Source organism: Lactococcus muris (genome assembly GCF_042849115.1).
In the GTDB taxonomy this organism is placed as follows: Bacteria; Bacillota; Bacilli; order Lactobacillales; family Streptococcaceae; genus Lactococcus; species Lactococcus muris.
This window is the reverse complement of the sequence record NZ_BAAFQO010000011.1, coordinates 1-57196: the sequence shown is the minus strand read 5'-3', so window position 1 is coordinate 57196 and position 57196 is coordinate 1. Positions and strand designations below refer to the sequence as shown.

The following is a 57196-nucleotide window of genomic DNA, read 5'->3' as shown; positions in this document are numbered from 1 at the left end:
AGGGGATGATAAAGTAGTTGTCAATAAAAGTATTTCTATTGTTTTGATAAAATAGTGATGCATTTTCCCTTAATATCCCCACAACTTTGAATTGATACTTTTTAAAATATAAACTTCCACCTATAATGTCTCCAACATTGTATATGTCATTATAGTCTGAACCCAAGAGTATGGGTAAGACATTAGAGTCATAATTCACAGTATCCCAATCTATCGTCGTCCCTTTTTTAACACTCAAATTAAAAAAAGAGAAAGCCTGAGCGTTCATTTGTAGAGCTTTAACATCAAAGAGCTTTTCCCCTGTTTGTTCATCTTGATAAAAGCCCTTTTTAGTCCTCTCCGTATCAAAAGCATAATCAAACTGCATGTCTCCTTTAAAGTCAGTAACTGGAATGGGTTGATCAAAAATTGATAGAAAGTTAAAATTATCACTCTTATTTAATTGATTGTAAAAGTCAGCAACATGGTTTATAGAGGAAATATCCCCTCTAAATTTAGAAAAATCATTGGGATCTTGCAAATTATCGACTAATCCATACATGTTTTCTTTTTGAGCATCTGAAAATTCCCTATCGATAGCTTCATTGCTTGAATGCATGAAGGAGATACAAATATAAAAAAATATAAATAAGAAAGAAATCAGTGTTGATTTCAAAGCAATCAATACAACGTTTTGCTTTAAGTCAAAGTATAAATTTTTCATTTAATTCCCCTTTTTAGAAGGTGAGAACTTGTGACCAATCCAATAATAATTATAAGCAGAGAAGGCAGTAATAAATACAGCTCTATGCTGGATTCCACAAACAATTTTGATAACACAATACAAAATACATTCGTGACTAAAAACACTAAAAGTACTTTAAATAAGAGCACTGTCCGTATATTTTTAGGGGACTTTCCTTTTAAGAACATGACCTCAGCATATGTTTTACTATACAACCATGACAATACGCCTATGATTAAAGAAATGAAGCCTATTGATAATACAACCATATAAGTAATAAAAGGAGTAATATAATCGATGTTGCTTCGCCTTCCTAAATTATTACTGACCTTATAGTTTGGTTTAGAGATGTTGACACTGTCTGGGCTATCAATAATAATATTTTCATTTTTATCCTTTGAAAATAGAGCTTCATCTTTTATTATTACTTCATCTGAAAGAATACTGTCCTTGCTTAAACCCAGATACCCGATTACCTCGTATAATTTTTCATTATAAGAAAAATACTTAACACCATGATGCTCCTCCAGTGGAACTGATGAACCTACTAGAGCTTTTCTTTCATCTTTTTTAAAATTCCTCCCCGCATAGACGGGGAAGTCGGACATATTGCCTTTAAACTCAAATGCTCTAATATGATCCTCTTCTGAAAGAACTTTAAAAACTTTTGCATTGATACTCATTTCATCAAGTATCTTACTATAACTACCACTTGTTTTAAGTGCGTTTTTTGTGTATAAATTGTTGGCTTCTAGATATATTTTATTTTGTTTATCCTTATATAAAGAGAATACAGCTATTAGCATATAGACCAGTAGGAGCAGTGAAATTATTTTAAGTAAACTTTTCTTTGTCATATCAATCTCTTTTCCAAAACATGTGACACCGTATTAAATTCATAAAGAGTATCTGCAGTTTGTTATGGTTTAAGTTACAGTGCTAGTTAAAAATACTGTTAAATTCACAAAATTAACTGAAACCACGGGTCAAATTATCTCCCATAGTAAGTTTTTGCAATACCCGGAGAACCAAGTTCTTTAGTAAAAGCTTTCCATGGAGAAACGGCTTCTGTTCCACCAACGCCCCAAATGCGACCAGAGGTAGCGACAACTTTTCCCCAATCTTCCAAACGCGCTACCGTGTAATGCTTCGTTCTAGGCCAAGTCGTCCAACCGTGGGCTCTCTTATAGGTGTTTCCACCAGATTTTTTTATATCTGCCCTGCCAGTATGATGAGGAGTTGCTCTAAAATGCATAGCATTATAACCGAAAGTACCCTTCCCTTCTTCCCATCCTCCTAACATATCGGACTTTGCAATCATAGGAGAGGATAATCCTAGGATAGTTAAAGCAAGCAAAAGTGATGTATATTTCTTTTTCATATTAATCCCTTTCTTTTAAAGATCTACCTATATACATTTGATATCGGTTTTTTATAACTAAATTAATAACTGCAGATACTTTTTATGGTTTAATTTTAGTTCTGGGATTTCTTTTTTCAGAATAAAAAGACAAAACAGATTTTTACTGCCTCCTTTCAAGTTCACTAAAGAACAATAGGATATTCGGATATTTTATACAACTTCTGATATTCTTGACAAGTCTCTAAAAGCTCCTGATGTGTACCTTCTCCAACAATTTTTCCTGCTTCCATAACAATCACTTGGTCAAACTCTGCAATCATAGACAATCTGTGTGCCACAACGATTACCGTTGCAGGAAGTTTAAATATATTGGCCATCACAATTTTTTCAGTAATGTTGTCCAAACCACTTGTGGGTTCATCCATAAAAATCGCCTTCGGTTGAGAAATAACTGTTCTGGCAATTGATATACGTTGCCTCTGTCCTCCGGAGAAGTTTTGACCATTTTCCGAAATTTTAGTTTCTACACCCAGAGGGAACGAGGCAACAAGCTCATCTAAATTTGCAATTTGAATACTCCTTAACAGCTCATCATCCGTGAATTTTCTCCCCATAAGGATATTCTCTCTAAAAGTACCGCTGAACAAAATATTCTCCTGAAGAACAATTCCAAGATTTTTTCGGAATTTTTTAAGTACTATTTTTTCATGTTCAACATCATCATAGTAAACTTTCCCACTCTCAACTGGAAATAGGTTAGCCATTACTTTAAGGAGCGTGGACTTACCTGAACCGCTAGCTCCGACAATAGCAATTTTTTGATGGGGTTCAATTGATAAAGAAACATTTTTTATAGCCTCTTCAGAAAAACGACTATATCTATAAGTGACATTCTCTAAATCAATCTTTCCAGTATAATTCTCAAGCGTAAATTCACCATTATCACGTTCTTGCTTCGTTTCTAAGATATCCAGTAACCTATCAATATACACCTTTATCATCAACAGTTGATTATAGACATTCGTAATAGATAGTACTGGCGTCAAAAACATAACCCCGCTTGAGCTAAAGGCCACGACAGCACCTAGTGTCATCTCTTGGCTTTGTATCATCAAGTATCCAAAGAAAAAAATAATAAGCGGATAAAAACTTTGAATACTGTTTGGAATATTTGTCAGGATTGAAGAATACTTTGCTTTCGTTCTCTCCATAATGATTTGTTGTCCAAAATTCTCACTCCAATTCTTGTAAATATATTCGTAGGAATTGGTCGCCTTGACTGTGAAGATATTATTTATCATCTCGTTAACTATATCTTGTGATTTAGTCATGACAACCATCTGATTTTGTACAATTTTCTGATTAATTCTGGCATTAATTATCGAAATACCTATCAGTATGCTTACGATAATTATTGTGATTAGCGCTAAAAACATATTCATCCAAAACATAATGAATATATAAACAACAAGAAATAAGAGGCTCAAAGCTAACTCCAGCACTTGATCAACAAGGATTTGTCTAATATAAGAATTTGAATTAATCCTATAAATTAGCTCTCCCTTACTTCGGTTGACAAAATATGAATAAGGAAGGTGTAGTAATTGATGAATAGTATTTCCAAGTAAGGTTTTGTCTATTCTTGTTTGAAGCCTCACTAAAAGCCTTATTTTTACCATGTTAATAACAAAGTAAGAAGCAATCATCAATATAATCCCTATCAAAAAAGATTGAAAAGGCATTTTAGCACTTGAGTCAATAATGCTTTGAATTACGAATGGAATAAGTAGGCTTACACAGTGGGAAAGAAGCGAAAAACTAAGAGTAACGACTAACAATTTTTTATTTTCTAAAACACTTTCTTTAAGAGTATTATTTATTTTAGAAATTTTTCTGCTTCTATGCCCGTCATTTGTAGAGTAGAGCACCACCTCTGAAAAATGTTCTTTAAAAGCCTCGAAAGACAGCTTTCTTTTTCCCAAAGCTGGATCAACAACATGAATAGTCTTTCTTATGATTTTTTCTACCACCACAAAATGCTTCAAGTCCCAGAAAGCAATAAAAGGAGTTGGAATTGATTGCACAGATTCTGCGTTAATTCTCGCAGCCTTCGACACAACGCCATACTCCTCTAAAACACTTCCTATTTGAAAAAGATTGTAGCCGCCATTGGGGACACCATACTTTTCTCTTAGTTCGACAATATTTACTTTCTTAGCAAAGTAGTCAATCATCATTGTTGCGCAAGCCAAACCACATTCAGAATGCTCACTTTGTTGTTGGAAGCGCACCTTCATAAACTAACTCTCCTTATTTTGATATTTATACGCCAAGTATGCAGAGAAGGTCTCAAATTCAAGCATCCCTGAGCTTTTCCAAAATTCTAGTTCCTCATTTTTAATATCATTATCTTCAAAATAACTGACTTGTTCTAACATCGATATTCGATTTGCATTAAATATCTTTTCAGTAAAAATATTTGCTTTTGGATAATCTATGATACTTTTAGTAATTCTTGATGATATTTCTTCTGAAACGCTATCAAGCCACTCAAGATTATTGATTTGGTCAGGCACCATTGATGCATTAGCCGTTGCAATGACATTTCCCCCATATAATTCATGATTTCCCCTAAAGGCTTAATCACCGTATCTTGTCCATTAGTGGAACAAGTGCTCAATAAAACAACGGGTTTCCCCTGTAAGCGCAATGTGTGTGCCCACCAAGATAGCTTGTCTAGAATCACTTTTAATTCACCCGTCATGTAGTGGAGATATACAGGAGAAGCTAAAATTAATAAATCTGAACTGAGGATTTTTTCTTCTAAAAGTGGTAAATCATCCCTTTGGACACAACCCGCTTTAATAAAGCATTTATGACAACCTAGGCATGTTTTAATATTAAAATCTTGTGGGTGAGCAATTTCGATGTCAAAATCTTTCAGTTTCTCAGTAACACTAGAGATTAGTTTTGTTGTATTACCCTTCCTTCTTCTGCTTGCGTTTAAAATAAAGATTTTTTTCATGACCTCTCCCTTCGTTATGGCTTTTTTTGTTATAATGGAGGATCACAAGATAACCAATAACCTTTCTCACAGCAACAAAAATAATAAACGGTAAAGAAATATTATTTGAAGTGATTGTAATATTTATCGGAATTTCCCCAAGAACTCCACGAACAGTTATAGCCAAATATATCGCTACAGCATATACTCCCATAAATTCATAACAACCTAAAATGACCCTATCTTTTTTTAACAATACTTTTTGATATTCTATATCATTTTTAAATTTGACCTTGTTTGTTTTTTCTAAGTACTGTATATACAATAAAATACCAAGACACAGCAGAATTATAGCGACTTTCATCAAACTCCTCCTTTATAAAACATAAAATTTCAACTATTACTTATTTTGATAATGAATCTTTATAGAGCAAAATTATATGAATGGCCTAAATTTTTGTACATCATAGCTAAAACAATTAGTTGGATGTAGTATACAAAAAAGGGGAAAACTTCCCTTTAGGGTATAGACAAACTCTGTTTGAAAATATTTCTAGCGAAAAACCAATCTTCAGATTAATTGCTTCGCTCAATCGCGCTCAATGCTATTAAGTGTGGAAAAACCTACAGTTAACCTCATGGCTAGAAGATTTTCAAGAAAGGGTATTTTGACCGAGCCACTTCTTAAGGCCTTTCCTATTTTGTCTACACTCTGAAAGGAGGAAACCTCCTTATAATTGTTTAGCATCTCACAATTGAATAGATTATTCCAGCTGTTGCTCCAATACATCCAGCTGACGATACATTTGCTGTTACAAATAGTGAGTATAAGCAAGCTGGAGTAGTTCTTGCTTCAACATCTCCTGAACCTTGTACTTGCATCATTTCTGAAATTGTCATATCTTCAAATGAAGTGCCAACAATTTTATTCATATCAATTTCTGACATTTAAAAACCTCCACCATCATTCTTTAATAATCAACACGTTTTTAAAACACTTACTAACTGTGCTGTCGCCATAAATGAGACACTAAATGCACAAACCGGGGTTGTAAAGCGTGCTTCCACATCCCCTACGCCCTGAACTTGGGTCATTTCTGCAATTGTTAACTCCTCAAATGCATCACCAACAATTTTGTTTGTATTAATTTCTGACATACTTCCTCCTTTCCCACCTCAATAAAAGTGTATTTTTTATAAAAATCAAATGTGTTAAATATACTCCTTTAACTCATTCGATGTTTAATAACATAAGATTTGGTAAATCACTCAAATAGCTACTTCCCAGACCAGTTCTACCATCAAAAAGTCCTTTTATATCTGAACCTGACAGATTTTTTATTTTATAATCTCTAGAAAGTGAATTTTCTTTGATATTTGCATAAATTTGCTGACTTTTTAGTCGCCATTTATCATCTGAGCTGTACTTATATAGCTCTTCAATAGTTTTCAAAATCCCCCCTGTTCCATGGCAGAGCGAATCGTCCAATGGAATCTCATCAAGGTATTTTTCAAATTTTGTAACTAGTAGTTTAAGCTGTTCCTCAATATCTTGATTCTCAAAATATTTCAAAACTTCTATTCTGGCTTGAATCATACCAGGGATTCCCCAACACCACTTGTGCCTGTCTTCATCTTTAATGTGTAATGACATTTCTTTGGAAAACAAGTCTCTAATTGCTTCTTTATCTACTTCTTGACATGAAGCGAGTGCTAAAGCAATCCCTGATAGGCCATGAGCGATGCCTACCGAATTTAAGCTTTTGTCTTTTTGCGTAATTTTTTCTTTTAGAATAGCTTCAATAATTTTTATTGTTTGATTTGAAACCTTCTTATCTTCAAGCGTGTTATTGATTTTTTCTATAAGGCGCAAAATTCCAGCTAATCCGGATATATAATCAAACTGCTCAAATTTTTGGACATGCTCGTCTGAAAGTTCATTTAGCTTTTTAATGGTTAGATTTAAAAATTCTTCGTCTACAAGAGTTCCCAAATTTTTATATTCAACCAACATAGGATAAATAGGTGAAAGCCACCCATCAAAAGCACCTTTATAAGGCTGATGTTTGGAATATTTAATTGCTGTGTTGAGCAATTTTTTATAGTAAGAAAAATAAACGTCTTTACCTGTTTTTTGGTAGAGATTTAAGAACAGTAATCCAATACCACTTAAACCACTATAGAGACTGCCATCACTAGATTCAAGATACCAATGTTGCTCGTCATTAGTCGCTAAATTCACAAAAGAAACTTCATCCTCGAATCGTACCATGTCTTTAATGAGGTCTTGGGCAATACTTTCTGATTCTTTTACGTAATCAAATTTTCTTGTAATTTTTGACAGTTCAGTAAATCTAGTTTTCTCGTTCAAATAAGAATCAGCTACACCAAGTGACAAAAGCATAATTTTATACTGCTCTTTTATTTTAGTTTGGTCAAGCGCTTGAATTCTCTGAATCGCATCTTGTAGTCCTGAACTTTCAAAGTAATTATCATAGCTCTTATTACGACTATCAATAATATCTGTAGAATCAGTATAGGCATAAAATATAGGAATATCGTTAAAAATTAAATCTCTGACCTCGCTACTAACAATCCGCTTATCCCTATATGGATAAGCCCATGCATTCATCATCAGTCTTTCCCTATATTTCATTTCGGAATTATAGTTGGGGTGGCTAGCATAGCGCAACATCATCGCATATTGTTCTGTCCCTTTGGTCAGTACCCTAATCTTTTTCCCTTTAAATACATCCAGTAACTGGATAAATTCTTGCTTTCTCTCCATTACAAAGGTCATGAAGTCTTGAAAGGCTTCCAAAATTTTTAAGCGGTATTCTTGAAAATCAACCTCTTCATCTTGATTGTTTTGAGGAATATTGTTTCCTCCTTTAAAATATGCCTCTTGTTGCTCAAAATGGAATTGATCTGTGTTTATTCCTGTTGGGCCAAAAATTTTAGAGCTAGTTTTTACTTCCTTACCATTTAATGCGCTTAGCTCTACCTCCTTCTTGATTCCAATATTAAGGTTTTTGGGCAATAGACTTGAATTCATAACAGAATCAAGTTGTAAATGATGAGTTATTTTTGAAAAAACAGATTCATTTTCAAACATTAAGTGAGGCTGGAACATTGTCTCAATATCAATGATGATTGGATATTCACCCTCTGCAATAATATTTTCCATATGCAGATCATTAATGCCTAAAAGATAGCAGATAGCAACTAAGTAACCATATCTTGTATAAAACTTTTCTACACTCTCACTATCAGCACAATTTTTCTTTTCAATAAACGCATTGTAAGAATATTCTTTCTTATAAATCCCTTTAGGAAACCTCAAGTCAAGAAGATTAGAATTTTCGGTACACCAGTCAAGAAATCTCTCAAACGATAAGCTAAGTTCCAAATTTCTAGGCTTGTAAACAACTTTTTTATTACCGAATACTAAAATAGCTACAGCATTAGCTTGCTGATGAGAATCTCCTGTAGAAAGCTGAATTTCTGTCAGTTCTATCGTCTCTAGGTGAAAAATTTCACCTAGTTCTGGCAAGTCTATATCTATCCTCTGAATCATGTTCTTAAAATTATTTATTAAATAATTAATTCTCTCAGTTGCTACTCTTGCTGCAACTGGATACTTTGCATAGAACGAAACTAAATCATCTTTTGATGGGTAGGTTTTCTCAAGAAATTCTTGAAATCTCTCATTGCCGCTTTTTGATTCAAAATTATTTTCATGCTTGTATATTTCTAATTCGATTGCAATTAATTTTCCGAAAATATTGAACATTTCGGTTCCCGCAACTTCTACAAAAGAATGGATAATTTCTTCTGAAATGACTAGTTGTCCTAAATCCATAGTTGCTTCTGATATCTGATTTTTCAAAAAAGTAAGAAACGGCAAGTAAAACATCACGATACCATCTGAGAAATCAACAATACTATAATCAAAAATATCAATTACATTTTTAAATCTTTTAAACCATTGAACCTCTTTATAATTTCCTATCCCCAAAGGCTGGAGAGCAAACGAAAATTCTTGTAAAGAAGTATTCTTAATTTCTAACATCTCCTTAAAATAATTATCATTCAATAGTGTTCGAGCTGAACGCCATTCCTCTAAATAACTTGAATCAATTTCTTTCTCTGAAGAATAATATCTGCATTTTTCTTCAGTTATGCTAGCTGAATCAATAAATATTTTTTCTATTTCAAACGAAAAGTTTTTCATATACATCCCTACCCTCACACCAGCTCCCTAGACTAATCAAAAAAGCATATCCATATTATCCAAATTCTCAGTCTATTTAGTTTAAAACAAATGAGCTGTGCTAATTAATCTTAAACTTGAAGAATAACTTAGTAATCAAGTTATATCATCAACAACTTGATTACACCGGACTAAATCCTTTCTAAAATCCATTTACCTTTTCAGTCTAGCATTCTATTATGAATGATACAACAAGTCAATGTTCACATAGTGTGCACTTTTTTACCCTTATATAAATCTCTTTTCCCATAACCATGGCTTTCATTAATCTTTGATTCCATTTTAAGGACACAAGCTGTTTCCTTTTTCTATTTCGTATCTAAAGTTCGTTAGACCAATAAAACTTTTTTTGTTATAATTGGTTAACATTAAAATTTCAAATAAATAATGGGGAAGAGGAGTTTATACAATCCCAACGAATATATTTTCAGTGAAGGGAGTTTATCATAATTATTATAAGCGACGGTCAAAAAAAGATAATCGATGCCTTTTTTCAAGCCGCTCAGAAATATCCTAATCAAAAATTGACGCTGCAGATGATTGCAGACCAAGCAGGTTTGCGGAGAGAGTCTATTTATCGTTATCATTTTGATAACATGGAAGATATTATCGAAAAAATCCATTTTTTAATCGATAAAGACATAGACGATGAAATAACAAAATTTATGATAGGTACAAACACAAATATTGTAAAATTTGTCTCCCATACTCTCCTTCCACTTCTATATGCCAGAAAAGATTGGATAAAAGTTCTCTGTGAAACAAATGTTGACCCAAACTGGTTAAATTTTCTACAAGAAAAATATGTGCCCGTTGTAGAATCTTACCTTGATAAAATTGGAAAAAAGGAGATTTTTTCCAATGCCTATCTCGCGAACATTCTCTTAAAAGAATTTTTATCCATTCTGTCTACTTGGCTAACCGATGATAGCCCTGAGCCTGTCTCACTTTTTCAAAAAAAGTTTCTTTATCTCTTAAGCCTATCTCCTGCGGATATGGCTAACGTGAAAATGCCAAAAAGAAAGACCAATAGGTAAAGTTTATAAAAGTGAGCCTAAGCCTCTGTGTCTATTTCTATGGCTTTTTTTCATAAAAAAAGCAGTAGATTTTCATCTACCGCCCTAGAGGATACTAATATTTTAAATTTTATAAACTTTTCTTCATCATCTCAAGCAAAACTTTAACATCTTCTACTCGCGTATTTCCCGTTTCCTTATCAATAATGGAGCTGTAAACATGAGGGATGATTTTCTTAACGCCGGCATCCACGGCAATCTGGACAATCTCTTCAAAGTTTTCTAAGTCAATGCCGCCCGTTGGCTCTAAGTAAAAGTCATACTTGGCACAAGCTTCAGTAACAACTTTGTATTCTTCAATATGTTCTAAACCTTTCATGTTGAAGAATTTTACAGAAGAGCCCCCCATATCTTGGAGCAGGCGGATAGCTGTTTCGACTGGCACAACTGCTTCTGGTGCTTGGGAGCTTAAAGGTCCTGTGGCGATATTTACATAACCGACTTTTCCTGTTGGGGAAATCAAGCCATTAACCACTGTATCGTCTTGCCCCAAAAGTGCACGACTGGTTGCGACTCCTGTGAAAACTTGGTTGACATGTTGTGGCTGTAAGACAGCTGAAAGACGAGAAACCATCTGCGATTGGTTCGGATCGCCTGCGCCCAAGCCAACAGAGAGGGCATTATCCGTGACAGCAATGTAGCGTTTCATGTCTTCAATCGCTGCTTCATCTGTGGCATAATTTTTAGAAAGTACGCCAACGACAACATGACCTTCTGCTGCTTCGTATATTTCTTGAGCATTCTCCACTGAACCAGCCAAAACATTTAAGCATAGACGATTTTCTAAATAATTTGGTGTTTTTTTCATTTTTCTCCTCTTTTATTCCATAATTGTTTTAAGCTTATCGACAATGAGCTGCATTTCCGCTTCATCAACTGCGCGTATGTCAAACTCGATGATGCCGTTATTGGCTTGATATTCACGCGTATAGACAGCTGTGTCGCCTTCTTTAAGCTTGTCAATAACTTCCAGCGCATTCATAGACGATGATTCAACCTTAATGCTGGCTCTAAAGATAAGACGGCCTGCACTGTCCTGCACGATATCTGCAGTAATTCCTGAAATCTCATTGAGTCCGCTAATAAATGGAGCTAATCGTGCTTTTTGACTGCTTTCAGACTCACTTTCTGTTGCGAGATAGTGCTCCAGTGCAGTCACAAAGCCAATGATATTGTCTTTGCCGATTTTCATTGAACGGCCGATGCCTTGCCCTTGTAATTGGACCCATTTTACATACTTGTCTTTACCGATGACCATGGCTGATGATGGCGCTTCAAGTGCTTTTGCACCAGAGTAAATAACTAAGTCTGCGCCTGCTTGGTAATAAGTCCTTAAGTCTTCTTCGGCAGCTGCATCAACAATCAATGGAAGATTATGCTTTTGGGCAACCTCAGCCATTTGAGCTACTGTAAGCATTGATTTTTGCACAGTATGATGGCTCTTGATATACAGAAGAGCTGCCGTTTTATCTGTGATTTCCATTTCTACTTGTTGAGCAGAACATTGGTTAGCCCAGCCGGCTTCGACAACTTTTCCACCCCCAAGTTCAACCATGACTTGAACACCTGTTCCGTAATTCACATTATGACCTTTGGGCAAGACAATTTCACGTTTTTGGATGCGTTCTGTGAAAGGGTGAACAGCATGATATTTGTCTCCTTGACCGATAAGAGCTGCAACAGATTGGGCAATTCCTGCAGAAGCGCTGGAAACAACCGTGGCATTTTCTGCGCCGACTAAATCTGCGATATAATAGCCGGTTTTCTCCGTTAAATCACTCATTTCGAAAAAAGCTTGTCCTGCGAGCCTTTGCGCTTGCGCGACTTGGTCAGAAACCTTTGATACGCCTAGAATGGTCATTTTACCACTGGCATTGATCACTTGTTTGAGCTTAAATTTCTTATGTATATTGTCCAAATTATTTCTTCTCTCTTTCTTGATAGAGTGTTCCCGCAACAGTACAAGCAACAGGGCTTAAAATCTGTTCACTTTGCTGGACATTTCCGTTAGAGTCTACGAGTTTCTCCTGTTTGTCTTCGAGTTTGAAGAAAGTCAGGTCACCATCTTTGCCAACTTCTAAACTTCCTTTGTTTGCCAAATTGAAATTTTTAGCGGGAGCGGTTGTCACAGCTGAAATTAATTCCTCAAGTGAATAGCCAACTTTTAAAAGCTTTGATAAAGTTGTCGCCAAATCATAAACAGGGCCGTTTTTTCGGTTACGGATATAGATGTCTGTTGAAATACTTTGCGCACTTACTTCTTTCTTTCTGGCAATCTCAGCAACCTTAAAGTTGAAACTGTCAGTCCCATGTCCGATGTCAAAAATGATTCCACGACGATAGGCTTCTAGAGCAAAGTCTTTAATCTCATCACTTGTAGCTAAAATCCCGTTTTCCTTGCCATTAAAGCAATGCGTGACAATATCTCCTGCCTCTAGCTCTTGCAAGATATCCTCAAGTTTTGGCGGCGCAGAGCCAATATGAACCATCAATGGCAAATTCACTTTACTTTGTAGTTTCTTCGCCATTTGTAAGGGGATGATACCATTTTGACCAATAACGGTCTTCGACATACGTGCTTTGATCCCCACAATGAATTCAGGAAGTTCTTGGATACGCGCGATATTTTTCGCCTCATCAACAAGTGACAAATCCGAAAGTTCATCCTGAGTGACGATGCCATGTTTCGAAATATTAAGAAGGGCGAAGACATTTGTTTTAGCCTTTTTTGCAAGCTCGTAAAAGTCCTTAATATTGGCTTCACCTGAGGAGCCTGCATCAATAACTGTTGTTACACCTGTCGCTACTCCAATCTCATCGGGATAGTCATAATACAAGTCCATCATTTCAAAACAGTGCACATGTGAATCAATCCATCCGGCAGAGACATAGGCGCCCTCTGCATTAAAAACTTCTTTCGCTTCTCCCTGTAAGCGCTCGCCTAGGTCAACAATCTTGCCTGACTTTATCCCTATTTCTAAAGGATTTCCTTTGATATCTTGGACATTTTTAACAAGTAAATCAAACATTTAGTTCTCCTTTAGCCTTGAGCAACGACAGGGAAGAAAGCTCCCATAATCATCGCGCCAAGAATTGCACCACCAGCAATTGGTTTTTCCCATTTGTAAAAGATAATCGCACCGATAATTGAGCCGATTCCGACAGGGATTGAGGCTGTTGTCGCATACAAAACGATAAGCGGTCCCAAGAAACGCCCTGCGGAATTTCCTGCACCCATCATGATATCCGCACCAAAGGTTGTATCGCCTGAGCCTAAGGTAAACTTACGAATCAAGATAATCACACCACCGATAATAGCGCCGATAACACCACCTGTGAGTAAAGCCAGCGGAAAACTGTCAACTGGACCTGTGATTCCCGCAGCTAGAAACATAGCTGGAATCCCAATACCTACACCTGTTAAGATAGAACCACCCAAGTCCAAAATCCCGACTAAGGAACCTTCTAGAACACGCGCAAAGAGGAAACTTGCACCAAAAGCAGCTGCCGCACCATAAGATTCACCATCTAATCCTGCTTTCAACATGGCAACAATCGAAACTTCGTTAAAAGCGCCGACACCATAAGTTACATACATATGTGTTCCGGCAAATACAGCTGCCGCCATAATCCCCACTAAAATTGGAAACGCCCAATCCGCAAACCAAAAACTTTTTTCTTTCATCAAATCATTTTCTTGCATTCTATTTCACCTCACTTTATCTTACTGTTACTAAATCATGTAAATCTTCAAGCCAAACTGGATGCGGTAGATTAAACTGATCCAAAGCCTGTAAGTCAATTCCTCGGAAGAAAGCGGAGAAGATAAACAGTAGAATAACTGCAATAAAGATAATCTTCGTCAGCTTGCTCCAGCCACCTTCATCAACGCCTTTACCGATAAGGATACCCAAAACTACACCTGGTACGGCATTCCCCATGATAAGTTGAGCAATACCACCAAATAAGGTTGCCCAGAACCCTGTACGCTTCCCTGCATCGAGAGCTGCCAGCCAGAAAACAATAGGCATAACAAAGTTGATCAGCATTGTCGCAGCTGGAACTAAGACAGCTACAGCAGAAACTTTCAATCCTTCAGGAATAGCTGTTGCTGTCGAGTTCAAAAAAGTTACAACAATAGCGCCAAAAATTGCGCCAGCAATAGCCATTTTCTTTGGGTTATGCACCGTTTCTTCGACATTTTTATTACGTGCGAGAAGCGAAGCGGCTGCCCAGTTTGGCAAGATACGATGCGTTACATCTTGCGTGAAAGCTCCGGCACCCACGGCAGATGCCCAAGCATTAAAGAAGAAACCCAAACCAAATGAGAAATGCGATGCGGCATCGCCTTCACAGGCGTTCATTTCTCCCATTGTACGAAAAGCTCCCAAACCTTGCGTTGTCGGGATGTGGAACATTCTTGCTGCGCCCATCCCTGCTGAAAATCCTAATAAACCACCTATGACAAGTGATTTTAAGATAACGATAATATCCATAAGATAATTCTTCTCCTTTTAAATAACTTTATTAATGATTGGAATTTTTATTCCTTGTACTTCTTGACGTGTTTCTGTAAAATTGACCCTTGCCATTTCGATTATCTGCAAGTCCACAAGAACTTCCAGAGTCACTTGATATTCTTCCTTTTGTCTTGGCATGAAGAAAAAGAAGAATTTTTCTGTCCATTCTCTTTTCTGTGCTTTGAGCACTCGGATATCGTTTGGCTCGATCCTTAACAGGACGTCTTTACTGTTTTTGATAATCTCGCCTTGAATTTTATTCAAAGCACTGGCAAAGGCTGCTTTTTTCGAGTTGCCTTTGCCTTCCACAATAACTTTTCTTTGTACTTTCAACATGACTATGCCCCGTGTTTTTTCTTGTAAGCTTCAGTCAAAGCCATCCCGAGTTCTTCTGTGTCCATAAAGCCAAAGCCTAAAACTTGAATGCCTTCTTCTACAGCTGTCACTCCCTCTTGCACAGAACGCATGCCATGACGTTCGCTATAACCATATTTCGTAGCTGCTGTTAAAGCACCAGCTCCACCTGAACCACAGAAAGACAAGCCCATATCTGCCCCTTCTTTTTTCATAACATCGCCAAGGCGCATATCCGCCGCCATTCCAGGGATAACAAGAGCTTCTCCTCCTGCAGCTTCAATACCTTTGGCAATGTTTTGCCCTTTACCCATACGATCTCCGATTACGATTTTTACCATTTTATGTTCCTCCATTTTTTATTAATTAATATTTCCTAAAACATTTTCCATATGGACAGCGATAAGAAAAATTTCGCTCTCCTCAATAACCTTGATACTTCCTGCAACTTCTCGAGCAAGCTGCATCGACTGCTCACTCAGATCAGCAAAGAGGCTGCTGTCCATTTCGGGTAGCTTCTCACCAGACAGTTGCCGCGCAATAACAGCATCAAAGTGATTAATCATCACTTTCCACTGCAGCTCGCTGGCTGTCAGATTTTCTCTTGCAAATACTTGTTCAATCTCGGATACAAGAGCTTTCAGCGCCTCGATATCGCCAGAGACGACTTGCTCCTGTATACATTTTTCTACTGTGTTCATTCATTCCTCTCTGATGCCTTACTAAAATACTGCGTAAGAGCAAATATTTCTGCATCGTTAATTTCTAAGTCTCGTGTGCGAAAGACTTCTCTGACTTGTTTTGTCAATTCCGCGTCGTCCAACTTGCCAAATTCTTGATACTGCTGTTCAAACATTACCCGGTGAACCATGAGGAGGACGTGGAGCAGGAAACCTTCTTTATACTCTGGATTGAGTTTATCTTTGAGCAGTAAAGTCAGCTCCTCATAAATCATATAGCCATAAAAGATAACGTTACGGCTCATCTCTTCGCTCTTCTCTTTTCCTCCCTGCTTTGAAAATCGATCACTTTCACTTCCTAAACCTGCGTTTAACAATAAATTGACTTGCTCCTGAATCGAAAGTAAATCTCCCTTACTCACCAGAGCTTCAACTTCAATGACAGGCACGGCAATATTATCAATAGGAAAAACAGAGATAACTAAGTCAGGTTGGAGTTTTTCCACAAAGCGCCGGCAATTAATCACTGAGGCAAAGCCGACAATCTCAATCCCTTGGACTTCTTTGGCTATCTTTTGCTGAATAAAGGAAGCAACACCAACCCCAGTAGAACAGACATAAAGCACTTGAATTTTCTTGCCATAAAGCGTTTCCCTTTCTTTAGAGGCAATGAAGTGCAAGGAAACGTAAGCAACAAAAGAATCATCAAAGTCAAAGTTTTGAGGAAAGCTCTCTTTCAACGCTTGTTTTACTGCAAGAAAAATCTTTTCCTGCTTCTTTTTTATTTCTTGCACAAAGGGATTATACTCGTTGAGATACATGTTTTCCTTTGAAAAACGTAAAGAAAAGTGTGTATAGAGATTTTGAAAGAGCTGTGAATCCTTTTCAAAATTAAAGTTTATACTCTGGCTCACTCCCTGAATGATACAGGTCGTAAAGCTGTTAACATCAACCTTATCCATCCCCCCTTGTTCACTTAAAACATAACGTACCTCCTCCCGTGTCATCTCCAAGTCAAAGTGGTGATAAACTTGAGCCAAATATTTTCTCAATGCATCTTCACCACTTTCCACTTTTTCAGAGGTTTGAAATCTTTTATTGATTTTCATTCGAGAAATGGAAAGACACAAACGAATAATCAAGGAGAAAATAGCATAATTGTCAACTTCTTTTGTCAAGCTGGTAAAGTGCTCTGTTGTATATCTGACGACGCCCTTATAAATATCTTTCAGTTTTTCATTTGAAATAAGCGAGTATTCATCATAGTCGTCATCCCCCATTTCTACTCGAGTCATCAAGTTAGAAATGTCATAGTTTGTAAACTCTGTCTGCCAGACACTGGACAATAAATTTCGAATCCTTATCTCATCTCCCGATAGGCTATAACCGTATTGATTACTTTCTATAAAGACGAAAAATTCTTTAATTTCTTTTTCCAAAATCATGATGTCATTAAAAATTGTGTTCTGGCTTACCCCAAATTTCTCCGCCCAATAACTGCTGATAATCGGCTCTTCCGATAAAAACAAGTCCAGACAAATCTGATTGGCTCTTCTTTTATGATCCATAAAGGAAGAAAATCGTTCTGTTGATTGGAGAAAATCAATCAGTTCTTTCTTTTTGACTTCCTTAATATCCAGGATATAGCCGCGACCTCTTTGTGATGTTAATTCTTCTCCCTGAGAACGAAGATAATCCTTAATGGCTACGATTTCATTTTTGATGGTTCGTACAGAAATATCAAAGGACTGCGCCAACTCACTTGAAGTGGAGGCTCCTTTAGCTTTGAGCAAATAAAGCAGGATGTTTATCTGTCTCAAAGACAGTTGTATAATCATATGTCTCCTTTGTTATTCTTCCTTAATAATTGACTCTATATTTATTATAATTGAAAAACTTGTCATTTAAAACACAAATTGTATGCCCTTTCATTAGTGCAATTTTTTTATTGCTTATTTTTTGATGAAAAAACTAGACCACAGGTGTCTAGTTTCTTTTTTAATTTCTTAGGTTGTGGATGGATTTATTATTAGGGCGGGGCGTATGCCTCCATTTACAGTGCGCATTGTATTAAGTAAATAGCCTGTTAAAAAGCCTGTATTAGAAATAAGCCAAGCCTGTGTGCTAGTCGCAGGAGTACGCAACCACCACCAACCTAAAGCAGGAGTTCCCCGTTGGAACCGGCTTGGAAAAGCTCGACCCTCTCCTGTTAATCGTTCCATATCTGCCAATGAAAGGTGGAAAGCTTGAGGAGTCCCACTTGTATCTACTTGGGTAATATCTCCCGCAACCTCACCTACTAGATTTCTTGGAATCCAGCGGTCCCCCTCAAATGTAACGTCATTATGAGGCACGATTCCTGTATCGAAAGAATTGCTTACAGGACGAACAATGCCTTGGACTGACGAATCAAGAGAATCATACCAAGTAGTGATTGCATCGTCTTTTTCATACCAATTTACACTACGAATCGCATCATTCCGGATAATCATATGATTGCCAGAACCCATGTTTTCAAGATAACGGTACTGCTCACCTGCCATGGTAAAGATACGCCCCGGACGCATGGTCGAAAAGTCAAAGTCTGCTGGTGCACTGTCTTCGTTAGGCAATGGATTAGAGCCATCATCAAACATCACCCCATTCTGGATACCTTGGAGAAAGTCTTCCAGCTCCGCATGGTGTTGCTCCCCGTCATTGAGGAACTCCTCATGCTGGTCAGGGCTCACCAGCCCACTCTCGACATGAATGCCATAGTAGTAAAAGCCGTTAAAGACCTTGTCCTCAATGGCAGCCGTCATCTCCGCTGCATCAAGCAGGTAAGAGGTGGCTTGTTCCCGGTCCAGTCGGTTGGCCCAGTAAGCCCAACCCGTGTTCGGATCAACCACCCAGAAGTTCCCTATCTTGTCTTCGTTAGGAAGGTTACTCCACTGGTTCATGGTCATTGGAGCACGGTCCTGTTGTAAGTTCTGGGCAGTTTGGTTGGTCACTTCTTCTCCCGGCCAGATTGGACCACTGTTGTCAAAGTCTTCACCTGCTGACCAGTAGGCATCAATTCCATCTCCCGGATGTGTCGCCCCGTCTGTGACTGCATCTGTAGCACCGTTCCCTTCGATCCAGTCCCGCGCATGTCCTGCCGCTGCTGTTCTCTGGTCGAGGTTGTCATGGTTGAAGGTGGGCATATACCATGGGGCATCTTGACCGGAACGTTCCCAACCAAAGATAAGGTTGGCGTACTGGTCGAAGGCATTTGAGTCATTATTGTCTGCACGGTCATTGATATTGCCTGCGCTGGGAATCCATGTGGTCCAGTTTTCTACATCGTCACGGCTGGTTCCTGCAACCAGAGGCGTGAAGTTGGCTTCATCACGTTGGCGGGTTTCGAGGAACTCGGACAGGCGTATCCGGGCCATGATTGGCCGTTCACCATAGTTTTCCACGAAGACGTCCTTATTCTCTGTCTCCCGATTGTAGTAGTCGTGGACACGGCCACCGACATTGATTTCTACTTCATTCAGCCGGTCATTGATGGCCCGTTGGTTGAAGGCTTGGAAGGCGAAGGTGCCGCCTACTGCGAGTAACAAGAGCGACAGGAGTGCAAGGTTGCGCAGCCGCCGCTGGTTTTTCTTTTCTGGTGTCATAAACTCCTCCTTTGACGTAACCTGTGGTTTAGATTTTTCATTACATTTGCATTTCTAATGTTACGTTTACTTTATGAGTCTATAGTATAAAAAAAAAAAAAAAGGTCAAATGAAATGAGTGTTTGATGAGAAAAATGGAATTCAGTCATAACAAAAGCTCCTAGCTAAGCAGGAGCAAATTCTTATTTTAAAAGCCTTAGCACATTAAGTATGGCCAAGATGGTCACACCTACGTCAGCAATCACGGCTTCCCACATGGTCGCAATACCAAAAACAGCAAGAAGGAGGAAAACTGCTTTCACACCTAGGGCTAATACAATGTTTTGCACGACCAGACGTTTTGTCTTCCTGGCAATTTTTATAGATTGGGCGATGCTTGAAGGTTTATCCGTCATCAATACAATGTCAGCCGTTTCGATAGCTGCATCTGAGCCTAACCCGCCCATGGCAAAACCTACATCAGCCCGTGCGATAACTGGTGCATCATTGATGCCATCTCCAACAAAGGCAGTTAGACCTTCTTCTTTCTGCAGAAGGCTTTCCAGAATAGAGACCTTATCCTCTGGGAGGAGATTGGCATGATAATCGCTTATATTCAACTTTTCTGCAACTACTGCTGCTACTTTTTGACTGTCTCCAGTGAGCATGGTTTGAGAGACATGAAGCTTGTTCAACTCAACAATTGCTTCTTGAGCATCCTCTTTGAGCACATCAGCGACAAGGATAAGACCTTGATACTGTCCATTTTTCGCTACATAGAGCAACGAACCTATCGCATCACTCTCTTGGAAAGCAATAGCATAGCGCTGCATAAGCTTCGCATTTCCTACCAGAATTTCATCGCCATTATAAAACGTGCGTGTGCCGTGTCCAGAAATCTCCTCTGTTGCTGTAATCACAGCCTCCTCTAAGTTTTGATTTTCTTTTAGAGCCAGCCCCAGAGGATGAGTGGAGTTTAACTCGCCAATAGCCGCCAGTTGTAAGAGTTCTTCTTTCGAAACACCTTTTTCAGGAAAGACCTGAGTGACTTTAAAGTTTCCTTGGGTAAGCGTTCCCGTTTTATCAAAGAGAACTCGCTTGACCTTTGTCAGTGCTTCAAGATGGTTCCCTCCCTTAACCAAGATACCCTTTTTCGATGCTGCCCCAATCCCCGCAAAGAAGCCTAGAGGAATAGAAACCACAAGCGCACAAGGGCAGGAGATGATGAGGAAAGTAAAAGCTCGTTTCAACCAGACAGACCAATCTTGCTGGAAGAAAAGTGGAGGCAGGAGAGCTATTATGAGAGCTGCAACCACAACGATAGGAGTATAGTAACGGGCAAACTTCGAAATAAACTGCTCTGTGGGCGCTTTGTTTTCCTGAGCATTTTCGACCAGATTGAGGATTTTAGAGACTGAGGACTGGCCAAAAGTTTTTACAACTTCCACTTCGAGAAGGCCATTAATATTGAGAAAGCCTGAGAGAACTTCATCGCCTTTTTTCACTTCTCGTGGCAAAGATTCTCCTGTCAACGCAGCTGTATTGACACTTGACTGTCCCGATAATATCTTGCCATCAAGAGGCACTTTTTCACCAGCTTTCACTTGTATTATTTCACCGACAGCAACTGCTTCTGGAGAAACACTGACGAGTTTTCCCTGTCTTTTGACAGTTGCAACTTCTGGCCGAAGATCCATCAAGGACACGATTGACTTTTTACTCTTTCCAACGGCTCTGTCTTGGAAATACTCCCCCACTTGGTAAAAAAGCATCACAGCGATCGCTTCCGCATATTCCCCTAAGGCAAACGCTCCGGCAGTCGCGATACTCATCAAGAAGAATTCGTTAAAAATATCAGCCTTAAGCAATTTTTCTATCGCCTTAAGTAGAACGCTGTGTCCAATCAAAAGATAGGTCAGGATAAACAGCGGAAACTTAAAATGTGGAGGAAAATCTAAAAAGCTCAAAACTGCTAATAATAGAGCTGAAAAAATGATAATCAACAGTTCATGACTATTCTTTTCATTTTCCTCTAAATCTGACTTTAATTTTAGGCTGTTGTTACAACAGGCTGGCTCTGAATCATCTGAGGACTCTAGCAGCTCTGTGCTAGCTGAACACTCACCAGACTCGGTTCTCACAGATTTAGCTTGATGACAAAGGCAATTGCAAGCCTCTTTGACACAATGTGCTGCATGATGATGTGTATTTTTTCGAGTAGTTTTAAACATATGAAACTCCTTTTAATTTATATATGTATCACAATGTATGTCTTCCGTTGGTAACCAGTGCATTGACTCTACTGTGGCATCAATGACTTCCAGTAAATGGTTGAGCTCTGATGTCGTCAAAGAGTAATAGATATACTTTCCCTCCTTACGACTTGTGATTAAACCACAGTCCCTTAAACAAGACAGGTGTTGTGAAAGATTGGACTGTCCAGCTTTTGTTTCATCTAAGAGTTCTGTTACGGTCATTTCCTTGTCACGCAAGGCCTCCAGAACCATAAGCCTTGTTCTGTTTGATAAACCGTGTATCAGTTTTTGACGTTTTTCTGTTAAATTCATAGGCCTTTTTCTTCATATTAGTTTATACTAATATGATAACAAAGTTATACATATTAGTCAATACTGAATTGTTATAAAGATAGAAATGTAGAGTTTCTATCCTTCTAAATTTTAATCTGAAATAAATCAATGGACTAATTATGAGTTACTTTTCCAAATAAAAAAATGAACCTAAAGTCCATTTTAAACATTCATTTTTCTGTTACTGCCTTCACTTGAAATTGAATAAAGTCTTTCAGCAATTGCTCAGGCAGGTCTTTCTTATAGTCAAAACGAACAGTAATCATCTGACCCCCGCCACCAGTAGAGGGCGCATAATCTTTGAAAGTATCGAAAATAATTTCCTGCTGGGCAGAATCGCCACCCTTGTCCTGAAAAATATATAAGGAGACGAATTTCTTAGTTGCTTTGATTGATAAGAAATTTTTCCCCGTAGCTTTGAGCTTGAAAGTCGGCATGGACCAGGCGATAACCTCCTCAACCTGAGCATTCTCCATAATCAACTTTCTCAGAGCTAAAACATGTGGGTCTTGGCTAGAGTCCAAGGTAGCATAGTAATCTTCTACTGTCATTATCGTCTCCTTATATAAGCTATTTTTATAGCACTGAAGTTCTGAAAGTCATTTACAAACCTAAACGTTCAAAGATTACGTCAACACGTGACAAGTGATAATTATAATCAAAGGCAGCATCAATATCTTCCTCTGTAAGTTTTTCACGAATCTTTTCATTATTTTCTACAAGCGGACGGAACATGAGCTGCTCATCCCATGATTTCGCAGTCAATGGTTGCACCAAATCATAAGCTTCTTCACGTGTCATCCCTTTTTCAATCAGCATCAGCATCACATGTTGGCTGTAAATCAAGCCAAAAGTCGCATCCATATTGCGTTTCATATTTTCTGGGAAAACAGTCAGATTTTTAACAATATTGCCGAAGCGGTTCAGCATATAGTTGATCAATTCTGTGGTGTCTGGTGCGATGATACGTTCTGCAGAACTGTGTGAAATATCACGTTCATGCCACAAAACAACATCTTCCATAGCTGTCACAACATGTCCCCGGATAACACGCGCCAAACCAGTCATATTTTCCGAACCGATAGGATTACGTTTGTGTGGCATTGCTGAGCTACCTTTTTGACCTTTGGCGAAGAATTCTTCTACTTCACGTTGTTCGGACTTTTGTAATCCACGGATTTCTGTCGCCATACGTTCAATAGATGTCGCAATAAGTGCTAAAGTACTGAAATACTCGGCATGCAAATCTCGCGGCAGTACTTGTGTCGAAATCTCTTGTGGACGAATGCCGAGCTTTTCACAAACATATTCTTCGACAAAAGGAGGAATATTAGCAAAAGTCCCCACAGCACCTGAGATTTTCCCTGCCTCGACTCCCTTCGCAGCATGCTCAAAGCGCTCAATATTACGCTTCATTTCTGAGTACCACGTTGCTAATTTGAGACCAAATGTTGTCGGTTCTGCATGTACACCGTGCGTACGCCCCATACATACTGTATATTTATGTTCACGTGCTTTATCGGCGATGATTTCCAAAAAGTTGGCCAAATCACGGCGAATAATATCGTTGGCTTGCTTGTAGAGATAACCATAGGCAGTATCAACAACATCTGTCGATGTCAGTCCATAATGGACCCACTTTCTTTCTTCACCAAGCGTTTCTGAAACGGCACGCGTAAAGGCTACCACATCATGGCGTGTCTCTTTTTCGATTTCTAAAATGCGCTCAACATCAAAACTCGCATTTTCCCGAATTTTTCTCACATCTTCAGCTGGAATTTCACCAAGCTCAGCCCAAGCTTCATCTGCGAGAATTTCCACTTCAAGCCATGCTCTGTACTTGTTTTCCTCCGACCAGATTGCCGCCATTTCTGGACGACTGTAACGATTGATAACCATAGTTCCTCCAAATTTCTAACTTACTATAAATTATACCATTTTGGCTGAATTTTTTCGGGAAATTCTTAAATATTCTTGTTTTATTGACTTAATATGTGGAAAAACCGAATATTACTCCTCTAAGGCATTGAGGATATCCAGCATTTGAGGCAATGCGATTTGTCCAGGAGCACTCCCTGCTTCCTCTTCAAGCGGCGCAAAAGTCCACAAGGAACCTGTTAAGCCACCAGAGACCCGCGTCAATTTGCCCATCTCTCCCATGGCGATACTGATAAATTTTTGACCAAACTCTACAGTAAAATCTCGTGTAATCTGTAAAAGGTCTAAAACATCACATTCCCGCTGTGCCATAATGGCAACTTTTACAAATGCTGTCCCTTCTTTGTGCATTTTCATTATTCTGCCTGTCAAATCTGTCGGAGACTCGGAAAAATTATGGTAAGAAAGTACAATTTTTTCTTTTAAATCAAGAAGTTGCGGCAAGGCTTTACGGTAGGAAAAATATTCAAGGTCAATATAAGCAGGATCAAATTTAGCTATTTCCTGCAAAAGTGCGACATAATCTTTTTTAGAAATGGACAACTTTCCTCCTTCATGTGCCGTACGCACAGTAAAAAGAAGCGGAAACTCCTTAAATTTGTCAAATATTAAGGGGGCAGCTTCTAGAATCACGGCTGTATCCCCCAAAAAATCAGCACGCCATTCAATAATATCGGCTTCACTGTATTTTTCTACATCCAAGGCCTGTACTTCTGCCATATTTGTCGGAAGAACAGGCACTACAATTTTCGTTTTCCTCATACTTTTAAGTTTAGCACATCTTGTTAGCCTTACCAAATGTAACCCTATTATACATGTCGATGCTTGATTTTGCGCCTTCTTTAAACTTATTAATTTGGGTAAATTTGTCCAAACGTGGTCTTCCTCCAGCCCAAGGAATGACCGTCTGCACTTCAAGCCACTTTTTAAACTCAGTGAATTCGTCGCTTACAAGTCTGGCAAGACCCACCTGTTTTTCACAATAAGAAAAGCACCCCTTTAAGAGTGCCATAATTATCCTTTAATGATGTTTGATGCTTGAGGTCCACGTTGACCTTGCTCAATATCAAAGGCAACTTTTTCGCCTTCTTCCAGCTTTCTGAAACCATCACTTTGGATTTGTGTAAAGTGTGCAAACACATCAGTACCATCCTCAGCAGTGATAAAACCAAAACCTTTAGAGTCGTTAAACCATTTTACAGTTCCTTTTGTCATAGTATACATTTCCTTTCGTCAAATTTGTAAATCATTGTGTGAAAGAAAACATATAAAATATATAACTTAGACTAATTTACTTCTCTATGGTATCATGCTTTCGTGTGAAAGTCAAATAACTTTTCATTTACGCTTTGCAATTTAGTGCTTTTTCGCCTAATATCGCTTCGTTTTTCCGGATATCAAGAAGATAAGAAGTTTGATGAAGCTCTGAGTTTCCCTTTTTTTGCTTCATCATATCATGTTCAATCACAGGAGTTGACAAGGAAGCTAATAAAAAACCGCTATAGAAAAATCGTTCAAGGCAACACTCTCTCGTGTCCTTTTGAACGATTTCGTCTATTGTTCTATCTTTTTTATTCTTTACTTTGTAGAACCACGGTTAATGATTTGGTGAGCGAGAATCAATTGATTTTCCTCAATTTCTTCTTTATGCATTAATTTTGTCAACAAACGCATAGAAACTGCACCGATATCATACAGAGGTTGGTTCACAGAGGTTAAACCTGGATACATATAGGCTGTGATTGGGCTGTTTGAACCAGAAATAATCTCAAAGTCTTCAGGAACTTTTACTCCCTTAGCAAGCAAAGCATTAAGCAGACCTACTGCAACAGTATCATAAGATACAATTGCTGCATCAATCTTTTTAGATAGCATTTGCTCAGCTAAAGCCAGACCATTTTCAAAGCTATAATTTCCTTCAAAAACAAGAGATTCGTCAAATTTCAGTCCCGCTTCCTCCAGAGCCTCTTGGTAGCCCACCATACGTTCCGTATTTTCAGCTTCTTCTAGAGAGCCTGAAACAAAGGCGATACGCTTATTATTTTGGATCAATTCAGAAGTCGTTTGATGAGCGGCGAGACGATAGTCAATATTTACTGACGACATTCGCTTATCCACATCAATCATCCCAGCCAAAACGATGGGAGTGCGTGTTGATTGAAGTTGCTTGCGCACTTTTTCAGTCATGAAGCTTCCCATATAAACGATACCGTCAACTTGCTTAGAAAAGAGGCTCTCAATAACTTTTAGTTCTTTTTCTTCCTCTCCATCACTGTTGGCCAGAATGACATTGTATTGATACATTGATGCAATATCGTCAATTCCCCGCGCAATCTCTGCAAAATATGGTAACGTAATCGTTGGGAGAACAACCCCAACTGTCGTTGTACGTTTACTTGCAAGACCACGGGCAATTGCGTTAGGACGATAGTCCAATTCTTCAATTGCATCTAGAACTTTCTGACGTGTTTTCTCTTTGACGTTCGCATTGCCATTGACCACACGACTTACGGTAGCCATCGATACCCCAGCAACTCGAGCAACGTCATAAATTGTTGTTGTTGATTCTTCCATTCTTTTAAAACCTCAATTTTAATAATCTTGTCCGTTTTTATATTTTTTAATATTTGTGAAAACTTTTCCCAAATTTAATTATAGCATTTTTTGAAAACCGTTTCAATAATTTTCAGTGTTACAATTTCCTTAATTTAAAGCATGCTTTTTTTTAAGATTTAGCGTACAATAGAGATAATAATTTATAGAAAGGTGGATACTATGAGCAAAATCGAACGTATCTCTAATTTTCTGAGCGAAAATGAAGTTGACATGACTTTCATTACCAATCCTACGACCTTGAACTACTTGACAGGTCTGGCTATTGATCCACACGAGCGTATCGCTGGTTTGATGGTTTTCCCTGATAAAGCACCTTCACTTTTCACGCCTGCTTTGGAAGTAGAAAAAGCTAAAGAAAACACGACTGGTTTTGATATCTTTGGCTATGAAGATTCTCAAAATCCCTGGGCTGTTATTAAGGAACACCTAGGTTCAAGAAATATCAAAAAAATCGCAGTGGAATTTTCTGACATCCCCTTGTCAAAAACTGAAGGACTCAAATCGCAATTTTCTGGTGTTGAATTTGTTAACTTGACACCATTGGTGGAACGGATGCGTTTAATCAAATCTGCCGATGAAATCGAAAAAATGAAAATCTCTGGTGAGTACGCAGATAAATGTTTCGAAATTGGTTTTGAATATGCAAATTCTGACCGTACAGAAACAGATGTTGTTGCCAAAATTGAATACGAAATGAAACGTATGGGCGTGCCACAGATGAGTTTTGAAACAATCGTGCTCTCAGGTGCTCGTGCAGCTAATCCTCACGGTATGCCAGAAGATGTCAAAATCCAAGACAATAAACTCTTGCTCTTTGACCTCGGTGTCATGAAAAACGGCTACGCTTCTGATGCTACACGTACCATCTCTATTGGAAAACCGTCTGATTTTGATGCAGATATCCACAAAATCGTTCTTGAAGCACAACTGGCAGCTATGGATTTTGTAAAACCTGGAGTATCTGCTCTCGAAATTGATAAAGTAGCCCGTGATGTGATTAGCAAAGCTGGTTATGGTGAGTACTTCGTCCACCGTCTTGGTCATGGTATCGGTATGGACGTCCATGAATTCCCATCCATTGGTGGCTCTGAGGATATTATCATTGAGGAAGGCATGTGTTTCTCTGATGAACCAGGCATCTACATTCCAGGTAAGGTCGGCGTACGTATCGAGGACTGCCTCTATGTCACTAAAACTGGCTGTGAGCCTTTAACTCAAACAAATAAAGAATTGATGATTTTCTAAAAATTACTCATATATGCATGAGAAAAGCGCCTTAACATACCTGTCAAGCTCAAAGGTGCTTTTTTTGTTTTCCCTTAAAAATTCCGATGCCTCAACGCCACTATCTTTTCTTCAATCCGTTGGATAGTGTCTTTGAAAACCTCATCATCTTGACCTGTTGGATCCTCTAATCCCCAATCTTCTCGATATTTGCAAGGAAGATAGGGACAATCAACGTTGCAGCCCATAGTAATTACAATATCCACAGGTGGAATATCTTGTAACAACTTTGAAGCTTGTGTTTTTTCCATATCTATATTATAGAGTTCTTTCATCAAACGGACGGCATCTTGATTAATTTGTGGCTTTGTCTCGGTACCTGCAGAATAAAATTCAAACTTGTCCCCAACAAACTTTTTACCGAGTGCTTCTGCAATTTGTGAGCGGCATGAATTATGCACACAGATAAACGCGATTTTGAGCATAGCAAGCCTCCTTGAACTATTTTTACATATTATATCTTATTTTCATCCCATAATTAAATGAAACAGCATGTCGTCTATGAAAATTCCTGCTAGCGCCTAGGCATTTCTCCAAATCTGCTTGCAAATACTGCAGCAAACTTTTGAAAAGAGGACGGAGGACAAAGGAATGTTTGAAATTTTCTGGAACAGGCTTATAAGTTATCTTCGTTATGCCACTGGAGGAATCTTGCATACATTCATCCATTTCTAAAGCTTTTTGGTTCATAACAGCAGCCATAAAGTCTCCTGCTTCTTTGATACTGATAAGGCAAGCTGAGTTTTTTGAGCCCCTCTTCTAGCAGAGGCAAGTTAAAAGAAATTCTCCCAAGAGTAGCACGCCCTTTGTATCTTATCGTATGGTTATAACTAAGTTCAAAAAAACTTCTCTGTTCACATGAGCAAAGAAGTTTTTATTCTTTATCCAAAATCAGTAGGCAAACCTTTACCATTTCCAAAGAAATAGCCTGTCTTGGCATTGATTGTCAGTAAGTAACTGCCATCTGGACGATAGAGATTGTAATATCCCGCAACTTGACCAGCCATAAAGCCTGAAGTCATTGTGTGAATAGCTACTGGTAAAAGAATAAAATTATTACCAGAAATATAGCCACGTTGCCGCGCAATATTCAAGACTTTATCCCTAATTCCTGGACTCCAAGTGAACGCCGGATCATTAGGGTTCAGATTAGGCTGAGGCTGAACACGTGCATTAGAATTGTCCGGTATAGCCCCTGTTGGATTTTGCGCACCATTCGGCATACCACCGACTGTTGGAGTAGAGCTTTGTGTCCCTTGATTTTCAGTTGAAGGTGTAGGCGCATTTGCTGATCCGCTTGCCTGTTCAGTGACAGCAGGGCTAGAGTTCCCTGCTGCCTGACCAGACGCAGCGGAGTTTCTATTATTTTGAGCAGAGGCTGCAGCTTGCTCTTCTTTAGCTTTCGCTTCAGCTTGCTGTTTCTTTGCCAAATTAATCGCCTTTTCTAGTACCTCATTCAGACTTTCATTTGCCGTTTTTGGTACGGCTGGTAAAGTAACTGCTGTTTTGACTTGAGCAGCTTCATCTAACTTCCCATCTACAAGGACTGGCTTATTAAAGAGTGCGTTGACTTTCTCTACTGCAGCGATTTGTGCTTCGAGTTCGTTCACTTTCTTTTCAGCAGACTCAAAGTCCTGACCTTTTAGTTTTGAAAGCTTTTCTTTTAAGTTTTCCAGCTGATCAAAGTTCGAGTTCTTCAAAAAAAGATGGTCTGAATCTGTAAAAAATTCGTCATAAGCTTTATTAAAAGCAGTTAAATTTTCCTTAGTTATAGCTGCGGCTTGTTCTGCCGCCTTTTGATTATTGTTATGGTTATAAAGTGCATAACCCGCACCGCCAGCTGCTAAAAGGATGAATGCACAAAGACCAATGATGAGTGGTTTTTTGTTATTTTTCTTTTCTGGAGTATCTTTTGTGCTGTCCTCTGGTTCACTTTCAGTTACAGCCGCTGTTGGCTTCAATAACGGCTCTCCTGCCACCACATCTTGCTCAACTGGTCGAACCTTTTCTGTCTCAGAAACGTCACCTAGAGAAGCTTCATCAATAGCTTTCCTTGACGATTCGCCGAATTCAGCAGAAGACTCTTCCACCGCAAGAGTCTGTGTTGACTGTTCGGAGACTTCCTCCTTCTCTATTTCTTCTGTTCCAGGCTCTACAGCTGCCTTATCCTCTGAAATCGGAAAAACTGGGGGAAGGTCATCAACAACTTCTACCTCATCAAATTCAGATATTTTTTCCTTAGAGTTCAGATCTTCCGGATAAGATTCCGTAGGCACATCTTCAGAAGAAGTGACTGCCTCTGTGCTTCTCTCTTCCGAAAGCTCCCCAGTTTCTTTTGAAAGCTCTTCCGGTTCCTTCTTAACGTCAGAAGCCTCATCGCTAAGAGCAGCCGTATCTTCTTGGCTCATCTTTTTTCGTTCTGCTTGAATATACTTTTCTAGGGCTTGATTTTTAACAGCTTCTATCTCCCCACGATGTTGACGAATATACTTGTCAAGCACGCTTTCACTTGCGCTATTTTCTTTATCTACTCTTTCTGCTTTTTTCACAATCTCACCTACGGTGAAGTCCGAGACATCGCCAAGTTTTAAGACTTTTTCGCCAGAATTTTTGATATCTTTATCTTTTTCTTCTGTCATTTAGATCTCCATAGCATTTGCTTATTTTTTATTCTTTTTCCAAAATATTGATACAAGTCTGTACGCAATGTTCCGTTATAGAGTTTACGCTTTTTCGTTGCTTTCGCTCCGTAATGTGTTTCAAAAGCAATATCACTCGTCAGAATATATTTGCTCCAAGTTTCGAGTGGCGCAAAAGTTGCTCCCATCTCTTTATAGAGCCCTGCAACTGAATCTTCATCTCCCAAACGTTCTCCGTATGGAGGATTCGATACGATAACCCCATCAAGAGCATCTGTACGAAAATCTTGCAGGCGCATCTGTTTATATTTTATCACATGGTCAAGTCCAGCTGCAAGTGCGTTACTTTTTGCAATCTCAACCATCCGACCATCGATATCGAATCCTTGGATATCGAGTTCCAAATCTTTACGTACTGCTTGTTTTGCTGCTTGACGTACATCTTCAAAAACTTCTGGCTTCATCCATGACCAAGCTTCACAGGCAAACTTGCGGTTAAGACCTGGTGCCATATTGAGTGCCAACATGGCAGCCTCAATCGTGAATGTTCCTGACCCACATGTAGGGTCAACAAACATACGTTTGGGATTGGCCAACCAGTTTGTCAACATAATAATCGCTGCCGCCATGTTTTCCTTCAATGGTGCATCGCCCTTTTCAACACGATAGCCCCGTTTGAAGAGAGAGTCTCCCGTTGTGTCAATCGTCACCGTTGCATTATCCTTGTGAATCGCAATCTCAATGGAGAAGCTTGCACCATTTTCTGGGATAGGCACACCTTCTGGACGATGGTAGGCCTTTTGCAATTTCTTCACGATAGCTTTTTTAGTGATACCTTGAACACTTGGCTCATTATGTAAGGTAGATTTCACAGACTTCGCCTTGCTTACAGGGAAGGCTGAACCAAAGGGAATATAGTCTTCCCAATCGAGCGCATAGACATTTTCAAAGAGTTCATCAAAGGTACGTGCCTTAAATTCCCCCACAACAATCTTTACACGATCTGCTGTACGAAGCCAAGTATTTGCTTGAGCAATCGTTTTTGTATCTCCTGTAAAAAAGACACGCGAACGATCGTCAATCGTAACATTTTCAATCTCCATATTGCGTAATTCACGAGCAACCAAACTCTCTAAACCTGCTGCTGCAGTAGCCATCAGCTTAAAATTATTTTTCATTTTTTCCTTTGTTTCTTTCTAAAAAAAGCTGGGACTAGCCCAGCGTGTCATACAGTTTTCTATAAGCCATGTTTTGTTCAGGTCTTGCGACCGTCGATAACCATCTGTCTGAAGAAGAAAGACTTCTCCCTCGACCACGCCTTCAGTTCGGCTAGTCAAGTGCCCCGACCATAAGTTTGGGTTGCTCGCTTGAGGGGTTTACCACGTTCCAATCTTACCGTTTCCAGCAAGCCTCGTCTCTTTGGCACTTTTACAGAATACTCATGCATATCAAAAGACTTAGCACTTTCTTCAGCCGTTAGGCATGACACTCCTACCTTGGTTTATTGTTTCACCAAGCACAAACACTACGGGCATCGCAGCCCGTGCGAGCATGGACTTTCCTCATGATACACATTCGTACCACGCAGTTATCCAAAAACTGTTTTTTTCTTTTTCATTAAAGTATAAAGCCAGACTTAAGCTTCTTCATTTGAAGCATTTCCTGGGCCAAAAACGGCTTGTTCCAAACGATTGATACGCTTAAGTAATTCAAAATTGCTTGGCTGGCTAATTTCTGTTCGAGGTTTACTCAAACGGTTTGAAACCACGCGACTCATGTTATCCAAGCGTTGTGTTTCTTCCAAATTCGCCTGATTTGGACGGCTTGCTTGAGATTCTAGTTCAACGATTTTTTTCTTCAAAAATTCGTTTTCTTCCTGCAGGCGTAATATCTCTGCTTGAAAAGCTTCGTAATCTTGAATGACGTCATCGAGGAGCTCGTCAACTTCTTCTTTATCATAACCTCGCATTTTTGTTCCAAAGTCAGCTTCATAGATATCTTTAGGTGTAAATTTAAATGTTGCCATATCGTCCTCTTTTATCATTTCATATCAAAGTTTTATCACTTTTTATCATAGCAGATTTTTTCCCATTTTTCAAGTCAGCCCATCAGTGAAAACAATCGTCTTGAGTGGCTTACTATAAGTCTTTCAAAGCTAACTTAATCAAGGCTAAATCGAACAAATAATTTGCATCCACACCTGAACTCTTTATTTTATAATCAAGTTCAATGAGAGACAATAATGCTCTAGACAAATAGTTCTCCTGCATTTTTCTTACCTGTTGATTTGCCAATTTGATACGATAGGGATGAATTTTGAGAGCAGAGGTTTGCTTTGCTTCATTCCAGCCTTTGCTTTGCATCACTTTAACCTGATAATACAGGCGAAAAGAGTTGGTTAAAATAACCAATATTTTGATAAGTTCCTCGCCTTGCAGGATTAAATCGTGAACAAGTTCGCGTGCTTCAGCCACCTTTCCTTTCAAAATCAGATCTGTCAGTAGAAAAATATTGTCTTGAAGTGACTTAGGAACAACCTTTTCAACATCCTCGACTGTCACTTCTCTTTCGCCAACATAAGTTTTGAGCAAGGAAAGATTTTGTTTAACCACTGGGAAAGAAAAATTAGATTTTTCAAATACTCGTTGAAGAACACCGCTGGAAAAACCTGTATCTGCAAAAACTCTGGTTAACTCCTGTGGCTTAAGTTCCTGAGCCTCTAAAAGAGTCGCTTGGGTCTTAAGCTTCTTCGTCAGCTTCAAACGACTGTCCAACTTGCCATGCAAAATAAGAATAAGCTGTGTTGTCTCTACAGGATGATTCAAAAAATTTTCGAAACGAGAAAGCTGTTTGTCATCAAAAACCGTCTTTTTAGCTGTTGTCAAATTAGACAAATTTTCTAGAATAACTAACTTTTGCTCCACGAAGAAAGGAAGACTCTCCAACTCTTCCAAAGCTAAGTTTGCGTTAGCTGGAGTCAAGTCAAAATAAGCTTGGCCCAAATCTGCATTGTCAAATTGTACAAACTCTAAGAGACGGCTTTTCAGTTCTTGAACAACATCTTCTTCTTCACCGTAGAGAACCAATAGTTGAGGCAGACCCGCTCTTTTTATTTTTTCTAATTCATCAAAGGCATTCATTCTTCATCAAGCTCCTGTCCATTGAGAAACTCTCCGTCTTGTGTGACGAGAACTTTACGCGGTGTTGTTCCTTTAGCTGGACCCACAATACCAGCTGCCTCCAATTCATTCATTAGATCTGAGGCCCGGTTGAACCCAACCTTAAGTGCGCGTTGCAGTTGAGCAGTTGATGCTTTTTGAGCAGAAATGACAAGATGTCGGGCTTCATCAAAAAGAGGGTCAGCTGAACTTGTTGTAGAAGAAGCTTTATTCCCCTCGTCTTCAACTTCCCCGGGATCAAAGCTTTCATCATAGTCTGCTTGAGATTGATTTTTGATAAAGCTGACCACTGCTTCAACATCGTCATCTGATAAGAAAGCCCCTTGTAAGCGAACAGGGTGGTTTTCATCAATTGGCTTGAAAAGCATGTCCCCGCGTCCTAAAAGTTTCTCAGCACCATTTGTATCAATAATAGTTCGAGAGTCAGTACCGCTTGACACTGCAAAAGCGACACGTGAAGGAACATTTGCCTTGATTAGCCCCGAAATAACATCAACAGAAGGACGCTGTGTAGCTAGAATCATATGTATTCCAGCTGCACGAGCCTTTTGTCCCAAGCGGATAATCGCATCTTCAACTTCTTTACTGGCCACCATCATCAAGTCCGATAGCTCATCAACAATGACAACGATTAAAGGAAGCGTCTGATACTTTTCTGGGGATTGGGCATTGTGCTTCTCTATCTTTTCATTATAGCCTGCGATATTACGTACCCCTGCCTGACTGAACAGTTCATAGCGGTTTTCCATCTCATCTACCACTTTCTGGAGGGCACGCGCTGCTTTACGCGGATGAGTAACCACTGGGATAAGCAGATGAGGAATGTCATTATAAACAGAAAGTTCAACCATTTTAGGATCAACCATGAGGAATTTCACCTCACTTGGCAAAGCTTTCATCAAAATAGAGGTAATAATACCATTGACCGCAACGGACTTCCCTGAACCCGTTGAACCTGCCACAAGTAAATGAGGCATTCGTGTTAAGTCAAAGGTCCGAATACTGCCATCCAAAGCTTTTCCTAGAGGAAGCTCCAGCAAACTGTTTGTTTTGGGCTTGGCATTTTCCCAAAGTTCGCGAAATCCAACAGTCGCAACTTCGCTGTTGGGAATCTCAATACCAATGAGGGACTTCCCTGGTATGGGCGCTTCGATACGCACATCTTTTGCTGCTAAGGCTAATGCTAAATCATCCGAAAGATTCACAACACGAGATACTTTGACACCTGTCGCCAACTTAATCTCATACTTCGTAACTGATGGTCCTACAACTGCCGATTCAACTGTTGCTGAGATTTTGAACGACTCTAGAGTACGTTCTAATATCTGGATGTTTCTTCGAACATTTTCTCGTTCACTTGTTTGATTTTTAGTTGGAATTTCCTCCAATAGATCAATCATTGGAAGCTGATAAAAGCCCTCATCATCTAATCGCTCAAAGTTTATCGGTTCTTGATCTACTCTTTCTTGTTCTTCCACGGTTGGACTTGAAGTATCTGGAATCGCTATCGGAACCTCTGCATTGGAAACTGAACTTGACTCTACAGACAAGGCAGCTTCGTTTTCTTCCAAATCTTTCACGTTCTTTTCTGCTTCTTTTTGCGCACGTGTTTCTTCTTTCAATAGTGCCTTTGCTCGTTTTGCCTCAGCCCTTTTGGCCAAACTTTCACGGATTGCGCTCACATTTTTATGAACAAAGAGCCGCAAACGGGCAAGTAAGGCAGGAGCCATGAGATAAATTGCAATGAGCCATAAAGTGCCTACAATAATATAAACGCCAACCACTGAAAAGAGAGATTTGGAAGGTGCAAAAAATAAGTCTCCTAAAAATCCCCCACCCAAAAACTCAGTCACTTGTCCCTTTTTCAAATCTATTATTGCTAAAGTCAGAACTTTTTTTCCAGGATAGAGCGCATCAAATCTTGCTTGAAAAACTAAGAGAAGGCCAAAGAAAGAAAGAAGCAGTCCAGGTAAAAAACGCTTATTTTCACGAAAGAAATCTTTTTTAAAAACCATCATAAACATGACAAACAACACCAGTAGCAAGAAGACAATTGCTAAAGAACCGACTGCAATGCGTATGATATTATATAAAAATACACCAAAAAGACCTAGACGTGCTAAGGCAAACACGATAAGGAGAAAGCTGCCAAAAAAAGCCGCCATTTTTTTATTTGCCGTCCAAAATTTCTGTGTTGATTTTTTTGCTGCTGTTTTTTTAGCTGTGGAGCGTTTTGCTTTACTTTTTGTTTTTCTTTTTACCGACATAGTATTTCTCTGTTCTAAAACTTAGTGATACTGTCTATTGTAACATTTTAGGAGGAAAACTTTCAATACTGGATTTTTGCGTGAAGGTCAACTGTTCCCTTTTAATTACTACTGAAAATCATTCCTCGTTAGCAGAGTTTGAATCAGTCTTTCATAAGTTTAAAAAATACCACAGAAGCAGCCAGCCTCAGAATTTTTTCCTGCGTTGTCATATCTTACAGACAGATAAGAACATTCAGAATGAGAGTAAAAAAACTAGGTTGTTTTCTAGGCAAAATTTACACAAAAACAAAAACGCCCAACTGGAGCATACTGTGCACCAATCAAGCGTTTTTCCCTTTAAGTCAGCCTTCTTCAGGTTTAGACTTTCACTCACTTTACTACCATGACATTACATGGTGCGTGATTCACTACATAGCTTGCTGTTGAGCCAACTAACACACGGTCAATCGCACCTTTACCCGTTGAACCTAAGACAATAAGATCAACATCATTTGCTTCTGCAAAATCAACGATTTCTTTCTTCGGAGAACCGCTTACTTGGAAAGTCTTATATTCTACTTTATCACCAATAATCTTGCCTGCCTCATCCAAAATCTCTGCCGATTGCTTCTCAGCTTCTTCTAGAACAGTAGGCATAATATAGGCACTGCCATAGAGTTGTGCCACATCCTTCACATGTACAACAAGCAAGGAAGCTTGGTTTTTCTTAGAAATCTCAACAGCTTCTTGGATAGCTTGATTGGATTGTTCGGATCCATCTACTGCGACTAAAACATTTTTGTAATTTTCTTTCATTGTAAGCGTCTCCTTTTCTTTTCCATTATAAGATATTTTCATATAGAAGTCCAATAAGAAGTTTAAATTTTTTCTTTTTTATCACTTTTTTCTCATCGAACACAGCTTATTGGCTAACCTGAGTAAGGCATATCTAACGACTGAAATGTTATAATGAATACAAATAAAAGGAGGATATATGGAAAGACAAGAACTAATCAATCTAGTATTGGAACTAACAAACTCATATGAAGACTACCCTTTTAACAACAATAAGCGTGAAAAAATTCTTTGGACAGCGATTAGACAAAAATCCAATAAAAAAATAATTTGCTTAATATTTGAAAAAGATAATGTACTATTAATCGACTTAAAACTTTCTCCTGAACACGGCGAAGAAGCGAGACAAATTTCTGGCGTTTTCCCTGGTTATCATATGAATAAAACCCACTGGAATACTGTGAGTGTGAACCATACTAGTCTTACTCAGGAGGGTCTAATTCAAATGATTAAAGAAAGTGACAAACTTACCCAGAAATAAAAAAGACACGCTGGCAAGGCATGAATTATAAACAAACAAATATTTGTATTTTTGCCTATTCAATTTATCATACAAGCACAGGAAAAACAAATGTCGCATGTTTGTTATACAGCAATTATCCCCCCCTCCGACGATTCAGGTAGCCGCCGCAACGACACTAAAAAATCTATTGTGATATAATAGATTTATGGAAAATATAAACGCTTACAAGGCTTTGGCCTTTTTTGACCTCGACGGGACTTTGCTTAATGCGCAAAGTCAATTAGACAAAGAGGTAGTTGATGCCATTCATGAAATACGTAAAAATGGTGTGCTCCCCTTTATTGCGACAGGTCGTGGTCATTTTGAACTTGACAAAATTATGGAGGAAACAGGAATTACTGGCGCTGTTGCTATGAACGGTCAGTATATTGTTTTAGACAGCAAGACGATATATAAAGATCCTATTTCAGTCACAAATATCGAAAAATTGCATACCCTAGCTCTTGAACAAGATGAGGCACTCGCTTTTTATGGCAAAGATGGTTATTGGGTGGACCGCCATACACCTTTTGTGCATGCAGCATATGCTTACACACACATGCCCCTTCCCAAAATTAATCCCGAGGGCTATAAATCTGAGGAAGTTAATATGCTCCTACTGCTCACAGACAAACTTTCTCAAGTTGATTATTATAAAGCAGAGGTTCCTGAGCTTAATTTCTTTATGAATGCACCAACTTCTATTGATGTCACCAATATCTCGACAAATAAAGGAACTGGGATTACTCATGTCAAGGAAGTTCTTAACTTTACAGGAAATACCTATGCTTTCGGGGATGGTCGCAATGATCTCCATCTTCTTGAAGCTGCTGACTACGGAACTGCTATGGGAAATGCTGTGCCTGAGCTGAAAGAAATTGCCGATTTTGTCAGCAGCAAAAACACCGAAAAAGGGATTGTCAATGCGTTTAAACATTGGAATTTCATCTAACCTAAAAACAGAGAGGCTTTTAGACCTCTCTATTTTTATCGTGTTAAATCAATACGTTTGCTCAGTTTATCCATGAGAATTGCCCCTATAAATAAACTCATAAACTCTCCAAGAGCTAAAGTGAACCAAGTCCAGAAGAAAGGTAAATTAAAGAGGAAATATAACTCTAGAGCAATGGTAAACATGCTTAGGGAAAAGAAAATAGCGAAATAAAGGAATGCTTTATTGAGCTGTCCTCTGAAAAAGTACTGTTTCATATAGCGTTCAAAAAGTAAGACACCTAATGTCAAGAAAACTAAAGTAGATAAACCACCAACAAGGACATCAATCCAAGTAAAACTGAGGAAGTTTGAAATCATACACCCAATGGTTACAGCCAGAATATATTTCTTATTAAAGAAAGCTGTAAAATTAAGCATCTCTGATATCCTAAACTGTACAGGACCATAAGAGATGGCATTGAGAGGGGGTGTCATTGTAAGAACAACATAAAGCGCAGCGACAATGGCAATCGCAACCATGTCATAAACGGTAGATTTTTTCAATTTTTTCTCCTTTAGCGGCTAAAATCCGCCTGTAATATGCTCAGGCAAAGGTTAAAAGTCCTGAGGGTTGCTGAACTTTCGCAACTTTTATATTATAACAGTTTTACCTTATAATGAAAAGCCGTGTTTTCTTTTTAAATCCTGACAGACTCCTGAACATAATTTTTTCTAAAAATTGAGATTTTCGACATGGTTGAACTAGCTTTTAGGATAATAAGTATAACATTCAGGCAAGTATCCTGCCAGTCTTTTGACGAATGAAACACTATGGAAAAGCCCTTATTTAGGATTACTCCCTATTTAACAGCTCTGGACACAGTGAAAGCAGCTTGTCCAAAAGAAAGCTGCAAACAAAAATTTGCAGGTCTTAGCCAAAGTAAAAAAGCACGGCGTTTTGAAGACGCCGTAAGCTTTTTGTTGAAATTTTTTGACACAGTTTCCTTACTTTATCGTCCAGCCCCCATCGATGGGAACGACTGCACCTGTCAAATATGAACTTTCTGGACTGGCTAAAAAAAGAGTCAGTTCTGCGACTTCCTTAGGCTTTGCCCAGCGTTTTGCTGGAGTTTCTTCTGCCACCCATTTTGCCATTTCGCCATTATTTTCAGTGAAATCCTTGGCATTCATCGGTGTATCAATAGCTCCTGGGGCTATCCCTGCAACTTGGATACCATGCTGTGCTTCATCTAAAGCCAATTGCTTTGTAAAACCAACAATAGCATGCTTACTTGCAGTATAGGCAATTCCTCCACCACCGGCAACTAAACCTGCAACAGAAGCCATATTGATAACTACACCAGACTTTTTCTGTTTCATGTGAGGTAAAAAGGCGGAAGTCATGAGAAACATGCTGTCAAGATTTGTTGCTAGAATTTTTTTCCAAAGCGAAAAGTCCGTGTTTTCTATCGCCCGATAGTCATCTAACTGCCCTGCTGTATTGAGTAAAATATCAATCTCACCTACATGTGCGGCCAATTGTGCTACCTTTTCAGGGCAGGAAACGTCACAGACTATGGTTTTGAAGTCCGCTGTAAATTCTTGTAAGTCAACACCGATTACTTCTGCTCCTGCTTGCAAAAAGGCTTGCGCCTGTGCTTGACCGATGCCGCTAGCAGCCCCAGTGACTAGAACCTTTTTTCTCTTAAATTTTTGTTCAGTCATTGACTAAAATCCAGTCTGTTGCTAATACATCACAAGGCGTAGGTGCCCACATACTAAAACCTTCTCCTTCTCCTGCTACGTTAATTAGGAAGTAAGGTGTAACCTGTAGTTGTTCGCCGTTATCAAGTACAATGCTGTCATAAAGGGCAACATAGTTTTCTGCTCCTCCCCAACCCGTACGTACTATTTTTTTACCAGCTTTAAGTTCTGGAAGAATTTCCTCAAATGTCATACTTTATTTCCTCCCTCTCTATACTCATGTTATGAATGCTTTAATTTTAACATTTGTCATTTCTTTTGTCATTTTTTAATTCTATCTTGACAATGGACTGCGTTTTAACTAGAATGAATCTATGAAAAATACAGAAAATCGCGAAAAAGTCGTTATTATTACCGGGGCTTCAAATGGCATGGGATATGAAGCCGCGAAAACTTTTGCCCAACGTGGTTGGCAGGTTTATGCAGGCGCCCGTCGTGTTGAAAAGATTCCAACTGACGATGGCATTATTGCCCTCAAATTAGATGTGACCGATAGCAAGAGCAACCATGCCTTCATCCAACACGTCACTGCCCAGACAGGGCGCATTGATGTTCTTGTCAATAACGCGGGATATGGCGAATATGGTCCGGTTGAAGAGATTCCGATGGAGAATGTCCGTAAACAATTTGAGACGAATTTCTTTGGTGCTGTGGAATTGACACAGCTGGTTCTGCCCATCATGCGTCAACAAGCTTTTGGACGAATTGTTAATATTTCTAGTATCGGTGGTGATGTGTACATGCCGCTGGGTGCCTTTTATCATGCCACAAAAGCTGCGCTGCAACAATGGTCAGATGTGCTAGATACAGAGGTCAAAGCTTTTGGCATTCGTTCTATCGTCGTGCAACCCGGCGGAACTGCTTCCAACTGGAGTTCTATTGCTATGGAAAATGCTGAAAAAAATCTTCATCCAAATAGTCCTTACCAACCATTAGTACAAACTGTGCGTGCAGCACTTAGTGGTAACTTTGGTAGTTCTGCTACTTCTGCGGATCTGGCCCAAGTTTTCTATAAAGCAGCCACAGCTCAAAAACCGAAGCCACGTTATTATAATACTTTCACAGATCGTTTGATGGTGCATACAGCGCGTGCCCATCCGAAACTTTACATCAAGTTCTTCAATGCAGTTCTGAAACAAATGGGAAAACGTAGAAAATAAATAAAAATAGAATCTGAGAAAAAGGCTCGGGTTGAGCGATTTTACCCTTACAGTTTTCACAAATGCCGACTTTTACCCCATCCTCTCCGACTATAGACAAACAGCCCCAAAATCAGAGGCTGTTTTCTTGTTGCACCAGAGTTACGCCTAGAAAGCAGCGATGGACATTATGGAGCTGAACTTGCGCGTTGCGAATATCTTCAAGGCCACTCTGCACAGGGATATTTTAATAGGCAAAACAAAGTCCAAGCTGAGACAACCTGTTTCAGAAGCGCAAAAGGAAGTGAACAAATCATAGAAAGCATGATGATGACGTAAAAATCATTAGTTTTTTGAACATGTCCTTATAGCTTTGGTGAAGAGAAAAAGACAAAGTCTCAAGACCTTGTCTATACTATCGTTTTAAATGTTCTCCAAAGTTTGTTTTTGTTTTTCAAACGTTTCTGTTAGCTTATCAGCAAAATTACCCTTGATGGATTTTTGCAAGGCAGCTGAATTCTTAGAAAGTGACTGTTTCGCTTGTTCAGCTTCCAACTCAGAATTTTTTTGAATTTTCATGCGCTGTTCACCGCCATTCACTAAACTGTCCAAACCTTTCGACCGAATTTTTATTTTTTGTATTTCCTTTTGCGCATTTTTTATAATTTCATCAATAGTATCCATGTTTCATCCTTTGTATTGAGATTTATATAGTTTTGATTGAAGTTATGTTCTGCTTCTTCTATTTCTTCCGACAATTGAGTAAGAGGATAACACGAGAACTGATAAGCTTCTGTAACATTTCCTTGGCTTCTTAAAATATGGATTGGAAAGTTTCTTCTGTAAGCAAAATATTTTCTTTCACCCTTTCAACTCTTGGGCCAGTTCCGCATCACGAGCCACTATTTCTGAAATTTTAGCCTTAATTTCACGCTCAAGGTTTGTAAAATGCTCACTCATTTCTCGGATTTTATCAATTTTCATCTGGTATTGTTGCCGAGGCACGCCCACAACATTATATTCGGTAAAACCTACACTTTCAAGAGCTTCATAGACTTCCCATTTTTCCAATTGAGTCCCCATTTGTATAGCTTCATCTCGTGTCTTTTTCCAAAGTTCTTCCGCTTTTTTAATCCCCTCTTGATAATTTTTAATAACATTCAACATGGCTAGATTAAATTCTGCACCAGCTGTCGAAATAATAGCAAGAGCTTGTGCAGCATCTAAATAGATTTTTTCTCCAGAAGATAAGCCTCCTCCACTCGCAGTAAATCGGACCTTTAAATCTTCCAAGAGCTTCATTTGAGATTTGAAACTTTTTTGAATAAGTTCAATACCGTCACTCAAGACCCCTTTATCTGTAATTGTCCATATTCTCCCTTCATTGTCCTTCAATGACCCATCTTCACCAAAGTGATAAGACTCAAGAAAATGTCCGGAGAACAAAGTTCCATCTCCAAAATCTCCCGCATAAATCGCTGTGCCATAATCTGAAGCATGTGTCCATGAGGAAATTTGGTCCCCCTTATGCATGAAGTTCAAAACAAATTTTTTCCCTTTGCCATTTATCCATGCTTTTTCTGCTTCTGTTAATTGCTTACCTACTCCTGCGGTGGAAAAGGTAACTGCGGGGACATGGTTGGTTGCTGCTACCTTTTGAGCCAAAGCACCACCTAAAGAATGGCCTGTGACAGCTTCAATATTACTGGCCCCATATTCCTTTACCATCTCCTTGTAAAACTGTTGGGCACTGGTGAACTGAGATTCCAATGTGCCGTCTTTTTCAAACCCTAATACAACATTTGACAAATCCGCACTTAAATCATTCAAATGCCAATCTGTCGCATTTGTCCCTGCAAAAGCAATAATCACATGATTGTAATCGGGTTCTCCATTCACAATCGGCGCAACAGCCATACCTTGAAAGCCGTTTTTTTCGTAGCCCTGACTGTTGTGTTGGTCGTTTGTATCCACAGTATTTAAAATTTGATATTGTTGACTGGATTTATCATTAGGATCTTCATAAAATTTATCCCCGCTCCTTAAAGCATTCGAACTTTTTACTTTATCTGTATCATAAACCTTTGAATCAATAACAGAATACTGCTTGGGTGTTGTCATTCCAACACTTCCTCCTTCCCATTGCTATATGTAACTTTAATTGGTGTATTTGTTGGAACGTTTTTATCTGGTCCAGGTAATGGTTCTCCACCCCCTATACCTTCTTTAACCAAAATTTCTTTATATGTTTGACCATCAATAAGAACAGTAGCACCAACTGACCAAACACCTGCACCTGAGTAGCTTCCTGCTTCATCGAACTTAATTTCCTCAATTCCCGGTTGTATCTCCTTAAAAGCAAGAGCCGCAGTTCTTTGGTTCGCTATATTTTCACTTTCTTTATTGCTCATGTACACTTTCCCTCCAATAGTTAAGATTAAAACAAGCATTAAAACTGATAAAAGACTAAACATTAACCCTTTTTTGTTCTTTTTCATCTCTTTATCCCTAAAAAATATTACTCATTATCTATCTAATGTTATGACAGCAATCCATTAAAATCATTTTCGATAATCGCTTTTAGCTAGCACAAAAAGCCTTACCTCAATTTCTCAGTTAACCATTTGATGAAAAATAGGATAATCATCAACAGTAATTCTTCAAAATTGATAAGGGCAGTAACTTTTTGAATGCTTGCTCTCGCATAAAAACTGTACGAATATAGTTTGCACTCTCTTGAAATCTCAAACATTTCTGGATTTTTATTATCCGATTAATGATCCAGCAGGTACATCCGCAGGTGCTTCGAGCACGCGCAACTTGCCATCAAATTCAGCCGAGAGAATCATCCCTTGACTGACATATTTTTTCATCATTTTACGTGGTTTTAAGTTGGCCACGATTTGCAGTTTTTTACCGACAAATTCTTGTTCGTTGGGATAAAACTCTGCAATTCCTGACAAGATTTGGCGTGGTTCTTCATCACCTGCATCTAACTTGAAGCGAAGCAGACGATCTGAACCTTCCACACGGCTGACTTCCAAAACTTCAGCAACTTTCAACTCAATCTTTTCAAAGTCATTAAACTTAATTTCTGGTAAAGTGAGATTAAGTTTAACATCCTCTGGTACCCATTCTTTTTCAGGAAGCTTTCCACCAGCCATCTGTAACTTGATGTATTCCACTTCTTCTTCCTTATCCAAGCGAGGGAAGACAGGTTCACCTTTTTCTACAACTTTATGCGTAAATTCGTAACCGAAAGCTAAATCTTCTAAGGAGAACTCTTCCTCTGTTAGGCCGAGTTGTGCAAAAATTTTCTTACTTGTCGCACGCATGAAAGGCTGCAAGAGCGCAGCGACAACACGAAGATTTTCTGCTAAATGATAAAGTACATTATTAAGCTTATCCTTGTCCTCTTCTGATTTAGCAAGAATCCAAGGGGCTGTTTCATCGATGTATTTGTTCGTCCGAGAGATAAGAACCCAGACTTCACTCAAAGCGACATTGAACTCAAACTTATCCATAGCTGTGTGGTATTTTTCCAGAGTTTCAGCGAGGACTGTTTCCAAGGCAGCGTCAAATTCCGTTGAAGCGTCATTTTTAACCAGAACGCCGCCATTGTATTTGTTGACCATAGCAACTGTACGATTGAGCAAGTTCCCGAGGTCATTTGCCAAGTCATAGTTGATACGGTCAATAAAATCTTCTGGTGAGAAGACGCCGTCAGAACCAAAAGGCAAGGCGCGCATGAGGTAATAACGTACAGGGTCTAAACCATAGCGATTCACCAACATATCAGGGTAAACAACATTTCCTTTAGATTTCGACATTTTCCCGTCTTTCATCACCAACCAGCCATGACCGAAGACTTGTTTAGGGGGTTGCATACCCAAAGCATGAAGCATGATCGGCCAGTAGATGGTGTGAAAACGGACGATTTCTTTACCAACCATGTTCACACCTGGCCAGAATTTATCCAGTTTGCTAGTATCCTCTGAACCATAGCCTAAAGCAGTCACATAGTTAAGCAATGCATCAAGCCAAACATAAACCACGTGTTTCGGATTAGACTTCACAGGAATACCCCAAGTGAAGGTTGTACGGCTCACAGCCAAGTCTTCCAAGCCCGGTTTGATGAAATTATTTATCATTTCATTTTTACGAATCTCAGGTTGGATGAAATCTGGATGTGATTCATAATAACTTAAAAGCCAGTCCGCATACTTACTCATACGGAAGAAGTAAGATTCTTCTTCGACCCATTCTACTTCGTGACCTGATGGCGCTTTACCCCCGATGACTTTACCGTCTGCATCACGATAAACTTCTTCCAACTGTGCTTCTGTAAAGAATTCTTCATCAGAAACGGAATACCAACCCGCATATTTATCCAAATAAATATCGTCTTGTGCCAAAAGTTGCTCAAAAGCCTTTTGAACGGCTTCTTCATGATAGTTGTCTGTTGTGCGGATAAATTTGTCATAAGAAATGTCCAACATTTTCCACAGTTCTTTAACATCTTCCGCCATTGGGTCCAAATATTCTTTGGGTGTCATGCCCAACTCTTCAGCCTTACGTTGAATTTTCATGCCGTGTTCATCAAGGCCTGTTAAATAAAAGGTATCAAAGCCCATCAAACGTTTGTAACGTGCAAGAACGTCACAAGCGATTGTTGTGTAGCTTGAACCGAGATGTAATTTCCCTGAAGGATAATAAATTGGCGTTGTGATGTAAAAGTTTTTGTTTTCAGTCATTTTTTCTCCTAATTCGTGGCCTAATGAAAGCCACTTGATTAGTATTTTTCCAATTGTGCATTGAAAAAAGCCTTGTTTTTATTATAGCATATCCTTTTCAAGGAATTCTTATTCTAAATAGTATTTAAGAGTTTTTCTCTCCATCATACTTCCTATCCCGTTTTCCTTTGAGATTATCAATCAATAAGGTATGTTATAATTAACTTAATAAAGCTAAAAGGATTTGATTATGACTTACAAATTTATCTCATGGAATATCGATTCGCTGAACGCAGCCTTGACTGGAACAAGTAATCGTGCAGCTCTATCAATGGCTGTGGTCGAACAGCTTGCTGCATCTAAAGCAGATGTTATCGCCATTCAAGAAACGAAACTCAACGGTGACCTCAAAAAAACAAACAAGGTACTTGAAGTTTTAGGCAGCCACTTCCCAGACTATGAAATTGTTCACCGCATCAGTACACCACCTGCACGTAAAGGGTACTCGGGGACGCTGTTCCTGTATAAGAAAAGCTTGCCTGAGCCAGTTATAACTATGCCGGAAATTGGAGCGCCAGAACCCATGGATAGCGAAGGTCGTATCATCACGCTTGAATTTCCTGATTTTTTCGTCACGACAGTCTACACACCCAATGCAGGTGATGCCCTTAATCGTTTAGACCTCCGTGGACAGTGGGACGATCAGTATCGCGCCTACTTGCAACTGTTGGACAGTCAAAAGCCTGTCTTTGCCTGTGGAGACTTCAATGCAGCTTACACCGAAATAGACCTTGCAAATCCTAAAGGAAACCGTAATTCTGCTGGTTTTACAGACCAAGAACGCGAAAAATTCGGTCTCTTATTAGCTGCTGGTTTTACAGATAGCTTCCGTAAAATTCATGGCAATGTGGAAAGTTATTACGCACCGGGACGGAGTATTTATACATGGTTCGCCCAACGTTCTCGCACAGCAAAAATCAATAACTCCGGATGGAGAATTGACTATTGGCTTGTTTCTGACTGCTTAGCCGATAAGATTACACGAGCAGAACCTTTGGATTCTGGCGCACGTCAAGACCATGTGCCCATCGTTTTAGAAATTAACATTTAAAAAAGCACGCACTCGTGCTTTTTTATTCTTATTGAGCCAGCTCTTGATAAGCCTCTTCCTTGAAGCCAATCAAGACAATGTTGCCCTCTTTAACAATCAGCGGGCGTTTAACCAGCATCCCATTTGAGGCTAAGAGTTCTGCTGCTTCATGTTCTGTCAAGTCTGCTAACTTATCTTTTAGGCCCATCTCACGATAAACCAGACCACTTGTGTTGAAAAATTTTTTAACAGGAACATCTGCAAACCATTTTTCAAATTGCTCAGCTTTGGGTGGATTCAGCTTAATATCAATAGCATTATAGTCAATTCCTAAGCGCTCTAAAGTTGCTTTTGCCTTGCGACAAGTCGAGCATTTTGGATATTCATAAAAGTCGTACATTTTTATCCTCCTTACTCTTTATTTTAGCAAAACTGAGCTAAAGAGAACAGAATTATCTTTCCGGAAAGCAAAAATTTTAAACAAAATAAAATTTATGTTAAAATAAGATAAGAATATTTATTTAAAAAGGAGATTATTTTATGATTTGGTCACTTATCGTTGGGGCTCTGATTGGTATGGCTGCCGGAGCAATTACATCAAAAGGCTCAAAAATGGGCTGTATCGCAAATATTGTCGCAGGCCTTCTCGGCTCCTTTGTTGGACAAATGCTTTTAGGAAGCTGGGGCCCGCATTTGGCAGGGATGGCTTTGATTCCTTCTATCGTTGGTGCGGTCATCGTCGTTCTTGTCGCTTCTGCTTTGTTTGGTAAGAAAGATTAATTTAACATAAAAACGTTCATTTTATCGGATGAACGTTTTTCTTTCGTTTTATTGGTTGATGATGAGAGCGGGACGAGCACCGCCACCAGGTCCCCCCATGTATCAGGTAAGTCACCACCTATCCAGCCTCCCATAGAGACGAGCCAGCCATGTCCCGGTGTTCCGGGAGTACGAAGCATCCAATAAGCACCATATGGAGGAATGTGAAGTAGTCTCCGTTCTTGTCTATTACCAAAAAGACGTGTCACATCTGCCACAGATAGAGGAAATGCACGTGGCGTTCCGCCCGGAACAACTCGAGATACATCTGCATCAGCTTCTGGAAAGTCATGCAAATTGGTTGGTCTATTTATAGTCCCATCTGTCCAAGTTACATCCTCATGTGGAATAGCACCTGTCGTAAAAGTATTGGCCACAGGTTGCACCATATTTCTAACCGATGCATCTAGTCCACTATACCATGTGTCAATGAAGCTCTCTTGATTATGAAAACGAGCATTACTAATCACATTGTTCCGAATAATCAGATGATTCCCAGAACCTTGATTCTCCAGATAACGGTACTGCTCCCCAGCCATGGTAAAGATACGACCCGGACGCATGGTCGAAAAGTCAAAGGCTGCTGGCGGGCTGTCTTCGTTAGGCAGTGGGTTCGGGCCGTCATCATACATCACCCCGTTCTGGATACCACGGAGGAAGTCTTCCAGCTCCGCATGGTGTTGCTCCCCGTCATTGAGGAACTCCTCATGCTGGTCAGGACTGACTAAGCCACTCTCGACATGAATCCCATAGTAGTAGAAACCGTTAAAGACCTTGTCCTCAATGGCAGCCGTCATCTCCGCTGCATCAAGCAGGTAAGAGCTGGCTTGCTCACTGTTCAGTCTGTTGGCCCAGTAAGCCCAACCTGTGTTGTGGTCAACCACCCAGAAGTTGCCTATCTTGTCTTCGTTAGGCAAGTTGCTCCACTGGTTCATAGTCATTGGCGCACGGTCTTGTTGTAAGTTTTGAGCAGTTTGGTTGGTCACTTCTTCTCCCGGCCAGATTGGACCACTGTTGTCAAAGCTGCCGCCTGCTGACCAGTAAGCATCAATTCCATCTCCCGGATGTGTCGCGCCGTCTGTGACCGCATCTGTAGCACCGCTCCCTTCAATCCAGTCCCGCGCATGTCCTGCGGCTGCTGTTCTTAAGTCTAGGTTGTCATGGTTGAAGGTGGGCATATACCATGGGGCATCTTGACCGGAACGTTCCCAACCAAAGATGAGGTTGGCGTACTGGTCGAAGGCATTGGACGGATTATTGTTTGCACGGTCGGTGATGTCGTTTGCGCTGGGAATCCATGTGGTCCAGTTTTCTACATCGTCACGGCTGGTTCCTGCCACTAAGGGGGTGAAGTTAGCTTCATCACGTTGGCGGGTTTCTAGGAACTCGGACAGGCGTATCCGTGCCATGATTGGCCGTTCGCCATAGTTTTCTACGAAGACGTCCTTGTTCTCTGTCTCCCGGTTGTAGTAGTCGTGGACACGGCCACCGACATTGATCTCCACTTCATTCAGCCGGTCATTGATGGCCCGCTGGTTGAAGGCTTGGAAGGCGAAGGTGCCGCCTACTGCGAGTAACAAGAGCGATAAGAGCGCGAGGTTGCGCAGCCGCCGATGGTTTTTCTTTTCTGGTGTCATAAACTCCTCCTTTGACGTAACCTGTACTTTTAGATTTTCATTACATATACATTTCTAATGTTACGTTTACTTTCTGAGTCTATAGTATAAAAAAAGGTCAAATGAAATGAGTGTTTGATGAGAAAAGGATGCATAACTCTTTCAAAACCCGCCATCCGTAAAATGAAAAAGCTCAAGCCTGTCCTTTCGACAAGTTCTTGAGCTTTTTGCATATCTCTCTTGTTCTAATATTTTCTGAAACGTTGGTAGCGACTTTCTTGCAGTTCTTCTTCTGACAGCTGTGCCAAGTTATGAAGTTCCGTCTGAATAATCTGCTTCAAGTTTTCCATGAGATTTTCTTCGGGAACAATTCCTTCGATAATCCCCATCTTAAGCTGGTCTTCGGCCCTAATCTTCATCAGTTCTCCCGCCTCATCACGCCGTGAACCATCCTTCCAGAGAATGGTCGCAAAACCTTCTGGGGAAAGGACAGAGTACATGGCATTTTCTAACATGTAAACCTTGTTAGCAACAGCTAAAGCTAAGGCACCACCTGAGCCCCCTTCACCAGTGATAAACGTCAACACAGGAACTTTTAAGTCAGACATCTCATATAGATTGCGGGCGATAGCTTCACCCTGTCCACGTTCTTCTGCCTCAATGCCAGGATAGGCGCCAGCAGTGTTGACGAAAGTAAGGATCGGACGTTTAAACTTTTCAGCTTGCTTCATCAGACGTAAGGCTTTTCGATAGCCATTTGGACTGGGTTGGCCAAAGTTCGTCGCTAAATTTTCTTCAAGATTTTTACCTTTTTGAATGCCAATCACAGTAATGGCTTGCCCCTGAAAAGAAGCAATTCCTCCAACAATAGCTTCATCATCTGTAAATTGTCGATCCCCATGAAGTTCAAAAAAATCTGTGAAAAGTTCCGCGATAATATCCCGGACAGCTATACGATCACTGGCACGCGCTTTATTAATAACCTCTGCAATTTCAGACATTTTTCACACCTCCATGAAGTTTCAAAAGTAAGGCCAGCTTTTCACGCAGTTCTTGACGTTTGACAATCGCATCTACAAAACCATGCTTTAAAAGAAACTCTGCCTTTTGGAAATCATCTGGCAAGGTCTGACGTACAGTTTGCTCAATAACACGTCGCCCCGCAAAGCCAATCAATGACTGTGGTTCTGCCAAGATAATATCTCCCAACATGGCAAAAGAAGCCGTCACTCCACCCGTAGTCGGATCCGTTAAAACAGTGATATAGAGCAATCCAGCAGTAGAATGTTTCTTGACAGCTGCGGATATCTTCGCCATCTGCATAAGAGACATAATCCCTTCTTGCATACGCGCCCCACCAGAAGCTGTAAAAATAAGAACTGGAAGCTTTTCAGCTGTTGCCATCTCGAAAAGACGTGTTATTTTTTCACCAACAACTGTCCCCATAGAAGCCATGATGAAGGTCGAGTCCATGATGGCTAGAGCAACCTTCTGCCCTTTAATCCTCGCCATTCCTGTCATGACTGCTTCATCTAAGCCGGTCTTGTCTTTCGTTGCCGCAAGTTTTTCAACATAGTTGGGAAAGTCCAATGGATTCTTACTTTCAATTCCTGTAAACCTTTCTTCAAACGAATCCGCATCCACTAAAAGTTTCAGACGCTCCGGAGCGGTAATCCGGAAGTTATAGCCACAATGTGGGCAGATTTTGCTGGCACCAAGGTCTTGCCTATAGATGCTGTGCTTACAGGCAGGGCATTTGGCAAAAAGTTCATCTGGGACTTCAGGTTTAGTCCTTTCTTTTTGATCCGTCGAACGATTGGGATTAATCTTAATATATTTTTTCTTTTGAAAGAGAGCCAATTATTTCTCCTTTTTATCAAGGTTCAAAAGAGCCTGATATAAACATTTTTAGCAGATATTTATCTGTTTTTTACATCATTTTTATTTTAATTATCTAATTATACACACAAAACTAAAATTCGTCAAGAAGGAGCTAAATGTCCAAAAAAGTGAGTGCCACAGAAGAGAACTGCCTGTCATGCCAGAATAAAAAAACTCGAACAGACTGTCAAATCAAACTGTGATATAATATTAAAAGTTTAACTCTTCTCATCTGTATAGAGGGTTTAAAAATGAGAAAGGAGCAAGTCATGGAAAAGCCGACATTGTCAATCATTGTCCCTTCCTACAATGAAGAGGAAACCCTTGAGCTGTTTGTCGATGAGGTCAATGCTCAAACTTTAGATTTACCTCTAGACAAAACCTTTTATTTTATTAATGATGGTTCTTCCGATCGGACACTTGACGTGATTAAGTCGCTCTGCAAAAAACATTCCAACATTAAATATATAAGTTTTTCTAGAAATTTCGGCAAAGAAGCCGCTCTTCTGGCTGGGCTACGTGTAGCCACAGGTGACTATGTTACGGTTATGGATGCTGACTTGCAAGACCCTCCCCATATGCTCAATGAAATGTATGCCAAGATTTTGGAGGGTTATGATATTGTTGGAACACGGCGCATTTCACGCAAGGATGAACCCTTTATCCGCTCTCTCTTTGCAAAAACTTTTTATAAGATAATCAATAAAATATCAAGCACGCAGATGGTTGACGGGGCGCGAGATTATCGTCTTATGACTCGGCAGGTAGTGGATAGTATTTTGGAACTTCCCGAGCACAATCGCTTTTCCAAAGGCTTATTCTCCTGGGTAGGTTATGATGTGACATACTTAGAGTACAAGAATGTAGGACGTGTCGCGGGAAAAACCTCCTGGAGCTTTTGGGGACTGCTTCACTACTCCATCGACGGTATCATTAATTTTTCCGATGCACCTCTGAGTTTGGCTACATTTATTGGGCTTATCAGCTTTTTAATTTCTGTTTTAATGAGCCTTTTTTATACCTTGAAAACCCTGCTCTGGGGTGAAGTTGTTCAAGGTTTTCCGACACTCATTATCCTTATCTTGATGCTTGGTGGTTTGCAACTTCTCTCTCTAGGTATCATTGGAAAGTACTTGTCCAAGGTCTTTCTTGAGACGAAACAACGTCCCAATTACTTTATCAAAGAAGATAATATCGAAAAATAATATCATTCAACAGTTAATAAATAAGGTCTGATTTAAAAGGCCTTATTTTTTTGTTTCTCTGGGGATGATAGCTGCTCTACTGCTGAACTCTCCAGCTTTGTGACTCTCTTTACTCCTTGTGCTCACCGCTAATATTTTTTGACATTTTTAGAAGATGTTGATAAAATAATATTGTGAGAAAATAATGTTGTTTTCTCACTTTTGCTTGGCGTGTTTTCTTATAAAGTAAGGTAATAATTTTTTATTACATATATTATATTATTTTAAAGGAGAATAAAAATGGCAACAATTAGCGTTACACCCGAAGAACTAAAGCAACAAGCACAAGTTTATATCCAATCTAAGGAAGAAATCGAACAAGCGATTCAACGTGTAAATTCAATGAACAGCACAATCGCGGAAGAGTGGAAAGGTCAAGCCTTCCAAGCTTACTTGGAACAGTACAACCAACTCTATCAAAATGTTCAAAAATTCGAAGAATTGCTAGAAAGCATCAATCAACAACTCAACAAATATGCGGACACAGTTGCAGAACGTGATGCACAAGATGCGCAAAGTTTTGGGTTCTAAATCAAAGAAATTTGTAGTCTGAAAAGACTACTTTTTTAAAGGAAATAAAGCATGTCGAAACAGACAAAGAGAATAGCAGTTGGAATAACGGCTGTGCTTGTTATTTTGGGACTTGCTATTGGAGGAAAAATGTTTATGGACAAAAAAGCACATAATCAAAATTTAGAGTACCAAAGACAGGCTGCCTTGACTTTGAAAAAAGAAGAGCCACGTGCAACAAAAGTTGTCTTTAAAGGTGAAGGCTCATCTGACGGTATTGGATTGCCTTGGTCTATAGATGCTGATGTTACAGTAAATGGTCAAGTTTTTGTTATGGGCTTGGAAAGAAATAGGATAGGAATTGTTTTTGGCGATAAATATGAGCCAAGTAAAAATACTGATGTCTCTGACAGTCCTCTAGAAGTAATTTACGGAAACGGAGAGCGCGAGATTATAAAATGACACCGGAAGATTATAAAAACTTAGCAAGCGAAGCTTATCGTGTTGACAGAAATGTAAAAGATAAGCAAGTTCTCCATGAAGGGGACGTTTTTACTGTCAATGGTAAAAAATGGGAAGTTTTGAAGTCTGAATATAGTACAGAAAACGGCTTTCAAGCAATGGCCGTAGCTCCGAAAATAGATGGAGAAACTGATACCAGCCAAGTTGTAATTGCCTATGCTGGGACAAATCCATCAGACTGGAAAGACCTAGCCGTAGATGGGCTCAATGTCATGGGTTCTGTAAGCGGTTTTCAGCTGGACTCCGCCAATCGTTTTGCCAATGAAGTGGCTAAAGCTTACCCGTATTCTGATATTTCAACGACAGGTCACTCACTTGGTGCTTTTCTTGCTCTAGCACAAGGCGCAGAGCATCACTGGCAGTCGGTAACCTTTAACGGCCCAGACCCTTATAGTGTCTTGTCGCCACAAGCTAAAGCATGGGTAAAACAAAATCCTGGAATGTTAACAAATTTCCTCAATCAAATGGATTTAGTCGGCTATGGTGGAGATATCATTGCTCGCTTTAAAAATGGGAAACTGCTGTGGAGTGTTTTAGGTCAGAAGATAGACACAACAGGTTCAGAAGTTGTGCTTAATTATGGTTTTCTAGGGCTCAATCCCCTTAATTACCATGATCTTAATCTGTGGAAGTTTGATGAAAAAGGAAATATCTTGGATGGGAAAGGAAAAAGTCACGGTATCCCACAGCAAGCTGTTCTGAACTCCAAAATGACTCAGCTTTCTCACTCCTTTAAGGTGCAGATGGAAGCCTTAGGAGTTTTAAAGAAAACTTTGACAGAAAGTGCGGGTGGTTTATCCTCTAGTGAAAAAATATATCTGGACTCTGCTCAAGCTCTGGCCATTGTTTCCACCGCTGGCGCAGAGTTTCAGCTGGCAATGACCAATGTCATACAGGTCTATCAAAATGGGATTAAAGAGACAGAAAACCTCTGGATGAAAACCTTATCAGATGCAGTAGCTGTAGGAAGCCAACTTGAGAAGTGGGAAGTCTATGCAGCCCTTGAAAGTGTTGGTTTTACAGAAAACAATATCGTGGGAATCCCGACACAACTCTATCAACATAAAATGGATCAAGTCAAACAGATGAGCGACAAATTCAAGCAGCTTGAGCGTGAAATCAAGGAGAAAATTTCAGAACTGCTTGCAAGAGATGCCGAATTGGCACAAGAATTGAAAGGCTAAGGAAAAGAGTTTTGCTTACAGAAGAAGAATTAAGACGGGATTATAACTACAAAAGAGCACAGCTGGAAGAACAGGCAGAGGAGATAAGACGGGGAGAACAGACCTTTAATCAGCTGATGGAAGAGGCATCAAAGGATATCTCTCAAATGCTTCGAGAGGCAGAGGGGGATGCTTCGGAAGCCTCTCAGTTTTCACGCTATCGCCTCCATCAACTTTCAGAAGAATACGGTGAAAAATTCCAAGCTGAGAAAAGAAAAATTCAACAGCAGTTGGAAGAAGCTGAACACGAATTTAATAGACAATATCGTCAATTGAAGGAAGGAGATTGATGCTTAAGTATGAATGGTGTAGATGAACTTATTAAGAAAGCTCAAAAAGAGTTTCAGAAAATAAGAATTCAAATAAAAGGGCTGATTGCTGTAGATAAAAGCAGACAACAACGGACTCAGTTGGAGAAAACGTCAAAGCATGAAGTGGCTACAGCAAAACAAGCGCTTTCTAAGAATTCATCTGCTCTAAAAGGGGCCATCAAGGGCAATTTCGCGCATAAGTTAACGGAGGTTTTTGAGGAGCAAAAACGGACGTTAGATAGCATTTAACCTAAATAAGAAACCTGTTCTCCATAGGGAGAGTAAGGGAAGCTCTTAAAATAAATATAAAAAATCACTCAATGAGGCATGTGTAGTGCCATGTTGGGTGATTTTTTGTTTTGACTTTTTTTGATTTTATTGGTGGACGATTAGGGCTGGGCGAAGTGCACGTCCAGTTGCAATACCCAACATATGGTATCCCCCAACTGAACCACGAGGATTAGCCGAACCCAGACCAGTTATTCCCCACTGACGTACTGTAGAATCTCCCTCAATACCACCGCGCGTACGAAGCCACCAATTAAAGGTAACATCTGCTCCACGACTCTCTAGATTAGTAAAAGCACGCTCTGGACCTGATAAACGGACTATATCTGCTAAAGAAAGTGAAAAGGCGCGGGAGCTACCACTTGTATCAACTCGACTCACGTCGTTAGCAACTTCTGGGAAATCTTCTATATTAGTAGGTAACCAGCGTGTACCGTGTCCAGTCATCCATGTAACATCGCTATCTAGCATAACAGGTTCCGCTTCAGGGATAACTACAGGCCGAACCATAGCTCTAACTGTTGTATCAAGAGCATCATACCATTCATTGGTACGCGTTTCCTGATTGACCCATGAAACGTTTGTAATACCCTCATTCCGGATAATCAAATGATTCCCACCACCTTGATTCTCCAAATAACGATACTGCTCATTAGCCATAGTAAAGATGGTCCCCGGTGCCATGATACTAAAGTTGATTTGGTCGGGTTGGACATTGTCATCTGGTCCTGGGTTCCCCCAGTTGTTATCAATGGAACCAGTCTGTACGGCTGTCAAGAAGTCTGACAAGTCATCATGGTGGGTATAGCTTCCATCTGCAGCCAAGAAATCATTGATACGGTCGGGACTAATCAGTTGCCCGTCCACATGGATACCGTAGTAATATTCTCCCGGAATAGCATTCGCTGCTGCGGTCATCTCTGCTGCATCCAAGAGGTAAGAAGTGGTCTCTCCTGCTTGGAGTTGATTGGCCCAGTAAGCCCAGCCTGTTTGGTGGTCGATGACCCAGAAGTTCCCGACTTTCAGGTTATTAGGCAAGGCTGCCCACTGGCTGATGGTCATTGGGGCACGGTCTTGTTGCAGGTTTTGAGCCGCATCATGGGTGACTTCTTCTCCCGGCCAAACTGGTCCGCTGTTATCAAAGCTATCGCCAGAGGACCAGTAGGCATCTGTACCGTCTCCGGGGTGAGTGGCGCCGTCTGTGACACCGTCTGTTGCTGTACTTGTGACCCAGTCACGGGCATGTCCTGCCGCTGCTGTCATCAGGTCTTGGTTGTCCCGGTTGAAGGTAGGCATGAACCATGGGGCATCTTGACCGGAGCGGCTCCAACCAAAGGTCAGGTTGGAGTAGGTGTTGAAGGCTGCCGAGTCTCCTACCCGGGTGTTGAGGTTGGTCTCTGAGGGACGCATGACCGTCCAAGTGTCCACTTGGTCACGGATGGTATTGTTCACTATAGGGGTGAAGTCTGTATCTCCTACTGAGCGTTTCTCCATGAACTCGGAGAGGCGGATACGGGCCATGAGGGGCACATTGCCATAGTTCTCCACGAAGACGTCCTTGTTTTCCGTGTCACGGTTGTAGTAGTCGTGGACACGGCCTCCGGGGATGTTTTCTCGGATGCGGTCATTGATGGCCCGCTGGTTGAAGGCTTGGAAGGC

The 57196-nt window shown here is 39.7% G+C and carries 59 protein-coding genes, 1 other RNA gene, 1 pseudogene and 1 riboswitch (1 of these 62 cut by a window edge); of the genes and pseudogenes, 13 read left to right on the top strand and 48 right to left on the bottom strand.

Going from position 1 to position 57196, the window contains the following annotated elements; translation table 11 throughout:
* From ACGHCK_RS07720 to lanM, 9 genes are all read right to left on the bottom strand, one after another.
* Positions 1-703: the 5' portion of a hypothetical protein gene (locus ACGHCK_RS07720; RefSeq protein WP_251421650.1), read on the bottom strand. 578 nt of this gene lie to the left of the window's left edge; only the first 703 of its 1281 coding nucleotides appear in the window; it begins with the start codon at positions 701-703; the stop codon falls past the left edge of the window.
* Positions 700-1581, bottom strand: coding sequence for a hypothetical protein (locus ACGHCK_RS07715; protein ID WP_251421653.1), 882 nt, complete (start codon positions 1579-1581; stop codon positions 700-702). The genes ACGHCK_RS07720 and ACGHCK_RS07715 overlap by 4 nt, the downstream gene beginning before the upstream one ends.
* 134 nt (positions 1582-1715) lie before the next feature.
* The gene (locus tag ACGHCK_RS07710; RefSeq protein ID WP_251421656.1) at positions 1716-2105 is read right to left on the bottom strand and encodes a hypothetical protein; all 390 of its coding nucleotides are present in this window, start codon (positions 2103-2105) and stop codon (positions 1716-1718) included.
* A 164-nt stretch (positions 2106-2269) separates the two neighbouring features.
* Positions 2270-4384 (bottom strand): peptidase domain-containing ABC transporter, encoded by a 2115-nt coding sequence (locus ACGHCK_RS07705; protein WP_251421659.1) that lies wholly within the window; start codon positions 4382-4384, stop codon positions 2270-2272.
* 197 nt (positions 4385-4581) lie between these two features.
* The gene (locus tag ACGHCK_RS07700; protein ID WP_271327993.1) at positions 4582-5112 is read right to left on the bottom strand and encodes a flavodoxin family protein; all 531 of its coding nucleotides are present in this window, start codon (positions 5110-5112) and stop codon (positions 4582-4584) included.
* Positions 5066-5455, bottom strand: a complete 390-nt coding sequence (locus tag ACGHCK_RS07695; protein ID WP_202231256.1) for a hypothetical protein — start codon at positions 5453-5455, stop codon at positions 5066-5068. Before ACGHCK_RS07695 ends, ACGHCK_RS07700 begins: the two co-directional genes overlap by 47 nt.
* Before the next feature lie 377 nt (positions 5456-5832).
* Positions 5833-6039 carry a lichenicidin A2 family type 2 lantibiotic gene (locus ACGHCK_RS07690; protein ID WP_202231257.1) on the bottom strand — a complete coding sequence of 69 codons (207 nt, stop codon included), beginning with the start codon at positions 6037-6039 and terminating at the stop codon, positions 5833-5835.
* A gap of 30 nt (positions 6040-6069) precedes the next feature.
* Complete coding sequence (locus ACGHCK_RS07685) at positions 6070-6249, bottom strand: lichenicidin A2 family type 2 lantibiotic (RefSeq protein ID WP_202231258.1); 180 nt, start codon at positions 6247-6249, stop codon at positions 6070-6072.
* Between the two features lie 73 nt (positions 6250-6322).
* Positions 6323-9325, bottom strand: a complete 3003-nt coding sequence (gene lanM / locus ACGHCK_RS07680) for a type 2 lanthipeptide synthetase LanM (protein WP_251421662.1) — start codon at positions 9323-9325, stop codon at positions 6323-6325.
* A gap of 575 nt (positions 9326-9900) precedes the next feature.
* On the opposite strand from lanM, the gene ACGHCK_RS07675 reads away from it, so the two are divergent.
* Complete coding sequence (locus ACGHCK_RS07675; RefSeq protein WP_202231444.1) at positions 9901-10401, top strand: transcriptional regulator; 501 nt, start codon at positions 9901-9903, stop codon at positions 10399-10401.
* A 109-nt stretch (positions 10402-10510) separates the two neighbouring features.
* Here ACGHCK_RS07675 and dagF read toward each other — a convergent pair whose 3' ends face one another.
* The 18 genes from dagF to ccpA all read right to left on the bottom strand — a co-directional run bounded on the left by dagF (position 10511) and on the right by ccpA (position 26714).
* Complete coding sequence (gene dagF, locus ACGHCK_RS07670; protein ID WP_251421665.1) at positions 10511-11248, bottom strand: 2-dehydro-3-deoxy-phosphogluconate aldolase; 738 nt, start codon at positions 11246-11248, stop codon at positions 10511-10513.
* A 12-nt stretch (positions 11249-11260) separates the two neighbouring features.
* Positions 11261-12358: a DgaE family pyridoxal phosphate-dependent ammonia lyase gene (locus ACGHCK_RS07665; protein ID WP_251421668.1), complete on the bottom strand. Its 1098-nt coding sequence runs from the start codon at positions 12356-12358 to the stop codon at positions 11261-11263.
* A 1-nt stretch (position 12359) separates the two neighbouring features.
* The gene (locus ACGHCK_RS07660; RefSeq protein WP_251421671.1) at positions 12360-13469 is read right to left on the bottom strand and encodes an amidohydrolase/deacetylase family metallohydrolase; all 1110 of its coding nucleotides are present in this window, start codon (positions 13467-13469) and stop codon (positions 12360-12362) included.
* Between the two features lie 11 nt (positions 13470-13480).
* Complete coding sequence (locus tag ACGHCK_RS07655; RefSeq protein ID WP_251421674.1) at positions 13481-14143, bottom strand: DUF4310 family protein; 663 nt, start codon at positions 14141-14143, stop codon at positions 13481-13483.
* 16 nt (positions 14144-14159) lie between these two features.
* Positions 14160-14936: a DUF4311 domain-containing protein gene (locus ACGHCK_RS07650; RefSeq protein WP_251421677.1), complete on the bottom strand. Its 777-nt coding sequence runs from the start codon at positions 14934-14936 to the stop codon at positions 14160-14162.
* 18 nt (positions 14937-14954) lie between these two features.
* Entirely contained in the window at positions 14955-15296 is a 342-nt protein-coding gene (locus ACGHCK_RS07645) for a DUF4312 family protein (protein ID WP_202231450.1), read from the bottom strand.
* Positions 15297-15298: 2 nt separating this feature from the next.
* Positions 15299-15655: an SFCGS family glycine-rich protein gene (locus ACGHCK_RS07640; protein WP_202231451.1), complete on the bottom strand. Its 357-nt coding sequence runs from the start codon at positions 15653-15655 to the stop codon at positions 15299-15301.
* A 21-nt stretch (positions 15656-15676) separates the two neighbouring features.
* Positions 15677-16015, bottom strand: a complete 339-nt coding sequence (locus ACGHCK_RS07635; RefSeq protein ID WP_202231452.1) for a hypothetical protein — start codon at positions 16013-16015, stop codon at positions 15677-15679.
* Positions 16012-17832 (bottom strand): HTH domain-containing protein, encoded by a 1821-nt coding sequence (locus tag ACGHCK_RS07630; protein ID WP_251421680.1) that lies wholly within the window; start codon positions 17830-17832, stop codon positions 16012-16014. The genes ACGHCK_RS07635 and ACGHCK_RS07630 overlap by 4 nt, the downstream gene beginning before the upstream one ends.
* Before the next feature lie 168 nt (positions 17833-18000).
* Entirely contained in the window at positions 18001-19635 is a 1635-nt protein-coding gene (locus ACGHCK_RS07625) for a DUF6273 domain-containing protein (protein ID WP_271327994.1), read from the bottom strand.
* Between the two features lie 182 nt (positions 19636-19817).
* Entirely contained in the window at positions 19818-21845 is a 2028-nt protein-coding gene (locus ACGHCK_RS07620) for a heavy metal translocating P-type ATPase (protein WP_271327995.1), read from the bottom strand.
* A 12-nt stretch (positions 21846-21857) separates the two neighbouring features.
* A complete protein-coding gene (locus tag ACGHCK_RS07615) occupies positions 21858-22181 on the bottom strand; it encodes an ArsR/SmtB family transcription factor (RefSeq protein WP_251423099.1) in 324 nt (107 codons plus the stop codon).
* A 191-nt stretch (positions 22182-22372) separates the two neighbouring features.
* On the bottom strand, positions 22373-22753 hold the full coding sequence (locus ACGHCK_RS07610; protein ID WP_251423102.1) for an iron chaperone: 381 nt from the start codon (positions 22751-22753) through the stop codon (positions 22373-22375).
* Positions 22754-22805: 52 nt separating this feature from the next.
* Positions 22806-24101: an adenylosuccinate lyase gene (purB, locus tag ACGHCK_RS07605; RefSeq protein ID WP_271327996.1), complete on the bottom strand. Its 1296-nt coding sequence runs from the start codon at positions 24099-24101 to the stop codon at positions 22806-22808.
* 111 nt (positions 24102-24212) lie between these two features.
* On the bottom strand, positions 24213-24902 hold the full coding sequence (gene aroD, locus ACGHCK_RS07600) for a type I 3-dehydroquinate dehydratase (RefSeq protein ID WP_251423108.1): 690 nt from the start codon (positions 24900-24902) through the stop codon (positions 24213-24215).
* A 10-nt stretch (positions 24903-24912) separates the two neighbouring features.
* The gene (locus ACGHCK_RS07595) at positions 24913-25152 is read right to left on the bottom strand and encodes a hypothetical protein (RefSeq protein ID WP_251423111.1); all 240 of its coding nucleotides are present in this window, start codon (positions 25150-25152) and stop codon (positions 24913-24915) included.
* A gap of 2 nt (positions 25153-25154) precedes the next feature.
* Positions 25155-25355, bottom strand: coding sequence for a cold-shock protein (locus ACGHCK_RS07590; RefSeq protein WP_202231088.1), 201 nt, complete (start codon positions 25353-25355; stop codon positions 25155-25157).
* A 363-nt stretch (positions 25356-25718) separates the two neighbouring features.
* On the bottom strand, positions 25719-26714 hold the full coding sequence (ccpA, locus tag ACGHCK_RS07585) for a catabolite control protein A (protein WP_271327997.1): 996 nt from the start codon (positions 26712-26714) through the stop codon (positions 25719-25721).
* 201 nt (positions 26715-26915) lie between these two features.
* Between ccpA and ACGHCK_RS07580 the strand changes: the two genes are divergently transcribed.
* The gene (locus ACGHCK_RS07580) at positions 26916-28001 is read left to right on the top strand and encodes a M24 family metallopeptidase (RefSeq protein WP_251423114.1); all 1086 of its coding nucleotides are present in this window, start codon (positions 26916-26918) and stop codon (positions 27999-28001) included.
* Between the two features lie 74 nt (positions 28002-28075).
* Here ACGHCK_RS07580 and ACGHCK_RS07575 read toward each other — a convergent pair whose 3' ends face one another.
* The 9 genes from ACGHCK_RS07575 to ACGHCK_RS07535 all read right to left on the bottom strand — a co-directional run bounded on the left by ACGHCK_RS07575 (position 28076) and on the right by ACGHCK_RS07535 (position 36923).
* The gene (locus ACGHCK_RS07575) at positions 28076-28465 is read right to left on the bottom strand and encodes an arsenate reductase ArsC (protein WP_251423117.1); all 390 of its coding nucleotides are present in this window, start codon (positions 28463-28465) and stop codon (positions 28076-28078) included.
* Positions 28466-28487: 22 nt separating this feature from the next.
* Positions 28488-28742 (bottom strand): hypothetical protein, encoded by a 255-nt coding sequence (locus ACGHCK_RS07570; protein ID WP_251423120.1) that lies wholly within the window; start codon positions 28740-28742, stop codon positions 28488-28490.
* 179 nt (positions 28743-28921) lie between these two features.
* Positions 28922-30679, bottom strand: coding sequence for a cell division site-positioning protein MapZ family protein (locus ACGHCK_RS07565; protein WP_251423123.1), 1758 nt, complete (start codon positions 30677-30679; stop codon positions 28922-28924).
* Positions 30676-31857 (bottom strand): THUMP domain-containing class I SAM-dependent RNA methyltransferase, encoded by a 1182-nt coding sequence (locus ACGHCK_RS07560; protein WP_251423126.1) that lies wholly within the window; start codon positions 31855-31857, stop codon positions 30676-30678. Before ACGHCK_RS07560 ends, ACGHCK_RS07565 begins: the two co-directional genes overlap by 4 nt.
* A gap of 57 nt (positions 31858-31914) precedes the next feature.
* An RNA gene (gene rnpB, locus ACGHCK_RS07555) (RNase P RNA component class B) lies at positions 31915-32279 on the bottom strand.
* A gap of 36 nt (positions 32280-32315) precedes the next feature.
* A complete protein-coding gene (locus tag ACGHCK_RS07550; protein WP_202231082.1) occupies positions 32316-32705 on the bottom strand; it encodes a DivIVA domain-containing protein in 390 nt (129 codons plus the stop codon).
* Positions 32706-32817: 112 nt separating this feature from the next.
* Positions 32818-33819: a DNA polymerase III subunit delta gene (gene holA, locus ACGHCK_RS07545; RefSeq protein ID WP_251423129.1), complete on the bottom strand. Its 1002-nt coding sequence runs from the start codon at positions 33817-33819 to the stop codon at positions 32818-32820.
* Positions 33816-36125 (bottom strand): DNA translocase FtsK, encoded by a 2310-nt coding sequence (locus tag ACGHCK_RS07540; RefSeq protein ID WP_271327998.1) that lies wholly within the window; start codon positions 36123-36125, stop codon positions 33816-33818. The genes holA and ACGHCK_RS07540 overlap by 4 nt, the downstream gene beginning before the upstream one ends.
* Before the next feature lie 372 nt (positions 36126-36497).
* Positions 36498-36923: a universal stress protein gene (locus ACGHCK_RS07535; RefSeq protein ID WP_251423135.1), complete on the bottom strand. Its 426-nt coding sequence runs from the start codon at positions 36921-36923 to the stop codon at positions 36498-36500.
* A 178-nt stretch (positions 36924-37101) separates the two neighbouring features.
* Here ACGHCK_RS07535 and ACGHCK_RS07530 point away from each other — a divergent pair, with 178 nt between their 5' ends.
* A complete protein-coding gene (locus ACGHCK_RS07530; protein WP_202231078.1) occupies positions 37102-37443 on the top strand; it encodes an MmcQ/YjbR family DNA-binding protein in 342 nt (113 codons plus the stop codon).
* A gap of 187 nt (positions 37444-37630) precedes the next feature.
* Positions 37631-38416 (top strand): Cof-type HAD-IIB family hydrolase, encoded by a 786-nt coding sequence (locus tag ACGHCK_RS07525; protein ID WP_251423138.1) that lies wholly within the window; start codon positions 37631-37633, stop codon positions 38414-38416.
* Between the two features lie 35 nt (positions 38417-38451).
* Here ACGHCK_RS07525 and ACGHCK_RS07520 read toward each other — a convergent pair whose 3' ends face one another.
* The 3 genes from ACGHCK_RS07520 to ACGHCK_RS07510 all read right to left on the bottom strand — a co-directional run bounded on the left by ACGHCK_RS07520 (position 38452) and on the right by ACGHCK_RS07510 (position 40354).
* Positions 38452-38961, bottom strand: a complete 510-nt coding sequence (locus ACGHCK_RS07520) for a QueT transporter family protein (RefSeq protein WP_251423141.1) — start codon at positions 38959-38961, stop codon at positions 38452-38454.
* Positions 38960-39063, bottom strand: a riboswitch (PreQ1 riboswitch). (Overlaps the previous gene by 2 nt.)
* Before the next feature lie 339 nt (positions 39064-39402).
* Complete coding sequence (locus tag ACGHCK_RS07515; protein WP_251423144.1) at positions 39403-40122, bottom strand: 3-oxoacyl-ACP reductase; 720 nt, start codon at positions 40120-40122, stop codon at positions 39403-39405.
* Entirely contained in the window at positions 40115-40354 is a 240-nt protein-coding gene (locus ACGHCK_RS07510) for a DUF2829 domain-containing protein (RefSeq protein ID WP_251423147.1), read from the bottom strand. The genes ACGHCK_RS07515 and ACGHCK_RS07510 overlap by 8 nt, the downstream gene beginning before the upstream one ends.
* Before the next feature lie 121 nt (positions 40355-40475).
* On the opposite strand from ACGHCK_RS07510, the gene ACGHCK_RS07505 reads away from it, so the two are divergent.
* Positions 40476-41321 carry an SDR family NAD(P)-dependent oxidoreductase gene (locus tag ACGHCK_RS07505; protein WP_251423150.1) on the top strand — a complete coding sequence of 282 codons (846 nt, stop codon included), beginning with the start codon at positions 40476-40478 and terminating at the stop codon, positions 41319-41321.
* Positions 41322-41723: 402 nt separating this feature from the next.
* Here the strand turns inward: ACGHCK_RS07505 and ACGHCK_RS07500 are convergent, their stop codons facing one another.
* From ACGHCK_RS07500 to metG, 4 genes are all read right to left on the bottom strand, one after another.
* Complete coding sequence (locus ACGHCK_RS07500; protein WP_251423153.1) at positions 41724-41984, bottom strand: hypothetical protein; 261 nt, start codon at positions 41982-41984, stop codon at positions 41724-41726.
* Positions 41985-42161: 177 nt separating this feature from the next.
* A complete protein-coding gene (locus ACGHCK_RS07495) occupies positions 42162-43421 on the bottom strand; it encodes a lipase family protein (RefSeq protein ID WP_251423156.1) in 1260 nt (419 codons plus the stop codon).
* Positions 43418-43798 carry a hypothetical protein gene (locus tag ACGHCK_RS07490; protein WP_251423159.1) on the bottom strand — a complete coding sequence of 127 codons (381 nt, stop codon included), beginning with the start codon at positions 43796-43798 and terminating at the stop codon, positions 43418-43420. The genes ACGHCK_RS07495 and ACGHCK_RS07490 overlap by 4 nt, the downstream gene beginning before the upstream one ends.
* A 267-nt stretch (positions 43799-44065) precedes the next feature.
* A complete protein-coding gene (metG, locus tag ACGHCK_RS07485) occupies positions 44066-46054 on the bottom strand; it encodes a methionine--tRNA ligase (RefSeq protein WP_271327999.1) in 1989 nt (662 codons plus the stop codon).
* A gap of 229 nt (positions 46055-46283) precedes the next feature.
* Here metG and ACGHCK_RS07480 point away from each other — a divergent pair, with 229 nt between their 5' ends.
* Entirely contained in the window at positions 46284-47144 is an 861-nt protein-coding gene (locus ACGHCK_RS07480; protein WP_271328000.1) for an exodeoxyribonuclease III, read from the top strand.
* Positions 47145-47172: 28 nt separating this feature from the next.
* Here ACGHCK_RS07480 and ACGHCK_RS07475 read toward each other — a convergent pair whose 3' ends face one another.
* Positions 47173-47523: an arsenate reductase family protein gene (locus ACGHCK_RS07475; RefSeq protein WP_251423168.1), complete on the bottom strand. Its 351-nt coding sequence runs from the start codon at positions 47521-47523 to the stop codon at positions 47173-47175.
* Between the two features lie 140 nt (positions 47524-47663).
* On the opposite strand from ACGHCK_RS07475, the gene ACGHCK_RS07470 reads away from it, so the two are divergent.
* Positions 47664-47903 carry a GlsB/YeaQ/YmgE family stress response membrane protein gene (locus tag ACGHCK_RS07470; protein WP_202231067.1) on the top strand — a complete coding sequence of 80 codons (240 nt, stop codon included), beginning with the start codon at positions 47664-47666 and terminating at the stop codon, positions 47901-47903.
* A 48-nt stretch (positions 47904-47951) separates the two neighbouring features.
* Here the strand turns inward: ACGHCK_RS07470 and ACGHCK_RS07465 are convergent.
* From ACGHCK_RS07465 to accD, 3 genes and pseudogenes are all read right to left on the bottom strand, one after another.
* Positions 47952-49579 (bottom strand): annotated as a pseudogene (locus ACGHCK_RS07465) (hypothetical protein).
* 224 nt (positions 49580-49803) lie between these two features.
* A complete protein-coding gene (gene accA / locus ACGHCK_RS07460) occupies positions 49804-50559 on the bottom strand; it encodes an acetyl-CoA carboxylase carboxyl transferase subunit alpha (protein WP_251423995.1) in 756 nt (251 codons plus the stop codon).
* On the bottom strand, positions 50552-51418 hold the full coding sequence (gene accD / locus ACGHCK_RS07455; RefSeq protein WP_251423994.1) for an acetyl-CoA carboxylase, carboxyltransferase subunit beta: 867 nt from the start codon (positions 51416-51418) through the stop codon (positions 50552-50554). Before accD ends, accA begins: the two co-directional genes overlap by 8 nt.
* A gap of 290 nt (positions 51419-51708) precedes the next feature.
* Here accD and ACGHCK_RS07450 point away from each other — a divergent pair, with 290 nt between their 5' ends.
* The 6 genes from ACGHCK_RS07450 to ACGHCK_RS07425 all read left to right on the top strand — a co-directional run bounded on the left by ACGHCK_RS07450 (position 51709) and on the right by ACGHCK_RS07425 (position 55498).
* Positions 51709-52644: a glycosyltransferase family 2 protein gene (locus tag ACGHCK_RS07450; protein WP_251423993.1), complete on the top strand. Its 936-nt coding sequence runs from the start codon at positions 51709-51711 to the stop codon at positions 52642-52644.
* A gap of 279 nt (positions 52645-52923) precedes the next feature.
* Positions 52924-53214 carry a WXG100 family type VII secretion target gene (locus tag ACGHCK_RS07445; protein ID WP_202231601.1) on the top strand — a complete coding sequence of 97 codons (291 nt, stop codon included), beginning with the start codon at positions 52924-52926 and terminating at the stop codon, positions 53212-53214.
* Between the two features lie 51 nt (positions 53215-53265).
* Complete coding sequence (locus ACGHCK_RS07440; protein WP_251423992.1) at positions 53266-53655, top strand: hypothetical protein; 390 nt, start codon at positions 53266-53268, stop codon at positions 53653-53655.
* The gene (locus tag ACGHCK_RS07435; protein WP_271328002.1) at positions 53652-54899 is read left to right on the top strand and encodes an alpha/beta hydrolase family protein; all 1248 of its coding nucleotides are present in this window, start codon (positions 53652-53654) and stop codon (positions 54897-54899) included. The genes ACGHCK_RS07440 and ACGHCK_RS07435 overlap by 4 nt, the downstream gene beginning before the upstream one ends.
* Positions 54900-54910: 11 nt before the next feature.
* Positions 54911-55228: a hypothetical protein gene (locus ACGHCK_RS07430; RefSeq protein ID WP_251423990.1), complete on the top strand. Its 318-nt coding sequence runs from the start codon at positions 54911-54913 to the stop codon at positions 55226-55228.
* Between the two features lie 9 nt (positions 55229-55237).
* Entirely contained in the window at positions 55238-55498 is a 261-nt protein-coding gene (locus ACGHCK_RS07425) for a hypothetical protein (protein ID WP_202231605.1), read from the top strand.
* Positions 55499-55624: 126 nt separating this feature from the next.
* On the opposite strand, the gene ACGHCK_RS07420 is transcribed toward ACGHCK_RS07425, so the two are convergent.
* Positions 55625-57196 (bottom strand): hypothetical protein (locus ACGHCK_RS07420; RefSeq protein WP_394304521.1); only part of this gene is annotated, 1572 nt, incomplete at its 5' end.

Coding starts and splice junctions, on each gene's coding strand:
- holA (WP_251423129.1), bottom strand. CDS start 33,819: ATGAATGCCTTTGATGAATTAGAAAAAATAAAAAGAGCGGGTCTGCCT.
- ACGHCK_RS07495 (WP_251423156.1), bottom strand. CDS start 43,421: ATGACAACACCCAAGCAGTATTCTGTTATTGATTCAAAGGTTTATGAT.
- ACGHCK_RS07715 (WP_251421653.1), bottom strand. CDS start 1,581: ATGACAAAGAAAAGTTTACTTAAAATAATTTCACTGCTCCTACTGGTC.
- ACGHCK_RS07450 (WP_251423993.1), top strand. CDS start 51,709: ATGGAAAAGCCGACATTGTCAATCATTGTCCCTTCCTACAATGAAGAG.
- ACGHCK_RS07640 (WP_202231451.1), bottom strand. CDS start 15,655: ATGGTAAAAATCGTAATCGGAGATCGTATGGGTAAAGGGCAAAACATT.
- ACGHCK_RS07580 (WP_251423114.1), top strand. CDS start 26,916: ATGAGCAAAATCGAACGTATCTCTAATTTTCTGAGCGAAAATGAAGTT.
- ACGHCK_RS07675 (WP_202231444.1), top strand. CDS start 9,901: ATGATTGCAGACCAAGCAGGTTTGCGGAGAGAGTCTATTTATCGTTAT.
- ACGHCK_RS07445 (WP_202231601.1), top strand. CDS start 52,924: ATGGCAACAATTAGCGTTACACCCGAAGAACTAAAGCAACAAGCACAA.
- ACGHCK_RS07695 (WP_202231256.1), bottom strand. CDS start 5,455: ATGAAAGTCGCTATAATTCTGCTGTGTCTTGGTATTTTATTGTATATA.
- ACGHCK_RS07525 (WP_251423138.1), top strand. CDS start 37,631: ATGGAAAATATAAACGCTTACAAGGCTTTGGCCTTTTTTGACCTCGAC.
- ACGHCK_RS07610 (WP_251423102.1), bottom strand. CDS start 22,753: ATGACAGTAGAAGATTACTATGCTACCTTGGACTCTAGCCAAGACCCA.
- ACGHCK_RS07625 (WP_271327994.1), bottom strand. CDS start 19,635: ATGACACCAGAAAAGAAAAACCAGCGGCGGCTGCGCAACCTTGCACTC.
- ACGHCK_RS07595 (WP_251423111.1), bottom strand. CDS start 25,152: ATGGCACTCTTAAAGGGGTGCTTTTCTTATTGTGAAAAACAGGTGGGT.
- ACGHCK_RS07575 (WP_251423117.1), bottom strand. CDS start 28,465: ATGCTCAAAATCGCGTTTATCTGTGTGCATAATTCATGCCGCTCACAA.
- ACGHCK_RS07700 (WP_271327993.1), bottom strand. CDS start 5,112: ATGAAAAAAATCTTTATTTTAAACGCAAGCAGAAGAAGGAAGGGTAAT.
- ACGHCK_RS07650 (WP_251421677.1), bottom strand. CDS start 14,936: ATGGATATTATCGTTATCTTAAAATCACTTGTCATAGGTGGTTTATTA.
- ACGHCK_RS07655 (WP_251421674.1), bottom strand. CDS start 14,143: ATGCAAGAAAATGATTTGATGAAAGAAAAAAGTTTTTGGTTTGCGGAT.
- ACGHCK_RS07590 (WP_202231088.1), bottom strand. CDS start 25,355: ATGACAAAAGGAACTGTAAAATGGTTTAACGACTCTAAAGGTTTTGGT.
- ACGHCK_RS07425 (WP_202231605.1), top strand. CDS start 55,238: ATGAATGGTGTAGATGAACTTATTAAGAAAGCTCAAAAAGAGTTTCAG.
- accA (WP_251423995.1), bottom strand. CDS start 50,559: ATGTCTGAAATTGCAGAGGTTATTAATAAAGCGCGTGCCAGTGATCGT.
- ACGHCK_RS07660 (WP_251421671.1), bottom strand. CDS start 13,469: ATGTTTGATTTACTTGTTAAAAATGTCCAAGATATCAAAGGAAATCCT.
- purB (WP_271327996.1), bottom strand. CDS start 24,101: ATGGTTATCAATCGTTACAGTCGTCCAGAAATGGCGGCAATCTGGTCG.
- ACGHCK_RS07705 (WP_251421659.1), bottom strand. CDS start 4,384: ATGAAGGTGCGCTTCCAACAACAAAGTGAGCATTCTGAATGTGGTTTG.
- ACGHCK_RS07550 (WP_202231082.1), bottom strand. CDS start 32,705: ATGGCAACATTTAAATTTACACCTAAAGATATCTATGAAGCTGACTTT.
- ACGHCK_RS07435 (WP_271328002.1), top strand. CDS start 53,652: ATGACACCGGAAGATTATAAAAACTTAGCAAGCGAAGCTTATCGTGTT.
- ACGHCK_RS07710 (WP_251421656.1), bottom strand. CDS start 2,105: ATGAAAAAGAAATATACATCACTTTTGCTTGCTTTAACTATCCTAGGA.
- ACGHCK_RS07515 (WP_251423144.1), bottom strand. CDS start 40,122: ATGACTGAACAAAAATTTAAGAGAAAAAAGGTTCTAGTCACTGGGGCT.
- aroD (WP_251423108.1), bottom strand. CDS start 24,902: ATGAGGAAAACGAAAATTGTAGTGCCTGTTCTTCCGACAAATATGGCA.
- ACGHCK_RS07540 (WP_271327998.1), bottom strand. CDS start 36,125: ATGTCGGTAAAAAGAAAAACAAAAAGTAAAGCAAAACGCTCCACAGCT.
- ACGHCK_RS07480 (WP_271328000.1), top strand. CDS start 46,284: ATGACTTACAAATTTATCTCATGGAATATCGATTCGCTGAACGCAGCC.
- ACGHCK_RS07690 (WP_202231257.1), bottom strand. CDS start 6,039: ATGTCAGAAATTGATATGAATAAAATTGTTGGCACTTCATTTGAAGAT.
- dagF (WP_251421665.1), bottom strand. CDS start 11,248: ATGAAAAAAACACCAAATTATTTAGAAAATCGTCTATGCTTAAATGTT.
- ACGHCK_RS07620 (WP_271327995.1), bottom strand. CDS start 21,845: ATGTTTAAAACTACTCGAAAAAATACACATCATCATGCAGCACATTGT.
- ACGHCK_RS07630 (WP_251421680.1), bottom strand. CDS start 17,832: ATGATTATACAACTGTCTTTGAGACAGATAAACATCCTGCTTTATTTG.
- lanM (WP_251421662.1), bottom strand. CDS start 9,325: ATGAAAAACTTTTCGTTTGAAATAGAAAAAATATTTATTGATTCAGCT.
- ACGHCK_RS07685 (WP_202231258.1), bottom strand. CDS start 6,249: ATGTCAGAAATTAATACAAACAAAATTGTTGGTGATGCATTTGAGGAG.
- ACGHCK_RS07570 (WP_251423120.1), bottom strand. CDS start 28,742: ATGGCTGCTGTTATGAACCAAAAAGCTTTAGAAATGGATGAATGTATG.
- ACGHCK_RS07470 (WP_202231067.1), top strand. CDS start 47,664: ATGATTTGGTCACTTATCGTTGGGGCTCTGATTGGTATGGCTGCCGGA.
- metG (WP_271327999.1), bottom strand. CDS start 46,054: ATGACTGAAAACAAAAACTTTTACATCACAACGCCAATTTATTATCCT.
- ACGHCK_RS07475 (WP_251423168.1), bottom strand. CDS start 47,523: ATGTACGACTTTTATGAATATCCAAAATGCTCGACTTGTCGCAAGGCA.
- ccpA (WP_271327997.1), bottom strand. CDS start 26,714: ATGGAAGAATCAACAACAACAATTTATGACGTTGCTCGAGTTGCTGGG.
- ACGHCK_RS07505 (WP_251423150.1), top strand. CDS start 40,476: ATGAAAAATACAGAAAATCGCGAAAAAGTCGTTATTATTACCGGGGCT.
- ACGHCK_RS07535 (WP_251423135.1), bottom strand. CDS start 36,923: ATGAAAGAAAATTACAAAAATGTTTTAGTCGCAGTAGATGGATCCGAA.
- ACGHCK_RS07530 (WP_202231078.1), top strand. CDS start 37,102: ATGGAAAGACAAGAACTAATCAATCTAGTATTGGAACTAACAAACTCA.
- ACGHCK_RS07440 (WP_251423992.1), top strand. CDS start 53,266: ATGTCGAAACAGACAAAGAGAATAGCAGTTGGAATAACGGCTGTGCTT.
- ACGHCK_RS07510 (WP_251423147.1), bottom strand. CDS start 40,354: ATGACATTTGAGGAAATTCTTCCAGAACTTAAAGCTGGTAAAAAAATA.
- ACGHCK_RS07615 (WP_251423099.1), bottom strand. CDS start 22,181: ATGAATTTAACAGAAAAACGTCAAAAACTGATACACGGTTTATCAAAC.
- ACGHCK_RS07645 (WP_202231450.1), bottom strand. CDS start 15,296: ATGTTGAAAGTACAAAGAAAAGTTATTGTGGAAGGCAAAGGCAACTCG.
- ACGHCK_RS07500 (WP_251423153.1), bottom strand. CDS start 41,984: ATGGATACTATTGATGAAATTATAAAAAATGCGCAAAAGGAAATACAA.
- ACGHCK_RS07490 (WP_251423159.1), bottom strand. CDS start 43,798: ATGAAAAAGAACAAAAAAGGGTTAATGTTTAGTCTTTTATCAGTTTTA.
- ACGHCK_RS07635 (WP_202231452.1), bottom strand. CDS start 16,015: ATGAACACAGTAGAAAAATGTATACAGGAGCAAGTCGTCTCTGGCGAT.
- ACGHCK_RS07565 (WP_251423123.1), bottom strand. CDS start 30,679: ATGACAGAAGAAAAAGATAAAGATATCAAAAATTCTGGCGAAAAAGTC.
- ACGHCK_RS07560 (WP_251423126.1), bottom strand. CDS start 31,857: ATGAAAAATAATTTTAAGCTGATGGCTACTGCAGCAGCAGGTTTAGAG.